A 56,986-nucleotide genomic window follows, 5' to 3' on the forward strand; every position below is an offset into this window, starting at 1 on the left:
AGGACTGGAGGAGGGTCGCGACACGATATGACAAGCTCATGCTGAACTTTACAGCCACATGCTATATCGCTGCCATCGTCACATGGTGGCTCAATTGAGTCTGGACCCTAGAGCGCCGTACGTCCCTTCGGAGCACAAAGGCCGCTCTAACACATTGAATCTACGCATTGTGCTTTCCAAAAATCGCAATCTATTTTGGGTCGATGCGGTAGTCATGATACGCAAATTTAATGAGGAAACCAGACAAATAGGGATTGGTTTCTTGCAATGGCTGGCTGCCTGTTGAGCGGTTAGGCTTCGGAACTGTGTTTACCGGAGGCTCCATGATTTCAGCACCAGATGCACTCACGTATCGCGCTCCAAACGTAGAGGATGCGGAAGAAATATGTGCAATGACCAACATGCCCAAGTTTCGAGCGGGAACATCCCGTTTGCCGTTTACGCGCGTTGCAAACACGCGCCAATGGCTTTCAAACCTCAAAGATAAACACATCGTCATAGTAGCCACACTTGACGGAAAGATTGTTGGAAGCTGCGATATTCGTCGCGCAGATGGCCGGCGAATACACGCAGGGACTATCGGTATTGGCGTGCATGATGACTACCACGGCCAAGGCATCGGCACTGGCCTTATGCGCGAAATTATTGACGTGGCAGACAACTGGCTCAACCTTCATCGACTGGATCTGACAGTGTTTGCTGACAATCTTTACGCCATTCAGCTATATGAAAACTTCGGCTTCGAACGCGAAGGCGTTCTGCGATCCGATGCCTTCAGAGACGGACAGTTTGTCGACTGCATCTTGATGGGCCGACTTCACTTTTAATAATCAAAACGGCCTGTTAATCGAAATCCAATATCACTTGACAAATTGGCGGGCCTACCTCCAATATAAGAACAAATATAGAACATTTGGAGTTGGACATGCGTATCACCGGCAAGCTCGATTATCTTGAAATGCCTGCGGCCAATGGGTCGCTCGACACCGCGAAAAGTTTCTATGCGCGTGCGTTTGGCTGGTCATTCGTTGATTACGGCCCGACCTATTCCGCTTTTGCCGAAGGGCTGGATGGTGGCTTTGATGCCGATCCCCAAGCCACCGCCAAACCTTTGCCCGTACTTTATTCGGCAAAAATTGAAGAAACGCTGGCATCCGTGACCGAGGCTGGTGGAACGATTGTGAAACCTATCTTTGCCTTCCCCGGTGGGCGTCGCTTTCATTTCACCGACCCTGCAGGCAACGAGCTTGCGGTCTGGAGCGACAAGTAGCAACTTTCATTGTCACTGGTTGACAGCAGCGACCATATGGAAATGATGCGGCGTATCTTATTTGGTTCAACATAGAATTCGGTGACATGCGCTTCATCCTTCCAACCGTCCTGCTCTCCCTCGCCGCCACGTCAGCATTAGCGCAAGCAACCGCGCCTGCACCTGCACCTGACAACGCACCGCTTAGCCGGTGCGAAGAATTTCTCAAGGGCATGAGTATTCTCAAGCCCGGCAAAGATTATATGGTCAGAGATATTCCCGATGGCTGCGTTGTTTCGAACGGCATTTATCAAGCCATGAGCATTATGGGGTGGACAGTCGAAAGAGCCGTTTTGGAAGTTGATCGCCTGCAGGACTATCTTTCTGAAGCCCCTGATTTGAGCAAAACTGCACCGCAGTGGGGGCGCTTGGCGGTGGATGGCGTACGCATGACGCTGCAAAGCGGCAACAAAGTATCGGATTACATTACTTCAATTCAGCAATGGCCGATGGATTTCGCAGCTTCTTATCGCTTCAATCCGGAAAGCGGATATCTGCACATTCAGAACGCAGAAATCAGCAGCATAAAGATGGGTAAGGCTTCAGTTGCTGCGGAAATCAACCTGCCCGTCGATTCATCGGTTGCGAGCCTTACGGTTAATCCAACCGCAACGCTTTCGCATCTGCGCTTACGGCTTGATAATCAGGGGCTGTGGGAGAGTGTCGCCCTGCCCGTTCTTGCAAATTACGCCGCACTGCCATCTGAAACCGGTGAAAGCGACCCGGAAATCGATATTGCTCGTCTACGTGATATCGTGAGTAAATCTGTCGAAGCGATGCCTGACAAGCAGATTGATGCGACCTCTCGACAAGCACTTCTGCGTTTTGTTCAGGATATGCCACATCCGACCGGTTTCTTCACAATGGATGTGCATTTCGACAAGCCAATGCCAATCGGCCTCAATGACTTGGAGCCGGGCAAACTTGCACAACACGCGCTGACAGGCGCAAAAATGAGCGTGACCTATAAGGCTCGCTGATCAAGAATGACGCAAAATGAGAGCATTTCCAGTTCAGATTGAATCGTTGGAAATGCTCTATCTATTTATGTTTACGAGAACTTTATCCCGAAAACCGCTTCGCACTTTTCGGGATGCAGCCTCTTACGCCAACGCGCATCTTATCCGAAAACCGCTTCGCACTTTTCGGGATGCGCTATAGCATTTCACCAAACAAAGCAGTATCAACAGCAATGTCCAGTTCATTATCATCACTTGAATCCGCCGCCAAATATCTGTCGCAATCTGACAAGGACCAATTCTTCAAAATCAAGCGTGAGATGGAAGCATCAGGTGCTTCCAGAGCAAGCATTGAAGAACGTCTTCACGCATTTATCTGGCAAGTAATTGAAGCCGATGATGAAGACGAAAGTGAAAATGAAGAGTGATACTATCACTCAGCAATGAAAATCAGACCGCTTCGCGCAACCGCTCTGCAGTTTGCAGATCAACAGAGACAAGCTGGCTCACGCCCTGCTCGCCCATCGTCACGCCAAACAGACGGCTCATACGGGCCATGGTGATCGGATTATGCGTGATGACGACGAAACGCGTTTCGGTTGAAGCCGCCATTTCATCCATCAGATTGCAGTAGCGCTCGACATTATGATCGTCGAGCGGTGCATCCACTTCGTCCAACACACAGATTGGTGCTGGGTTGGTGAGGAATACTGCAAAGATCAGCGCCATTGCTGTCAGTGCCTGCTCGCCACCCGATAGAAGGGTCATCGTCTGCGGCTTCTTGCCCGGAGGACGAGCAAGGATTTCCAGACCGGCATCCAGCGGGTCATCGCTTTCAATCAGCTGAAGCTCTGCCGTACCGCCACCAAAAAGATGCGTGAACAGACGCTGGAACTGCGCATTCACCACATCGAAAGCAGCCAACAGACGTTCGCGGCCTTCGCGATTGAGGCTCTGGATGGCTTGACGCAGTTTCTTGATCGCCTCGATGACGTCTTCGCGCTCGGAGATAATCGCCTCAAGACGAGCAGAAAGCTCCTGACTTTCCTCTTCCGCGCGCAGGTTGACCGCACCAAGACGCTCGCGTTCGATACGCAACCGCTCAAGCTGGCGTTCGAGCTGATCCGGATCAGGCATACGATCTTCGGGCTTGAGGCCCGTATGACGAATGGCCTCATGCGGCGCGCAGTTAAGCGCTTCCGCAATGCGTAATTCCGTATCCTTGCGGCGCTCTTCGGCAGCAGTCAGGCGCTCTTCCGCGCGCGCGCGTTGCTCACGACTGGTTGCAAGCTGCTGTATCGCCAGTGTCGCAGCCTTGTCGAGTTCGGCCTGCACCGCTTCGGCCTCAGCCAAAATGTCGGCAGCCTGTTTGCGACGATCATCTGCTTCCGAAAGTTCATTCAAAAGCGCACGGCGGCGGCTCTCGATTTCTTCCGGGGCTTCCGCCAGAACTTCTGCTTCATCCGCAGTTTCGGCGCGGCGGTCATTCAGAGCTGCAATTTGTTGCTCTGCATTTTGCGCTCTTGACGCCCAGTTGCGCCGTTCCATGCCAATCATCGCCAACCGTCGCGCACGGTTGTCCGCTTCACGTCGCTGACCTTCATAAGCCGCGCGCGCTTCTGCAAGTGTTACACGATCCGATTGCACTTCTGAATTCAAAGCCGAATGGCGCTCGCCGATTGCGTCCATATCCGGCATTTCGTTGAGCCGATCTTCGGCCTCAACCACACGGATTTGCGCTTCTTCGAGATTTTCCTCAAGGCGCGATTTGGCTTCTTCGAGGCCCGCGCGCTTAGTAGCCAGTTGCCCGGCGGCTCGTTCAACGGCAGCCAGAGCCTCACGCGCTTCATCCAGCTTATGCTGATTTGCGCGCCATGAATCCCGCGCCACACGCTCATGCTCGACTGCTTCACGCACGGCGATTTCAAGACGCTGTACGGCTTGCTCAACGTCGTGCACGCGGCGAGCGGCCGCGATTGCTTCCTGCTCTAACTCGGCTAGCCGGTTCTTCTGCGCAAGTCGCTGTGCAGCAGGCGTTGGCGCGTCAGCACTAGCGGTATATCCATCCCAGCGCCACAGAGCGCCAGCCTTGCTTACAAGGCGCTGGCCGGGACGCAAGGATGCCTGCAAACGCTGGCCATCACCCTCCGAAACAACACCCACCTGCGCGAGCCTGCGGCGCAATTGTTGTGGGCCTTCCACCAAACGATCAAGAGGCACGCTACCTTCAGGCAGTGCAGGATCGGTTTCGGGTGCGGGGTTATAGGCCCAGAAGACCGGTGCGCTGGAATCGCTTGCAGCATCAAGGTCTTCGCCAAGCGCCGCACCAAGGGCTATTTCATAGCCCTTCTCGACCCGTAATTCCTCAACAACAGGCGGATACTGCCCTGCCTCACCAGCATTGAGAATGCGCGCCAGCGTGTGTGCTTCGGTCTCAATACGATTGAGTTCCGTGCGAGCCTCGTTCAGCGGCTGACGACTGGCAGTTTCCTGCTCGCGAGCGGAACTCACGAGTTCTTCGACAGCGATCACAGCCTCTTCGGCGGCAGCCAGAGCATCAGTCGCTCCTTCAACGAGAAGACGCTTTTCAGACGGATCAAACAGACCACCGATCTGCTCAGCAACTGATGCGATATCGCGCTCAATCGTTTCCATCTGGTTTGCCAGACGATCACGGCGGCTTTGCGTTTCCTGCAACGCGCGCTCAATCTGCGTACGTTCTGCAGAAGCTTCCGCCCGTTCCGCAGTCACGCGAGCCAGCGCGTTTTCGCTATCCTGCAGGCGGATTTCCGCCTCCTCGAAGATCGCGCGCAATTCTTCATCGCGCTCACCAGATGCTTCGTTCGAAGCAAGCAACTCTTGCTCTTCCTCATCAAGACGCGCCAGAATATCGGCATTCTCACGCACCATTTGCTCTTCACGGGCGATATCAGCCGTCAGCTGTTCGAGCCGCTTCATAAGTTCGGCGCGGCGGGCCCGAATACGACCGTCTTCTTCATCAAGCTGCGTGCGAGCGATGGAAAGGCGTTGCAGAGCAGCAGCAGCCTTTGCTTCTGCCTCACGCATTTCGGGTAATTTATGAGCGCCAATGGCCTGTTCACGCGCAGCATTCATCTGCGCTTGTGCCATGTCCCCAACCACAGAAGTTGCCTGCGCGAGCGCACTTTGCGCTTCGCCTTCCTGCGCTTTGGCCTGTGACCAGCGCAAATGCATAAGAGATGCTTCGGCACGGCGTATATCAGCAGAAAGCGCCTTGAACCGATTGGCCTGACGCGCCTGTCGCTTCAGGCTTTCGATCTGGCTACCCAGCTCACCCACGACATCTTCGAGGCGCTCAAGATTGCCTTCGGCAGCGCGCAGACGCAGTTCGGCCTCATGTCGACGCGTATGGAGGCCGGAAATACCCGCAGCTTCTTCCAAAAGTGCGCGGCGCGCCTGTGGCTTGGCCTGAATGAGTTCACCAATGCGCCCCTGTCCAACCATAGACGGCGAACGAGCGCCGGTCGACTGATCGGCGAAGAGAAGTTGCACATCTTTGGCGCGCGCTTCCTTGCCATTGATCCGATAGACGGAACCGGCCTCACGCTCAATGCGGCGCGAAACCTGCAACTCGTCCTGATCATTATAAGCAGCCGGTGCGGTGCGATCAGAATTGTCGAGGAAGAGCGTCACTTCTGCCGTATTGCGCGCGGGACGCGTAGCTGAACCAGAAAAGATTACATCATCCATGCCGGAAGCGCGCATATTCTTGTATGAGTTTTCACCCATCACCCAGCGCAGCGCTTCGACGAGATTGGACTTGCCGCAACCATTTGGCCCGACGACGCCTGTCAATCCGCCTTCAATGACGAACTCCATAGGTTCGACAAAGGACTTGAAACCGACAAGTCGCAGCTTGGAGAAGCGCATCAGCGTGCCCTCCCCGAAACTGTTTCAACGCGCCGGTTATGCGAAAAACCGGCTTCCACTTTTTCGCCCGGCGCTTGCGTATAAACACAAAAAGCGGACGCAACGAAGCGTCCGCTTTTCTTGCCGAAAGGCGGCTTAGAGCAGCTTGTCAATGATTGCCGACATCTCGTCAACCGAAAGGGCTCCAGCGTATTTCTGACCGTTGATGAAGAATGTTGGCGTAGCGTTCACACCAAATTCAGTCGATCCACGTTCCATGGTTGCTCTCACATCATCGAGAACTTGCTGGTTCGTCAAGCAAGCCTTGAACGACTCCTGTGTAAAACCTGCAAGTTTCGCAATTTGAAGCAGTGCAGCTTCGCCATCAGCAGCGCCAGCCCACTGCTGTTGTTGTTTGAAGAAGACTTCAACCATCGGGAAATAACGGTCTTCAGGCGCGCAACGAGCCAGCATGAAGGCTGCAGTCGCACGTGGATCGAACGGGAATTCGCGGAAAATCAAACGCGCTTTACCCGTATCGATGTACTTTTCTTTGATGGTCGGGAATGTGTTGACCGCAAAATCAGCACAATGCGAACAGGTTAGTGATGCATATTCGACAATCGTAACAGGCGCATCGGCCTTGCCATAAACCATGTCCTTGAGCTTGCCGGCTTCAGCAACCTTCGCGGCGTCAACAGTCGCCTCGGCGCTGCGTGACTGTGCACTCGCATTGCCAGCAAAAGCGAGCCCGGCGGCGGCGGCACCCGCTAGGGAAATAACATGTCTGCGGTTAAGCGGTGCAGGCATACGAATCATCCAGTCCTGTTTCAATGTTGACACTTAAAGCGTTTCGCATTCTATCATATTCAAACAACACGCTTTATTCTTAGTTTTTCGCATATCGTTAACGGAAAACCGATTCCCACTTTTTCGCGACATGCTTTAGGCACAATTTAGGGTGGTGGATCACTAATCACCAGCCCTGTTGTGATCAAATGAAGTTCAGCAACAATCTTGAATCAAATTTAAGGCAGAGTGCTCATTTCTTCGTTGATCGTTTCTCGGCAAGAATATTTTTGCCGAGCCGAGCAAGAGCGGCGCGGAGCGCATCGTCCTCAATACCGTCGGTTGCCTTATCGATGCGCCGTTCTTCCGAGGGTGCCAGAGGGGCTAATCGCTTTGGTTTACGCCTGAAGTCGAGCGCGGGCGGCTTCTGCTCAATCTTAATGCGACCTATAGCGGAGAAACCGAGAAACCCGTTCACACGGCTGATAATTTCGCCCGTCTCGTGTTGTATTTGCAGGGCCGCAAAACCTTCACAGGCGATAATCAAGGTGGCGGGACTGAAAGGATCGTCTTCGCGTAATCGTCGAGGCCAATTTATTCGCAACGGCCGCGATGATGCGCCGATTGCCGGTCCGACGATATCCTCCCAAGATTGCAGAAGCGAAAGATTAATACCCGCGCGCTTCTGCAACATCGGGTCCATCAGACGCGACGTCATATCTGCCAGCGGGCGAAAGCCCCGTTTTGGTTTTGGTTCGCTCATCGCGTCCCATTATAGCCCCGAAACCACTCAACAAACAAAGGGATACCTTCATCGAGCGTGGTTTGAGGACTGAAACCGAGATCGCGCGCTGCAAGTGTTATATCCGCATAGGTGCGCGGAACATCCGCTGCGGGCATGGGCTCCAGCTTGCGGATCGCCTCTTTACCGCATGCTTTTTCAATGGCTGCGATGAAATCGTTGAGCATCACAGGGCGATTATTGCCAAGGTTATAGACTGGCGCGGTTTCTTCCGGGTGTTCAAGAATGCGCTTTATCGCACCCAATACACCGCTCACGATATCGTAGACGAAAGTGAAGTCGCGCTGCATTTCGCCATTATTGAAAACGCGGATCGGCTCGCCCTTCAAAATGGCTGATGTAAACAGCCATGGCGCCATATCCGGGCGACCAAATGGCCCATAGACGGTGAAAAATCGAAGACCTGTAGAATGAAGGCCGTGAACATGTTTATAGGAGGCGGCTAGAAGTTCGCCTGAACGCTTGGTCGCCGCATAAACCGAAACGGGATGATCCACTGGGTCACTTTCGGAAAACGGGATTTTCTCATTTGCACCATAAACCGATGACGAGCTGGCATAAACCACTGGCGGTCGCTTTGCGAGCTTAAGCGCGGTCTCGAAAACCGTTACCTGCCCCATGACATTGGCTGATACATAGGCCGCTGGATTTTCGATCGAATAACGAACGCCTGCCTGTGCCGCAAGATGCACAATCACATCCGCATCGCGGTCCGTTCCAATGGCCACAGCAAAAGCGTTCGCGTCCGAGATATCGGCCTGTGCGAACCGGAAACCATGACACGAATGCAGCTTTGCAAGACGTGCTTCCTTGAGATCCACCTGGTAATAATCGTTGAGATTATCGACCCCGAGAACTTCCCAGCCCTCATCAAGAAGACGCACAGCCGTGTGAAAGCCGATGAAGCCAGCGGCACCTGTGACGATAGCTTTCATAAACCCTAGTTCCCGCGAATATAGTTTGAGAGGCCTGCTCGACGCAAAGCCATGATACGCCGCGATGAAGCTGCGTTGAGTGCTGCAATGAAGAACATGACCGAAGAAATGGTCACTTCATGCAAGAGCGGATTATGCAACATGCCGTAGCTTCCGCACACCACAGCGAAGTAAACCAAGGCGCGCCGCATACCCCAGCTATCAGCATTCCGCCAAAGATGCACAAAGATCGAAAGAAAGGCAGCCATCATGAAAAACAACCCGATGATGCCATCGTTCAATAGTTCATCAAGGATCGTATTGTGGACGTGACGGAAGCCTTCGAGCATCGACGCCTGCTCACCTGCTTGCGCCTTAACCGCATCCATTTTTGAATAAGAGCCAACGCCCGCTATGGGATTGTGTTCGATGACTTTAGCAGCGCTCTTCCACATGACCTCGCGGATATCTGCCGAAATCTTATCTTCCCACTTAGAACTATCGCCGCTGTCATAATATTCGGCCATCCCAGAAAACCGCTTGGAAAGAATATCGCCAACAGGTCCTACAATAATGAGCGCCGCGAGTGCCGCAGCGAGCGCGGCATAGACGGCTCCTTGGTGCTTAACGCTCAGACGACGGAGGAAAAATATAATCTCCACAGCCGCAAATATCGGTAAGACAACAATCACCGCGCGTGTTTCCGACGCCAGCACCGCAGCGAGTCCCAGCACGAGCCAGTGGGGGCCATTTGGAAGATAACGTGGCGCTTTAAGAATAGGGATTCCTGCAGATATTGCCGAAACGCCCGCAACAAATGCGAACACTGCCTCATTTCCACCGACACCAATACGACCACCTTGTGTCAATACAAGATAAAGCACAGCGAGCACTGCCATCACAACACCGGCGCGCGCTCCCAATACATAGGCGCGCAGTGGATTGCGAACCAACAACATACCTGGACCCGCAAAGGCAAACACTGCGATCAGCAGCGTATAACCAATTTGGCGGTTATCGTTGAACGGTTCACCACGGAAAAGAATAAGGCTGAGTGACCAAACTGCGTAAAGCAGAATGAAAATGTAAAATTTCTTAGCAAAAAGACGCGTAGTCGCATGACGTGCCGCGCTGAGATAAATACCAATACATGCGAATATGAAAAGGATGAGCGGACCCAACCCCAGGCGAATAGGCATCGAAGCTGAAGCGATCCCTAATGCCCAATGGTCCACTCGACGGCGAACAAGAAATGATTTTTTTAGAAAACCCACTTACACCTCTTCCACACCATTTCGCCCAAGAGCGTATGCGATTCGCCTGACATAGTCAGTCGCTCGAAAGAAAAGTGTGCTTAGTCTTTTGTATGTCGGCAGACGCGTTTTGGCGTACCCTTTCCTACCTTGTGCAATGGTGGAGATCGCCACATTGGAAAGAGCTACTACAGGTTTGTCGGTGGTGAAAATTTCATAATCACCCGCCCAACCACGCTCTAACGCGACATCGTATGGAAGGCTCATCGGTTTGATCGCGGATAGAAGGCGTCTCGCACCGTCCAATGTAACAATATACGCGGCAGAGCTTCCTGATGGCCCGTGTAGGCAACGCCCGATGGAAAAGCACTTATCTATAGAACGAAAGCCTCGGAAAGCAGCCGTACGGTGGTTGACGAGTTTAATGACATCCCACCCCTTCAATCTGCACGCCTCTGAAAGAAATGGCATGAACTCAGGTGTAAATTCGACATCGTCTTCTACAATTACTGCGAAAGGCTCATCCGCAGCGATGATTGCTGCAAGTGCCCTGATGTGACTGAAATAACAGCCAATCTCGGCAGGCATCGCAATTTTTCCATGTCTGCGACGAAAGCCAGCGTCGTCAAAACCCACCAACTCGTCATCGGTCAGCAACTTACCTTCGACTGCCTCAACGCGACGAACATCAACTGAAAACTTATTGGCACTCGCTCGCAAAGCATCCCATCTGTCCTGGGAGCGTGCGAGATTTATGACATATACCGGGACAGAACTAGCCACGGACTCTCCTTATTTCACATCTGCTTCCCGCCTCACTGCCGTGAGATCTATCGCATGCCATAAAAGCACAAGAAAGCGATGCTACGCATTAATTTCTATCAATTCTAAACAAAGGTCTTTAATCAGAGTAGCGAGAGTTTCCCAACGTTTAAATCATACCGATCAAATGCTCCACACACCCGATAGTACTAGAACTGGACAAATTCTTGACTGGTATGACCGACACCATCGCATCCTACCTTGGCGTGTAACACCAGTTGAGCAATCGCGCGGCATTAAGTCGGACCCATACCGGGTGTGGCTTTCAGAGATAATGCTGCAACAGACGACAGTTGAAGCGGTCAAATCCTATTTCACAAAATTTGTTGAGCGTTGGCCGAATGTTGCGGCTATGTCTGCGGCGAGCGAAGACGATATTCTGCGCGCATGGGCAGGCCTTGGTTATTATTCACGTGCGCGCAATCTCAAGAAATGCGCAGACCTTATTGCGGCAAATTATGGTGGCAAATTTCCCTCTACTGCGGCTGATCTAAAAGAGCTTCCGGGTATCGGTGATTATACTTCCGCGGCCATCGCAGCTATCGCGTTCGGTGAGCCCGCAGCAGTGGTCGATGGCAATGTTGAACGCGTAATCTCACGATTATTCGCCATCGACACACCCCTACCCGCTGCCAAGACTGAGATTCGCGCTCGAATGGGCGCAATGACACCAGTGGACAGGCCGGGTGATTTTGCGCAAGCCATGATGGATCTGGGCGCAACCATCTGCACACCACGGCGCCCTGCCTGTGCAATTTGCCCGGTGAATGACAACTGTGAAGCGCTTGCTAACCGTGACCCGGAAGAGTTTCCCGTCAAAGCGCCGAAAGCCCAGAAGCCAGTACGGACGGGTGCCGCCTTTATCGCAGTCGCAGATGACGGTTCAGTTCTATTACGTAAACGGCAACGCGAAGGTCTACTTGCCGGAATGACGGAAGTGCCGGGAAGCAGCTGGACCGCGCGCATAGATGGCGATTCCAGCATAGATGCCGCACCCTTTGTAGCGGATTGGATGTCATCTGGCAGCATCACACATGTGTTTACACATTTCGAGTTGCGTCTTTCTATCTACGCCGCCAACGATGTTGCCAAACACACAACCAATGATGGTTGGTGGTCTTCTCCTTCAGAATTAGAGGACGAAGCTCTGCCAACTGTCATGAAAAAGGCCATCACGGCCGCCATTCCAGATGCTTTCAAACGGGGGAGGAAAAGCCGTTGACCAGTCCAGTTAAACACGTCGTTTTCGATATTGGCAGAGTGCTGCTGCATTATGATCCGGAGCTCGCTTATCTTGACGCGATCCCTGATGCCACCGAACGTCGTTGGTTTCTGGAAAACATCTGCACGGGTGCCTGGAATATCGAACAAGATCGCGGTCGCAGTTGGGAAGATGCGGAAGCCCTGCTGATCGAAGCCCATCCTGACCGCAGCGATCATATCCGCACGTTTCGCCAAAACTGGAACCTGATGGTACCGCATTCCTATGATGACAGCGTTGCGATACTACGCGGACTTATTGCTGACGGTAACGACGTGACCATGCTGACAAATTTTGCTTCTGACACGCTGCGCGAAGCGCAAGGCCGTTTTCCGTTTCTCACCGAAAGCCGGGGCGTAACCGTTTCCGGCGATATTCACATGTTGAAACCGGACCGCGAAATTTACGATCATCACGTCGCGAGCTTTGATCTCGACCCAGCAGCAACACTTTTCATCGACGACAGTCCAGCCAATGTCGAAGGTGCGAAGGCCGCTGGTTGGCAAGCCGTGCATTTCACCGGCGCACCAAAACTTGCAAGCGATCTCAAAGGTCTCGGCCTCTCGTTCTGATTAGAGCGCCGTGCGCCCACTTGGGCGCACAAAGGTCGCGCTAACACTTTAAAATGAGAGCATAATTTTACCTTAAACTGATCCAAGTTTAAGGAATTACGCTCTAGAACATCTCAATTACGAAAAAGACCCCCGAAGCAATCCACTTCGGGGGTCTTTTCATCAGACTTTGTTGGAGGTCGTCCGATAGTAGTAAGCTATTTATATTTGAATTTAAGCGCCAGCCGCTGCCATCTGATCACGAATAATCGTGCGCAATTCATCAATCGGCTTCAAAGCACCGTTTTCTTCAAAGTGCCAGAACGTCCAGCCATTGCAGGCATCAAAGCCCTGCACCTTGGCACCCATGCGATGAATGGAACCAGCTTCGCCGTTGGCAGCCAGAGTACCGTCAGCACGGACGATAGCAGCATGGCGGCGGCGCGCATCAGAAAGAACTGTGCCCGGACGCAAAAGGCCTGCTTCCATGATCGAGGTGAAAGCCACGCGTGGTTCGGCGCGCTTGCCTGTCATGACAGTAAGTTCAGCCTTACCAAGTGGTTCAACTGCATCAATGCGGGCAGTTGCCGCATCGATATAGGCCTGCTCACGTTCAATGCCGACGAAATGACGGCCAAGACGCTTTGCAACAGCACCGGTCGTACCTGATCCAAAGAACGGATCAAGAATGACATCGCCTGGCTTGCTTGAAGCCATCATGATGCGCGCAAGCAACGCTTCCGGCTTTTGGGTTGGATGAACCTTGTCGCCGTTTTCATCTTTCAAACGTTCCGAGCCGGTGCAGATAGGGAACAGCCAATCGGAGCGCATCTGCACATCGTCATTGGCCGCTTTCATGGCATCGTAATTGAAGGTGTAGCCTTTGCCCTTTGCATCACGTGAAGCCCAGATCAGTGTTTCATGCGCGTTCTGGAAACGGCGACCACGGAAATTTGGCATCGGATTGGTCTTGCGCCATACGATGTCGTTCAGAAGCCAGAAGCCAATGTCCTGAAGCTGTGTGCCAACGCGGAAAATATTGTGGTAAGAACCAATAACCCAGATAGTGCCATTTGGCTTTAGCACGCGACGGCAGGCCAGAAGCCATGCGCGGGTGAAGGCATCATAGGCCTGAAAGCTTTCAAACTGATCCCAATGATCGTCAACAGCGCTAACCATCGTCTGATCAGGGCGGTGAAGATCGCCACCCAGCTGGAGATTGTAAGGAGGATCGGCAAAAATGACGTCCACCGAGTGATCCGGAAGGCGTTCCAATGCGGAAACGCAATCACCCTTGATGATAGAGTCGAGCCAAGCGGTACGCGGGGCCTCAATAGGCAACTCATGTGCAAGACGTACTAGGGACATGGGATACTCGATTACCTGTGAACGCTAAAAACTTGTCCTTATGGTTACTGAGTAGGGTAAATATGCGGTTAACGCCAAGTGATTGAAATTGTAAACCTTTTCTTAATTTGCTCGTAAAAGCCCGTATTTCCGGCACTTTGCATAACCAAGTGGCTTTGACAGTTTTCTTCCAGCCATATTAAAGCCGTCAACAAATTGCAGTTCGAAGCTCTCAAATGGCGCAATCAATAAGGCTTGGTTATTCGTTTACCCCTATGATCGCGCTAACGACCTCAACTGATTTGCGTGCCCCTTTATGTGTCAGACATGAATATCAATGAACTGCGTCACAACCGGTATTTGCGGGTTCTTTTCGTACCCTTCCGCATGCGCGCCTTGGTGCGCGGCAGTGAAATCGGCCTCGCCATTGCTGGCGCAGTCATGGGGATCATTTCGGCTCTTGCAGTCGCGGCCATTGGTGGCATTTCGCAATGGATGCATCAGGCTCTCTTCGGGCTTGCAGAAGGTGAGAGGCTTAGTTCTGCGTCGCAACTCAATCCAAGCGCCTATATTGCACCACTGGCGGGCGGTATTCTTATGGGTATTGTCATTTGGGTGCTGGCGCGCTGGCGCAAAAAACCCATCGTCGACCCCATCGAGGCCAATGCGCTTCACGGCGGACATCTGTCGCTGACAGACAGCTTCATTCTTGTGGGGCAGAACCTTATCTCCAACGGTTTTGGCGCTTCAGTTGGACTTGAGGCAGCTTATACACAGCTTGCCAGTGGCTTTGCATCACGCATTGGTCGCGCACTGAAACTGCGTCGTGCCGACTTACGCACTTTGGTTGGATGTGGTGCAGCCGCAGCCATTGCCAGCGCGTTCAATGCACCACTTACGGGTGCATTTTATGCTTTCGAGCTGATCATCGGCGTTTATTCCATCGCAACACTGGCACCGGTCGTGGTCGCAGCCATTGTCGGCATGCTGGTTACACAGGCGATCGGTGGGGCTCCGTTCGTTATCCAAATCGGACCACTGGATGGCATCGCGGCGCGCGATTATGTGCCAGCGCTGGTGCTTGGTTTTCTGGCAGCAGGCATTGCCATTCTCATCATGCGTGGTGTTACCACGGTCGAACGTATTGCACGAAAAAGTATCATACCAACCGTAATGGCTCCGGCTATCGGCGGTGCAATTGTCGGCATGATTGCTTTCGTTTCACCGCAGGTTCTGGCTTCCGGCCACGGGGCCTTGCACCTTGATCTGAATGCCAACCTAACCATTCCAGTGCTGTTGCTCCTGATTTTCTGCAAATCTCTTGCCTCAGCCATCTCCATCGGTTCAGGCTTTCGCGGTGGACTGTTCTTTGCGTCGCTGTTTCTGGGCGCTCTGACGGGCAAGCTTTTTGCAGCTGTGACCGGCATGGTATTGCCACTTTCGCTAGAGCCTGAAGTCTATGCCGTCATCGGCATGAGTTCGATGGCTGTGGCCATTGTTGGCGGCCCACTCACTATGGCCTTTCTCGCGCTCGAACTGACTGGCGATTTCCCGATTGCAATGCTGGTTCTCGGAGCGGTCGTCTCATCATCGCTTATGGTCAGAAAGACTTTCGGCTATTCGTTTGCTACCTGGCGCTTCCATCTGCGTGGCGAAGCCATTCGCTCTGCGCACGATATTGGCTGGGTTCGCAATCTCACCGTCAACCGCATGATGCGCCACGACGTGCGCACTGTGCCCATCGACACGGACATCGAGACGTTCCGTCACGACTTCCCTCTCGGCTCAACCCAGCGCGTTATCGCAGTGGATAGTGAGGGGCACTATGTTGGTATGATCCCTGTCCCGGAAGCCTATTCGGAAAGTTTCGATACGTCTGACGGTACGCGCAGCATAAGCGACTTGCTGCGTTATCAGGACCAGTTCCTGCTGCCGCAGATGAATGCCAAGGAAGCTGTTGCGCGTTTCGACCGTGCAGAGGCCGAAGCGCTTGCAGTCATCAATAATGCGCAGGAGCGTATGGTGCTTGGGCTTTTAAGTGAAGCGCACACGCTGCGCCGCTATAGCGAAGAACTGGATCGCCGCAGACGTGAGGTTTCAGGGGAAGTGTAAGCCTTATATTTGGGCGGCTTTTTAGACCCGTTTCCAACATGTCGGAAGATGCAAATTCTTTAGTAAGATTTGTCAGCCACCGGCGCAGTTCCGCGGTTCTCCGGCGTCACACTGTAATAATACGGGGTCGCAAGAATGAACGCCAGAACAACGACGATTGCGAGAATGAACAGCACAACGGACTTTCGCATAAACTTCTCCTTCACTGGAGGAAGGAAACGGTCAGCCCAGCATATCGTTCCGACAAATACGGCAAGTTGAACGGCCTTAATTTGACGCGCAAGTCATAAAAGTGTAGCTCATCGGCGGTGTTTCGGCGGATAATATCCCCCTCGTACCTCATTAGTGCGTGGTTTGATCCGAGCGGACAAAATCAGCGTTCTAACATTCTAATGTAATGCGCACCCTACCCGAAAATCGTTTCACACGTTCGGTATGCGCTCTAAAAGGCTTGTAACATGGCGGCTCCTTCCCTGATTATTTTTGACTGCGATGGTGTATTGGTGGATTCGGAAGTCATCGCGGCGCAAGTCGATGCCGTTCTTCTGACAGAAGCTGGATATCCGATTGAAGCAGAAGAAGTAGGCGAGCGCTTTGCTGGCCTTACCTGGCAGGACATTCTTCTGACCGTCGAACGTGAAGCAGGCATTCCGATATCCGCGTCGCTACTCGACAAGTCGGAAAAGCTGCTCGATGAACGCCTTAAAAATGAAGTGCAGGCGATTGAAGATATCGTCGAGGTCGTTTCTGCACTTGGGCTACCAAAGTGCGTCTGTTCCAACTCGACCAATGCGCGCCTTGAACTCATGTTGAAGCGCGTTGGTCTCTATGATCTTTTTGCGCCAAATATCTTCTCATCGCGCGAAGTCGGCACAAAAAAGCCGAAGCCTGCGCCAGACGTTTTTCTCTACGCCGCCAAGCAATTTGGTGTCGATCCAGCGGATGTCATCGTGATTGAAGATTCAGCCCATGGCATTCATGGCGCACGCGCAGCCGGAATGCGTGTCATCGGCTTTACTGGTGGCGCACATACCTATCCAGGCCATGCCGACAAGCTGACGGATGCAGGTGCTGAAACAGTGATCCATCGCCATAAGGATCTGCCGGGCGTGATCGAGGCCTTATCAATCTGGACTGACGCCTGAGGCTTGCGACGTCTCCCGAAACACATGCTTTCGGGAGAACTATTAGAGCGCGTTTCGATCTGATTGGATCAGATCGAAACGCGCTCTAATTATCTGTTTTAACGCGCATCTTTGTCCGAAAACCGTTTCACACTTTTCGGGATGCGCTCTAAATCAAAAGCGCTGGTTCAGCATTCGTCCTGCTGGACTGGCAATGCAGTGTTAAGCAGCACTGCGTTTATTCTTGCTCTTCACGGATGCATTCAGCGTGGCGAGCAGTTCTTCGGATTCGCTTTCACTCAGACCAATCATCAGTCTGTCGCCGATTGATGCGGGCTCGTCCGTCGTGACGTCGAAGATCGCCCAGGTGTCTGTCGGCTCAAGAACGCGTTCATATTTTGGTTTCATGGGCATAGACCAGAGCGGTTTCTATAATCCGCCCTATCCTCTTGGTTCGTTGCAGTTTCAATCGGAGACGACCAGCCCTTCATCAGACACAATCATCCCTGCTGAAATTGTTGTAATGCAAACCTCTTGCTTTTCACTTCACAGAAGCAGTCTAATTTAATTAGAATCTTATAGATTTGTTCTATAGTTAAATATCTATTTCGCCGCCGGAGCCTTGCTACGCCCGCGTCTTTTGGATGGGGTAGCATTCCCCACAAGCGCTTGTGCCGCTGTTGCGTCAACAGGCCTTCCGAAGAACCAGCCCTGCCCGAACAGAGTATCGCAAATACCGCGAAAATAGTTAGCCTGAGCTTCTGTCTCGATGCCTTCGACGACAATATCCAGACCGTGCTCATGCGCCATCGAAATAATCTGTGGCACGATTGAAACTGTACCGCGTTCATCACCGACTGTACGCGTGAAAGCCTTGTCTATCTTGATGGCATCGACCTGCAGCTCGCCCAAATAGGCAAGATTGGAATAGCCTGTGCCGAAGTCATCGATATAAATCCGATGCCCCCGCTCACGCAGTTGTTTGATACCTTCGGTGGCCTTGGAAAAATCGACAGCTGTACGCTCCGTCAACTCCAGTCCGATTTGTTGGGGCTTGATATCAAATGCGCCGAGGCGCTGGTCAAGTGCAGCCATAAATGCCGGGTTCTGCAGGTCACCTGCCGTCATGTTCACATTGATGCGCAAAGAACGTTGCTGACGCAAAAGCTCGCCCATCTCCAAAATCACCTGATCGACAACATACAAGGTGATACGATCTGCTATACCCGCTGCTTCCGCACGCGCAATAAACAGATCAGGCGGCACGAAATCACCCTTTGTTATCTCCCAGCGGATCAGCGCCTCAAAACCCGTAACCTTGCCGTCCCCTATGTTGACGACAGGCTGATAAACCAGTGTGAGGCTCTTCGCCGCCAGCGCCTTTTTCAAGAGTGAAATCAAGGATCGGTCGCGATTTCGATAATAGATCCAGGCTGCGCCAAGACCGCCGCCAACAAACATTCCAAGAGCAGTAAAAACAAAAGGCAGGAGTCGGTCCGCCTCAGCATACCAACTCTGCGATGTCACGACCGAAATACAGATTCCCGTAACAGGGTCACAAGCTTTTTCACGCAGAATATCGTCCGAAATGCCAAACAACCGACCGCTGCCTGTCGGAACAAAACTGTTTTGGATATTGCCGGGAAACGCCTCGGGAAAACTGTATAGACGCGCAAACTGCGTTCTGTCCGCGCTTGTCAGAAAAACAACGAAATTATACTGGGAAACGTGCAAAGCATCAAAAGCAACCGAGCTTAAAACGACATTGGCTTCGTCACGTCCAATGACGGGGCCGTGGCTGCCAGGCGTAATCAAATCATGATCGCCATAGACATAAGTGCCGTCCTGTAACTTCACCTCTTCAGTGGAACGCACCTCGTTAGTGTCAACGTCATTCAGAAGAGTGGAACATTGAAGTCGTTCATTAACGAGACGGCCGATATCTTTGATGTGATAGCCAGCAAACAGCAGCTCACGTAAATAACGTTTATCCTCGTCAGAGCAAATTGCATAAGGAGAACGGTTGGCCTGCTCCAACGTTTTCTGTGCGGACGTTATGATGCGATTGGCCTGTGACATGAGCACAGACATATAGGCATCCATGTTCCGTTCTTCGTCATGAAGCTGAAACCAATTGCCAGCCCATTTTCCAGCAATCGCACCGAGCAGCAGCATAACGGCGATCAGGACATAAACAGGCGATAAAAAAGACCTGCGCTGAAGCACCATCAGAAAACCTGCCGTTCCAATATCGACAATAGGGAATCCAGTCTAAAACATCTTTCTCATGCCACTATGGCGCATAAAATCAAATAAAGGAAATAACTATTATTTCCAGTATTCTTTATAAAAAGATCGAACTTATCTTTTAGTAGCCTTATATAAATAATATACAATATAAAGCTGTAAAATTCATCAGATCTATAAATGACAAACGTAAACAAATCGCAAGTTAAAAAAGAGGTGCGCGCAATATCAGCGTGCACCTCACATGATCTCGGCTAGAGCATTTCCTGTTAAAGATGAATCGTAGAAAATGCTCTTAAGGCTCACTAGTTACTTCGTGTTGTACGGACCTTCATCAAAGCCCACATAAATCTGGACACTACGAGCGCTATCCGACGGAATTGAAATTCCCTTGTCGTTGAACACAAATTGCGTCGCACCGCCGCCACTGGTCACATTCACAGTCTGCTTGTGCAGCTTGGAATAAATCACCTTGTCGCCCTGAAGTACTGCAACGCGCACTGGCATGGTGATGTTGCCGCTCTTGTATTTCGGGCCGGGCACAACCTTACCTGCCGCAGCAACATCAAGATTGATTGTTCCATCAGTGTATTGGCAAGCACGAGTAGTATCGGTCAAAGCCGCCTGATAAATGACGCGGTTCGCATCCTTGTCGCCACCCTTTTCATAGGTGTTGAAATAGGCAGTGCCATCACGCAGTGAAACAGTTGGGCAGAAAGCGCGCAACTCTGATTCCTTGATACGTGTCTGGCCGGCATCGGTGAGTGAGCCATCCGCAGACTTCTGCGTGCCACTTGTCGTGCAGCCTGCGAGCGCTGCAAGCAAAACCGTTGCAAAGACTGGAAACAACGATGAACGATTCTGTATTGGTTTCTGCATAAACCGGGCTTCCCTGCACTGATCGACCTGTTCTATACCACTACAGCATCGGCCTAAAAATCGATATCGATTTTTGGAAAGCGCGGTGCGTAGTTTTTAACACGTTAGAGCATTCTTTTGCGTCCATTCGGACACAAGGCGCTCTAAACGATGCGTAGCGTGAGGGTGTTTTCCTGTTTTTTGTCGCCAAGAGCAACCCCCATCCCTACAAGGATGCTTTAATTCTTGCGGCTTTTTTAGGGACGCTCTATTGCATTGTGCGGCTAAAATCCGCATCGACCCGAAATGAAGGCCTTTGAGATGAAATATATCAGCACGCGCGGCGAAGCACCTGTTCTGGGGTTCAGCGACGCTTTGCTCGCCGGACTTGCCCGCGATGGCGGCCTCTATCTTCCACAAGAATACCCACAGTTCACTCCAGAACAAATTCGCGATTTGCGCGGAAAATCCTATGTGGATATCGCGCTGGCTGTGCTGACACCTTTCATCAACGGTGAGATTCCCCAGGCAGATTTCGAGCGCATGGTGCGTGAAGCCTACGGTTCATTCCGTCACGACGCGGTCTGCCCACTGGTTCAGACGGGCTCAAACGAGTTCATTCTTGAACTGTTCCATGGGCCGACACTTGCGTTCAAAGATGTCGCCATGCAGCTTCTCGCTCGCATGATGGATTATGTGCTAGCCCAACGCGGTGAGCGCGCCACAATTGTCGGCGCCACCTCCGGCGACACAGGCGGCGCAGCTATCGAGGCTTTTGGCGGCCGTGACAATACCGATATTTTCATCCTGTTTCCGAATGGTCGTGTATCGCCGGTGCAGCAGCGCCAGATGACTAGCTCCGGTTTTTCCAATGTTCATGCTCTTTCTATCGAAGGCAATTTCGATGACTGCCAGAATCTGGTCAAAGGCATGTTCAACGATCTCGAATTCCGTGACGCGATTTCGCTGTCTGGTGTAAACTCGATCAACTGGGCACGCATTATGCCGCAGGTGGTCTACTATTTCACAGCAGCACTGAGCCTTGGCGCGCCCGACCGTGCCGTGTCCTTCACAGTGCCAACCGGCAATTTCGGCGATATTTTTGCAGGCTTCGTTGCCAAGAAAATGGGTCTTCCAATCGATCAGCTCATTATCGCTACAAACGACAACGATATTCTCTCGCGTACGCTGGATAGCGGTGCCTACGAAATGCGCGGTGTCGAACAAACCACATCACCTTCGATGGACATCCAGATTTCGTCCAATTTCGAGCGTTTGCTGTTTGAAGCTCATGGCCGTGATGCGGCTGCGATACGCGGCCTGATGCAGAGCCTGAGGCAATCGGGTGGTTTTACTATCTCCGAAAAGCCGCTTTCTGCCATTCGAGGTCAGTTTTCAGCAGGCCGTTCTACGGTTGCGGAAACTGCGCAAACTATAAAGTCCGTGCTGGAAACAGATGGTTATCTGCTTGATCCGCACTCGGCCATTGCTGTTAAGGTCGCTCGCGAAAAAGTGTCCGGGAGTGCACCAATGGTGGTTCTGGCGACAGCCCACCCGGCAAAATTCCCCGATGCCGTAAAGGCTGCGTGCGGTATTAACCCGGAACTTCCGGCATGGCTTTCGGACTTGATGCAACGAAAAGAAAGTTTCACAGTTCTTCACAACGAGCTGAAAATCGTGGAAGAATACGTTCGCCGTCATTCTCGGGCATAAAATACGAGTGCTCTAACAGAGAATAAGAACGGGAACCCGAATGGGACTATGGGAGCATTTTGCTTATGGGTGTTGAAGTAACGCGTCTTTCCAATGGCTTGACCATTGCTACAGATAACATGCCGCATGTGGAAAGCGTCGCGTTGGGTATCTGGGTCAAGGCAGGCGCACGAAACGAAGCTCCGGATCGGCATGGTATTGCCCATCTGCTTGAGCACATGGCTTTCAAGGGCACTGAGAAGCGGACGGCCTGGCAGATCGCCTCGGACATCGAAAATGTTGGCGGCGAGATCAATGCTGCGACGAGTGTTGAAACCACGTCTTATTATGCGCGTGTCCTACGCAACGACATGCCTCTGGCGATCGATATCCTCTCAGATATTCTGACCGCTTCGAAGTTCGATGAAGCGGAGCTTGAGCGCGAAAAGCAGGTCATCATGCAGGAGATCGGTGCTGCGCACGATACGCCTGATGATATCGTCTTTGACCGCTTTACCGAAACCGCCTATCGCCATCAGCCAATCGGACGCGCCATCCTTGGTGAACCTGACACGGTTATGTCTTTCACTTCGGACGACCTGCGCCAGTATATCGATGAACAATACAGCGCCGACCGCATGGTGGTAACGGCCGCGGGCGGCATCGATCACGATCAATTCGTGAAAGAAGTTGAAAAGCGTCTTGGCGGTTTCCGCGCCCACAACACTGCGCCAACGCTTGATCTCGCCACCTATGTTGGCGGTGATTTCCGCGAAAATCGCGAATTGATGGACGCGCAGGTACTGATCGGCTTTGAAGGCCGTGCCTATCACGTTCGCGACTTTTATGCCTCGCAGCTTCTCTCGATGATCCTCGGCGGCGGCATGTCCTCGCGGTTGTTTCAGGAAGTGCGTGAAAAGCGCGGCCTTTGTTATTCGGTCTATGCTTTCCATTGGGGCTTTTCCGATACTGGTCTGTTCGGTATTCATGCCGCGACGGGCCGCGATGAGCTCGTTGAGCTACTTCCGGTCATTATCGATGAATTGCACAAGGCGGCGGATTCCATCAGCCTTGAGGAAGTCAATCGTGCCCGTGCGCAGTACAGCGCAAGCCTGCTCATGTCGCAGGAAAGCGCTGCAAGTCGTGCAGGGCAGATTGCACGTCAGTTCCTGCTCTATGGTCGTCCGGTCGCAAACAGTGAACTGATGGATCGGCTCTCACTGATCACTCCAGAACGACTGAGCGACCTTGCCGGACGTCTGTTCCTTGACAGCAAGCCGACGATTGCTGGTGTTGGTCCTGTTGGTCGTCTGATGAGCTTTGAAGGGCTCACCGATGCTCTCTCGACCAGCGCGCATACAAGGAAGATTGCCGTTTAGAATATCAAGGAAGCAAGGATTTTGGGTTGCCCCGGATAAATTGGGCGAGACTGTTGGGTTTTTAAATTTTAAACAACATACTCGCTCATCCCATGTTTCCTGACTTCCGTTTATCAACACGAGAACCCGCATGATCGGCCTGCCATTCCGGCGCAGCAATCCGACAATCCTCCGTGGGAAGCGCATTTACTTGCGCGAGCCATTGATGACCGACTTTGCAAGTTGGGCCAATGTGCGCGAGCAAAGCCGCGCCTTTCTCACCCCATGGGAACCGACCTGGGCCGATGACGACCTGACCAAAAGCGCTTTCCGTCATCGATTGCGGCGCGTGCAGGAAGAAATGTCCGATGGTACGGGTTATCCGTTCTTCATTTTCCGCAATGGTGACAACAGGCTTTTGGGAGGCATTACGCTTGGCAACATCAAGCGTGGTGTGGGCCAGAGCGGCATGATTGGCTATTGGAGCGGCGTATCGGTTGCCGGCCAGGGCTATATGACCGAAGCCTTATCAATGGTTATCCCCTTTGCATTCGGGGAACTGAGGTTGCACCGGATTGAAGCTGCCTGTATTCCCCATAATGTACGTTCGATACGGCTTCTCGAAAAAGCCGGATTTCAGAGAGAAGGACTGTTGCGCTCCTATCTCAAAATAAACGGCTTCTGGCAGGATCACCTGTTATTCGCCCTTTTAGAAAGCGACATACGCATGACCAATGGCAAGGTTGAACGCTCGTGAACGGTCTTACAGACAGGTTTTTTTCAGCCTTCACGCGTCTTCTCGCGCTGATCGTGCCCGCGTTTGTTGCCATTGCGATCTTTTCTACAATTCACGCCTTTGCCGTTGAACCGATAAAAATCTCGAAAGAGGACACCGCCCTCGATCTTTCGCGCGCTGTTGAACTGCTGCGCAATCAGGGTGAGAGTGTACAGGTTTCCACGGCCCCCGGTGCGGATGGTATTGTGCGTCGTATTGAGGTGCAGGCCGATCCTAATTCTAACGCATCTGGTGACTGGGCCGCTTTTTCCATCGCCAATCCAACAGCCGAGCAGATTGACCGCCTGATCGTGGCTCCACATTTCCGCCTCGTCGGTTCAGGCGTGATCTGGCCTGATCTCGGGTCGCAGCGTATTTCATCCATCACACCAAGCGAGGGCTTTGCGCTCGACCGGCAGCCCAGTGCCGATGCTGATGTTTTTCGCATTACGATCAATCCGGGGACAGTCATAACGTTTGTTGCCGAGCTCTCATCGCATAATCTTCCCCAACTCTATCTGTGGGAACCTGAAGCGTACAAGGATGCGGTCAACTCCTACACGCTTTATCGCGGTATTCTGCTTGGCATTTCCGGCCTTCTAGCGCTGTTTTTAACGATTCTCTTCGTTGTTAAGGGAACCTCGCTGTTCCCGGCGACTGCTGCGCTCGCATGGGCTGTTCTTGCCTATATCTGTGTCGACTTCGGCTTCTGGAACAAGCTGATGGAGATAACGCCCGGCAATGAGCAGGTCTGGCGAGCGGGTACCGAAGTGGCACTTGCCGCCTCTCTGGTGATTTTTCTGTTCACCTACCTCAATCTCAACCGATGGCATGATCATTTCAGTTACGGTGCCGTGACATGGGTGCTGGGGCTGATCGCGCTTGCAGGCGTCGCCGTATTTGATCCGCCAGTTGCATCTGGTATTGCGCGCATGTCGCTGGCGCTGACTGTTGCCTCCGGCATCTTCATAATCGGTTATCTGGCGGTCAAAGGCTACGACCGAGCGGTAATGCTCATTCCCGCCTGGTTGCTAACGCTTATATGGTTGCTCGGCGCATGGATGGCTGTCTCTGGCCAGCTCGACAACGATATTGTTCAGCCTGCTCTCGGCGGTGGTCTGGTCCTCATTGTGCTTCTCATCGGCTTTACTGTCATGCAGCACGCTTTTTCTGGCGGTGCACTTCAACAGGGCCTGCTTTCAGATATGGAACGGCAGGCACTGGCTGTCATTGGTGCCGGAGACATTGTCTGGGACTGGGACGTGCCGCGTGATCGTGTTGTGACAACGCCTGATATTGCGAATTACCTTGGCAGTACCGCAAGTTCGCTGCAAGGACCGGTGCGCAACTGGCTGCCCGCCATGCATGCCGATGATCGTGATCGCTTCCGTTCCACGCTTGATGCCATTCTCGAAAACCGGCGCGGACGCATCGGACAAATTTTCCGTCTGCGCGCCAATGATGGCCATTATCACTGGTACGCACTGCGCGCCCGTCCCGTTATCGGTTCGGATGGCGAAATCGTTCGCTGTGTCGGCACATTGGTGAATGTAACTGAGCAGAAAAAAGCTGAAGAACGCCTCCTGCACGATGCTGTGCACGACAATCTAACCGGCCTGCCAAATCGTGAGCTGTTTCTGGATCGTCTCAGTAACGTGATGAACATGGCGCGCGGCGAAAGCAGACTGCACCCGACCGTTTTCATCATCGACATCGACCGTTTCAAGCAGGTCAACGACAGTCTCGGCATGTCAGCCGGGGATACGATCCTGCTGACCATCTCACGCCGCCTGTCGCGCCTAATGAAGCCACAGGATACGCTTTCGCGTTTGTCATCCGATCAATTCGGCCTGTTGCTCGCATCTGAAAGCGATCCGGGGCGCATCGCATCTTTTGCAGAAGCGCTACGTCAGGCGGTCCGTTCGCCGATTGCCTATGCCAAGCGAGAAATCGTGTTAACGGCATCGGTCGGCCTGATTACCTGGACGAAAACCGCAGCCTCTGCGGAAGATTTTGTCAAAGACGCGGAACTGGCCATGCATCAGGCCAAACGCTTTGGCGGCGACCGCATTGAGCCGTTCCGCCCTGCGTTCCGTGCAATCGGCAGTGACAAATTGCAGCTGGAATCCGATTTGCGCCGTGCCCTTGAGCGCGATGAAATCAGTCTGGTCTATCAACCGATTGTCCGGCTTGATGATGGCACCATTGCGGGCTTTGAAGCACTGATGCGCTGGGAACATCCGCGCCGGGGTGGAATTTCTCCGTCCGAGTTTATTCCGATTGCCGAAAGCTCTGGCCTCATCGTGCAACTTGGACTGTTCGCCATTCAGCGTGCGGCAGAAGACCTGTTTGCATGGCAGGAACAGTTCCCAAAACTCGATCTCTTTGTATCGGTTAATCTGTCGAGCACCCAGCTGATCCGGCAGGATTTGATCAATGATGTGCGCTCAGTTCTCTCGCGCATTCATCTCACGCCCGGCAGTCTCAAGCTTGAACTGACGGAATCCGTGCTGATGGAAAATCCGGAACAGTCGGCACATGTTCTTGCACGTCTGAAAACTATGGGTGTGGGTCTGTCGCTTGATGATTTTGGAACCGGCTATTCTTCGCTGGCCTATCTGACGCGCTTTCCGTTCGATATCATCAAGATTGACCGCTCGTTCGTCAAAGGCGATCAACCGCAAAAGACCACCCTCCTGCGCTCCATCGTCAGCATGGCGCATGATCTCGGTCTTGCCGTTGTGACTGAAGGCGTCGACAGTGAAAGTGACGCTCTTCAATTGCGTCAGATGGGCTGCGAATATGTGCAGAGCTTCATGTTTGGTGAGCCATCGAGCCGAGAAGATGCGACGCGCATGATCCGGGAACAGCTGGACGCAGCTGCGGCTTAAAGCATTTCCAGCATAAAGTGCGAAGCGCTTTTGCGTAGGATAATGCGTACAAACAAATAGTTAGAGCGGCTCCAACTATTCAGTCTTAACTGAAGCCGCTTTAAGTCCTACTTTTACACGATAATTATTCAGGCATGACCAGCTTCGGAAACGAGCCGTGCCATGTCGATACCCATTCGGTTCATCAGTCGGTCGTATTTTCCGGCAATGTCACTGTCAAACAGCATATCCATCGGCGCCGGGCAGGTAAGCCAGCCATTTTCTGCAAATTCCAGATCAAGCTGGCCGGGGGCCCAGCCGGAATAACCCAGCGTCATCAGGGCTTGTATTGGCCCGCTGCCGCTATAGATTGCGCGCAGAATATCGACCGTTGCCGTGAGACAAACGTCTTCTGTAACCGGCATCGTGGAATCGACCATGTAATCGTCGCTATGCAACACGAAACCGCGAGTCCGGTCGACAGGCCCGCCATCGCGGACAACCATATGCTGCGCCCGCGGCGGTAGCATGATCAGATCTTCATCGTCGATGACACCAATCTGACGAAGAAGGTCGGGGAAACCAACCGGCTGGACCTGATTAATGATGAAACCCATCGCGCCTTCTTCTGAATGGGCACAGATATAGACCACAGCGCGGGCGAAGCGCTCGTCATTCATTCCGGGCATTGCGAGCAGGAATTGCCCGTTCAAGAAACCCTGCTCCTGGTTTGGCTTCCTGAGAATGGTCATGTCTATGAAGGTAGCAAGACTGCGGCAAATGACAATGAAATTCGTGCGATCTTTCTCTAAACGTCAAATACACTTGATTTCGGATTGCCTAGTGAAACAAACTGACCTCTAAAAACACAATTAAAGATTGAAAGAACTGCCATCGTGCTCACGTATTTAGTTGTATTTTGGGTGATTATTTTTTGTCTCTATTCGATTTATGCGCAGATCAAACTCTCTCCACTGATTGATTTTATCAGACAAAGCCCGTCAATGACAAAGGCGATTGGTGATGTGTCAGATCTCTATTACATTTTTACGATGACCCGCGGCAATTACAGCTTCGCCCGCTATCTTTTGCGAACCCGCGTACCACCGCCTGAAATCGCAACACAATTTGCCGACTACAGCCAGTCACGCACCACATCCAACATTGCACTCTTTTTACATGTTGCAATGGGCGTAATCATTGGCCTGAGTGTGATAATCAACCTGATCCTGAAACTCTGAACAACAATCAGCAGGCACAAACTCAGCCTTGATAGAAACATGATTTTCCATCAATCTCGACGCATGAAATTACGCGTTTTTCTGACCATGACTATTGTTTTGACCGCAGCCTTCCCCGTGCTGGCAGCAACGTCCGACTGGGCGGAGACGCCGGGCGGCAAAGTCCGTGTCGTTCTCGAAGGGACCAAACAAAACGATGAACTGCGCGGAGCATTGCAGATTGATCTGAACCCTGGATGGAAAACCTATTGGCGCAACCCGGGTGACGCAGGTGTGCCGCCGCAACTCAATCTTGAGGGCAACAGCTCCGCACGGATCGATTTCCCCGCGCCCGTTAATTTTGGTGCCGGTGACGAAGGCGGTATCGGTTATACGCACCCTGTCACGCTGCCACTGACATTTACCGTCAAACCGGATGAAGAGCGGCTCAAAGGACATGTATTTCTCGGTGTCTGCCAAAAAATATGTATTCCGGTGCAAGCCCAGTTCGATTTTCCGCTGACTGCGAAAGATACAGCACAGTCACCACAAACCATTGCTGCGCGCACAATCGTCGAAACAGCCTTTGACCGCCTTCCCGCACCTGCCACGGCTGCTTTCGGGGTGAGCGGTGCAAAGCGGCATGCGGATAAGGCCCTGTTCGACATTGCCCTGCCGGATGACCGAGCATCCGCAACGCTTTTTGTGGGAAGTGATCAGGTCAGCCTTTCGGAGGCAGTAGCCGATAAAAATTCAAACAAGTCGCGTTTCACAGCGACGATCTATAGCAAAGCCAGCGAAGGCGCTTTGATCGATTATACGCTGGTGCAAAACGGCAAGGCTGTTTCAGGACAGATACGGCTCGATTAGAGCGATTTAACCTTGGTAATCAGCAATTTGAAATTGTCGAGCGAACCATTATCGGCTTAAGTGTCGTCGCCATGTTTCATGCACTGGCAATCGAGTTCAGACATTCATACAGGTGGGCAATGACGGCACGAGCTCACCTTCAGGAGAAAAACGATGACGATCAAAGTTGGTGAAAAGCTGCCCGCAGCAACCTTCAAGGTAAAGACCGCAGACGGCGTCAAGGAAGTGACTACTGACGAAGTGTTTGCTGGCAAAAAGGTCGTTCTGTTCGCGGTTCCCGGTGCTTTCACGCCGACCTGCAGCCTCAATCACCTGCCGGGTTATCTTGACAATCGCGACACCATTCTTGCGAAAGGCGTCGATCAGATCGCAGTCGTTGCAGTGAATGACGCTTTCGTTATGGGAGCATGGGCACAGAGCACCGGCGGCGAAGGCAAGATCCTATATCTCGCAGATGGTTCAGCCCTTTTCACCAAAGCTCTTGGTCTGGAACTGGACGCAACTGCAGGCGGCCTTGGCATTCGCTCGAAGCGTTATTCGGCAATCGTTGAAGACGGCGTCGTCAAGACCCTCAACATCGAAGAACAGGCTGGTCAGGCCGCTACTTCAAGCGCTGCAACCTTGATTGAACAACTCTAACGCGCTTTGAAGAACGTCTTTACGCGCCTTGCTTTTCCGGCAGGGCGCGCATTTCGCGCGTCAGCCACTTTTCGAGTGCCAGCGTGTCCGGTTGCCCTGCCCTGTGAGGTGCAATCCAAAGCAGCATTCGACGCGGTCCCGGACGAAACCCAAATGGCGCTACAAGGCGTCCCGATGCGATGTGCTCGGCAACCAGCATATGCGGCACGACGGCTACACCCAGCCCACACAGTACCGCCTGTATCAACAGATAGAAATGATGGAACGTGGATTTTGGCTCAGGTGCCGGGAAATCAGTATTCGCAGCCTTCTGCCAGTCTGCAAATGCTTCCAGACGCGTTTGCGTGGCAAGTACCGTTGCTTGAGCCAAATCGGCAGGTGTTATGAGCGGACATTGCGCCAAGTAGGATGGTGCGCAGACCAAACCGATCTCCTCACGCCCCATGTCGCGGATTACCGCATCCGCCGGCGGCTCAATAACGCTTGATCTAATGGCGATGCCGATTTTATCCCGCATAAAATCGATGCGATCATAGTTCATGTTGAATTGCAGTTCGATGTTGGGATAGCGCTCATGGAAGCGTCCGATGCGCGGAATGATCCACTCCATCATGATTGAAGACGAGCAAGACAGCGTCAGCGGTCCCGGCTTCACGCGCTCGATACTTGCCTCAATTATAGAAAAGGCACTGGCCAGACCTTCTGCCAGCCGCGCGCCCTCCGGCGTGGGATCGCTCTGTCGCGCGTTGCGTGTAAGCAGCAGTACACCGAGTGAGTCCTCCAGTGATCTTATCTGACGACTAACCGCACCGTGCGTCACACATAGCTCCTCTGCGGCCTTTGTCATTGAATGATGGCGCGCGACAGCCTCAAACGCTTTCAGCGCATTCAAAGACGGCAATGGGCGCATAGTAACTCCTGTTCGCATCTGAGCATACCTGTGAGGTTATATCACAAATGACAGACAATAAATCGATTGCGGCGGCATGTCGCATTCTTTAGCTATCCACCCTATTTAGGGGCTAAAGCAACGCTGGAATCCATTATATCGTTCGATATGTATTCACGCAGTCTCTTTAGCTTCTCTTAATACGCAAGCAGGGAGGAACTGCAATGCAGCAAAAATCTCACGAAATGACGGCAGTTGAAAAGTCGGCGATATCGAAAATTTCGATCCGGCTGGTTCCGTTCATCGCGCTGATGTTCTTCATCAACTTCCTGGATCGTACCGCAATTTCCTTTGCTGGTCCGAACGGGATGACCACCGATCTTGCGCTCACAGCAGCCCAGTTCGGTTTTGCCGCCGGCATCTTCTTTGTCGGCTATATCATTCTCGAAGTCCCGAGCAATCTTGCGTTGCACAAGTTTGGCGCACGCAAATGGCTTGCCCGTATCATGGTCACATGGGGCATTGTCGCGATCCTGTTCACATGGGTTTCAAGCGCAACCGAGCTTTACGTCCTACGCTTCCTGCTTGGTATTGCTGAAGCAGGCTTCTTTCCCGGCGCAATCCTGTTCCTGTCGACCTGGGTGCCTTCGCGTCATCGTAACAAGATCCTCGCGCTGTTCTATCTCGCACAGCCGTTGACGACTGTGATCGGCGCACCGCTTGCCGCACAGCTGATCGGCATGCACGGTGCTTTCGGCCTTGAAGGCTGGCGCATTATGTTCTTCGGTGTTGCGGCTCCGGCTATCATCGTGGGTATCATCACCTGGTTCTACCTGCCTGATACGCCAAACGACGCCAAGTGGCTGAACAAGGATGAACGCGACTGGCTTAATGGTGCGCTTGCTCAGGAAGAGAAGATTAAGGAAAAGGTGCATGGCAGCCATAAGACTGGTCTTGCTCTCGCAGACAAGCGCGTATGGCTCCTGTCCATCGTCTATTTCGGCCTGATTTACGGCCTTTATGCGCTGGCGTTCTTCCTGCCGACCATCATTGGTGGCTTTGAGCAACAATTCAATGCGAAGTTTGACGTATTCGATAAGGGCCTGATCACCGCAATTCCATATCTGCCCGCAGCATTCGCTCTTTATTTCTGGAGCCGCGATGCAGCCAAACGCGGCGTACGCCCATGGCATATTGGCATCCCAGCACTTGTGGGTGCGATTGCAATCCCGGCCGCTCTCTTCATGCCAACGCCTGCAACCACGATCCTGATGATCACCGTGACTGCCTGTGCGATCTTCTCGGCTCTGCCGAACTTCTGGGCTATTCCATCTCGCTTCCTAAGCGGCACAGCAGCTGCCGCAGGTATCGCGCTCATTAACACAATCGGTAACATTGCGGGCTTTGCGGCGCCCTATATTACGGGTCTCGTCAAGGATTGGACCGGCCTTTATGAGATGCCGATGTTCATCGTTGGAGCTGTAATGCTGGTATCATCATTGCTGGCCTTCTCTCTGACCGGTCGCCTCAAAGATCCAACAGAGCTGCAGCAGAACAAATAATCAGCATCAAAGTAAAAAGCCGCGCTGTGTTCCAGCGCGGCTTTTCAATGGCCCTAAACCCTGTAGTCACTACTTCACCTGAAGCGACTTGTATCCGTTATATTTGAACGGCTCCATGCCTTCACGAGCTAGCTCGTCAGCGCGTTCATTCTCAGGATGACCCGCATGACCTTTGACCCAGTGCCACGTCACCTTATGCGGCTTGCGCACCTCATCCAGCGCCTGCCACAGCTCCGCGTTCTTGACCGGCTTCTTGGCTGCGGTTTTCCAGCCATTGCGCTTCCAACCCTCAATCCAGCCGGAAATACCGTCACGCACATAGACACTGTCTGTGTAAAGATCGACTTCACATGGCTCTTTCAACGCCGATAGCGCTGAAATTGCTGCCATTAGTTCCATGCGATTGTTGGTAGTGTCTGCCTCGCCACCCTTCAGCTCTTTCACATGGCCATTCCAGCGCACGATAGCGCCCCATCCACCAGGGCCGGGATTGCCCGAGCAGGCACCATCTGTGAAAGCCTCGATATGCTTCACGCGGCAGCTCCTGCCAATTCAAGCCCGTATTCGGTTGCCGATGCAACCTGACGGTGGAAGCGCATACGACGCACATATTCCATCGGGTCTTTTTTCATCACGAAGCTACCATCTGGGACGGTCAACCAATCATAGAGACGGGTCAGCATGAAGCGGACCGCCGCGCCGCGAGCCAGAACTGGTAGAGCATCAATCTCAGCAGCAGACAGCGGGCGCACTGAATTATAACCGCGCAGGAATGCAGCGCCCTTGGTGAGATTGAAGGAGAAATCCTTCTCAAAGCACCAAGCGTTGAGGCAGACTGCCACGTCATAGGCGAGAATATCCGTGCAGGCGAAATAGAAGTCGATGAAACCCGACAGCCTGTCCCCGAGGAAAAACACATTGTCCGGGAAGAGATCGGCATGAATGACGCCTTCCGGCAATCCCACCGGCCAGTTCTTTTCCAGATAATCGAGATCGCCCTCTGCCTCAGCAACCAGTCCCTGCTCGACACTGTCGGCACGTTCTTTCGAAAGATCCCACAACGGACGCCAGTCAGGCAATGTCAGCCCATTCCGGCGGCGCATAGTGAAATCTTCACCAGCCAGATGCATTTCAGCCAGTCCACGACCAACTTCTTCACAATGTGCGACAGTGGGTTTGCGCATCCACATGCCTTCAAGAAACGTCACGATTGCTGCTGGACGGCCTGCAAGTTCACCGATCGTCACACCATCGCGGCGCACTACAGGCTGCGGGCATTCCAGACCGCGCTTTGACAGATGCTGCATCAAATTCAGGAAAAATGGCAGCTCATCGCGATTAACGCGCTTCTCATAAAGGGTAAGAATGAAAGAGCCTATCGTCGTGTGCAGAAGGTAATTGGTATTCTCTACCCCTTCTGCAATGCCCTTATACGAAGTCAGGGCACCGATGTCATATTGTTCAAGAAAAGAACCGAGCTCGATTTCATTGATATCTGTATAGACGGCCATGCCGTTTATTTCCCCATATTCATTACGCTCATAATACCCAAAAACCGCCGCGCACCTTTCGGGATGCGCTTGTTTCTATCGCGCATCTTATTCGAAAACCGTTACACACTTTTCGGGATACGCTCCAACTTAGGAATACCGACAACCCGGTTTTCACCGTTGACGAATGCCATATCCTGCACCGTCAGCTCAACATCGCGGATTTCACGATTGACGAGGAAATTCTCGGTTTCAATTGTCGTTTCTGCCAGTTCTATTTTGACAGTGAAACGGGCCTTGAAGGCATCCATAATCTCATCAACGATGATTTCGGGCGCAGACGCGCCAGCGGAAAGACCAACCACCGAAATATCGCCGACTTTGTCCCATTCGATGTCGCTTGCGCGCTGCACGAGCATCGACATGCCCGCGCCAGCCTTTTCGGCCACTTCGACAAGGCGCTTGGAGTTAGAGGAGTTCGGAGCACCCACGATGAGGAAGAGATCGCAACCGGGAGCGGCTGCACGCACGGCATCCTGGCGGTTTGTCGTGGCGTAGCAAATGGATTCCGCAGCTGGTGCGGTCAGATTTGGAAAGCGCTGCTGCAATTCTTGGATAATACCTGCAGTGTCATCAACCGAAAGCGTGGTCTGCGTGACGAAACCGAGGTTGTCTGGATCGGCAAACTCTATCTTGCGCGCGTCTTCAACTGTCTCGATGAGAGTAACCGTTCCATCCGGTAATTGCCCCATCGTGCCAATCACTTCGGGATGACCGGAGTGGCCAATCAGGATAACGTGGCGACCAAGGCGCTGATGGCGCATTGCCTGCTTGTGAACCTTGGAAACCAATGGACAAGTCGCATCGAGATAAAAAAGGTTCTTGGCTTCAGCATCAGCCGGCACCGATTTTGGCACGCCATGGGCAGAAAAGACGACCGGCTGATCGCGATGTTCCGCAGGAATTTCATCGAGCTCTTCAACAAAAATTGCGCCCCGTGACTGCAAGCCTTCAACCACATAGCGGTTGTGCACGATCTCGTGGCGCACATAGACCGGGGCGCCATATTTCTTCAGTGCCAGCACGACGATCTGGATCGCCCTGTCAACGCCTGCGCAAAAGCCGCGCGGGCCGCAAAGGCGGATTTCCAGAGGGGGGCGTGTATCAGTCATGAATCGTGCTCGCTGGGTTCGGCGTGAGGCGCGAATAGATATATAGGGCGGGAGTTGGGCTGCAACGAGGCCTTTGTCAACCCTTATCCACCTTCCGATACCGCCAGAACCACGTTCCGGCAACCCCTAACAGAGCCAAAGCAAGCCCATACCACGTAACTGCATATTGCAGATGGTTGTTGGGAAAATCGATGATCGTGACCCCGCCAATCGGCAAGCCGCCAAAGTTTGGCTTGTTATCCGCATCGATAAAGAACGGCACCGCATCGTCAAGCGAAGGGATATCAGCGCTTTCTGCCATCGCCGACCAATCCTTCCAATAGAAGATATTCTTGGCGACATCGTTGTCTGGAACGAAATAGCCGGGCTTGGCGTTTAACGGATCGCGGGCCAGTCCTGCCACCGTCACTGGGCCATCCAATTGTCCGTCGAGGCGAGTTTCGGCATCCTTTTTCTCGTAAGGCACAAACCCACGATTAACGAGCACAAACCGACCATCTTCGAGCATTAGCGGCGTGTAGACATTGAAGCCCGGCTTGCCATCATAGGTCGAAAGAAAATGCCGCTCGCCCTGATGCATGAAGGTGCCCGAAACTGTCACAGGCCGGTATTCAACCGTTCCCTCTTGGCCATAGATTTTTTCCATCTCGGCCAAAGGAAGCGGGGCTTCATGGACCCGCTCTTGCGTGGTAGCAAGCAGCGCTTCTTTCCATTGCAGCCGCTCAACCTGCCATGTTCCCAACGCCAGCAGGATCACAAACGCGATAAGGGATGCAATAAGTATCCCCCATGGAAACCGTTGCGGCTTTTGTGTTTGGGTCATTTACCATCGTCCAGACGCCCCTGAGACGCCTTGTTGCGATATTGCATATTAATCAGAATACCCTTGATGCAGCGCATGGCAACCAAGCTTAGGATAATGGCCAGCGGCACCCACAAGATGAAATGGACCCAGAGCGGCGGTCCGTAATTGACTTCCATCCACAAGGCCGCGCCAACCACGATAAAACCGATGAGGAGAATAACGAAAGCGGCCGGACCATCGCCTGAATCCGCAAAGGAGTAATCAAGCCCACAGGCCCGACATTTGGGGGCGACTGTGAGAAAGCCGTCAAACAGCTTCCCCTCACCGCAGCGAGGACAATGTCCCCTGATCCCGCTTTTGACCGGATCGACCGGCGGATAAAGATTATGATCCGACATCACACCCTCCAAAACGCACCAGAAAAGAAAAAGCGGCCGTGTTTCCAGGGCCGCTCTGCAATCTTACCAGCTGATAAATCAGCCGCCGTGCATCGGTGCGCCCCAACCGCCCCACACATAGATCGTGAAGAACAGGAACAGCCAGACAACGTCCACGAAGTGCCAATACCATGCAGCCGCTTCAAAACCGAAATGGCGTTCAGGTGTGAAATCACCACCCATCGCACGGAAGAGGATAACCAAAAGGAAGATCGTTCCGATGATGACGTGAAAGCCGTGAAAGCCTGTTGCCATGAAGAAGGTCGCACCATAGATCGAGTCTTTGAACTCGAACGGTGCGTGAATATATTCATACGCTTGCACGAATGAAAACAGCACGCCCAACACAACCGTCAGCGCGAGGCCTGTGATCATGCCTTTGCGATCTTTGTGCAGCAATGCATGATGCGCCCAGGTCAGTGTCGTGCCCGAGAGCAGCAGGATCACTGTGTTGTAGAGCGGCAGATGCAGCGGATCGAGCACCTCGATGCCCTTCGGAGGCCACTGACCACCCGTGAATTCAGCGCGCGCAACCTGATGCACTTCGTTCGGGAAAAGGCTCGCATCGAAGAATGCCCAGAACCATGCCGCGAAGAACATGACTTCCGACGCAATGAACATGATCATGCCATAGCGCAGATGCAGCGAGACGACGCGCGTGTGATGTCCTTCGTGACCTTCCTTGATAGTGTCGGCCCACCAAGCGTACATGCAGTAAAGAACGATTGCGAGGCCGATGAAGAAAATCCATGGCGTAACAATGTTCAAACCGAAGAACTTGAGTTCGCCGGAGTTGATATAACGCATCCACGCGATACCGCCGATGGCAAGCACAAATGCACCTACCGAACTCAGGAACGGCCAGGGGCTCGGCGCTATGATGTGATAATCGTGATTCTTCTCGTGAACGTCGGCCATGTCTCTCCCCAAGGCTCCTCTCTGTGCCTTCATACCTGAGTTCATTGAGAACATCAGGTAATTCCCTTTTCATTACAACAATAGAGCGGCTTAGCTCTTTTGTCTTTGCGGCATTGTGTGCCGCGTTATTCTCTATGTTCAGCTTCCGTTATTGCCCGTTGGCGCAACCTTTGCGTTTGCAACAGGCTTTGGCTTATCGATCGGGAAGAACGTGTAGGACAGCGTGATCGTCTTCACGTCCTTTAGATCGGGATCGTTGACGATCTCTGGATCAACGAAAAAAACAACCGGCATTTCCATGTCTTCGCCCGGTTGCAAAGTCGTATCGGTGAAGCAGAAACATTCGACCTTGTTAAAATAAGCGCCTGCACGACCTGGAGCAACATTGAAACTCGCACGGCCATAAGTTGGCTCATCAAAGAGGTTGCGTGCTTCGTACTTGATCATGGTGGTTTCGCCGATGCGCACGGTTACTTCGCGCTCAATAGGCTTGAAATCCCAAGGCAGGCCATTGGCCGTATTGGCGTCGAAACGCACCTTCATCGTCTTATCAAGAATGGTATCGGAATATTGCTCGACGCGTTGTGTCGTGCCGCCATAACCAGTCACCTGACAAAAAATCCGATAGAGCGGCACAGAGGCGTAAGCTGCGCCAATCATGCAGACAAAGAAAGACAGGCACGCGATCGCAACCGTACGATTGGAGCGATTGAGGCGTTTCTGCTTTTCGTCAACCTTCTGCTGATCTGCCATTCTATCCTCCCAGATCGAACCCTTTATCAGTTCACTTAAAAATTAGAACGGACGTACCAGAGCGTTTGCTCCCAGCTTGGCCATTGTGCCCACGTAAACGAGAACAACGAACAGAGCCAAAGCGATAGCAAGCCCCCAGGAACGGTTACGCTGGGCTTTTCGCTGCTGCGCCGTTGGTGTAACCAGCTCCAGCTCCTCGCTATGCGGCTTCTGTACGGAATTATCCATCAAATCACTCCAAAGGCTGTCAGCAGCCTGATTGCCAGTGCTTCCACGAGCAAAACCGCAAATACCGCCGACAAATAAATCAGCGAGAAGCGGAACAGTTTGCGCGCTGCAAGCAGCATTTGCGTATGGCTTTCCGCAACCCACATGCGCCATGCATAGTAGACGAATGCCACACCGAGCAGCGTGGAAATCACACCATAAGTGATGCCAGCAAAGCCCAATAAGTAAGGCAGTACGCCAACCGGCGCCATGATCACGGCGTAGAACATCGCCTGTCGGCGGGTCGAAAGTTCGCCCTTCACATTCGGCATCATAGGAATGCGTGCGGCTTCGTAATCATTGCTCGAAAACAACGATAGTGCCCAGAAGTGCGGCGGCGTCCACAGGAAGATAATCATAAACAGAACGACACTGTCCCATGTGATCTCGCCCGTTGCAGCAGCCCAGCCGATCATCGGAGGAAAAGCACCAGCCGCACCACCAATAACAATGTTCTGCGGTGTCGAGCGCTTGAGCCACATAGTATAGATGACAGCATAGAAGAAAATGGTGAAGGCAAGCAGAGCAGCGGAGAGCCAGTTGACCATTAGTCCGAGCGTGATAACCGAAAAGACCGACAGCGTTAGGCCAAAAGCCAGAACCTGATTGGGCGCGATCACGCCAGCAGGGATCGGACGATTGCGCGTGCGCTTCATCACCGCATCGATATCGGCATCGTACCACATATTGAGTGCGCCAGATGCGCCAGCACCAACCGCGATGCAGAGGATGCTGATCGCAGCCAGAACCGGATTCATATGGCCGGGCGCAAGCACCAGACCGACAAGTCCGGTGAACACCACCAGCGACATGACACGCGGCTTCAGCAGGACGAGATAATCCCGTGCAGTCGCCTCTGAAAGAGCGAATGCATCGTCGGAAACCGTGTTTTTTTCCACCAGAGACATTAACTTCAACAACCTCGAATTCACCGGGCCGATGCTGCACTCTGCCCTGAGTGCACACCAGCAATCCAAAACGACTTTACCTCCCGGAGATGCATTCACTCCGATCGGAAGCGCTGTTCTTGAACGTCAACCGGCTACGGACGGATCTAAATGCCGACCGCACATATCACAGTTTTGTTCAAGGGCGAACCCCTTTCCGGTGCTCGCCCTTTGCACAATTACTTTATACGCGGCAGTTGTTCCCACTGGTGGAACGGCGGAGGCGAAGAAAGCTGCCATTCCAGCGTCGTTGCACCTTCACCCCATGGGTTTGCACCCGCTTCACGCTTCTTCGCGAATGCCTCGAAGACATTGTAGAGGAAGATCAGCACGGCAAAGCCCGAAATGTAGGAACCGTAAGACGACACCATATTCCAGCCCGCATAAGCATCCGGATAGTCGATGTAACGACGTGGCATACCGGCAAGACCGAGGAAGTGCTGCGGGAAGAAGACGAGATTAACGCCAACGAAAGTGACCCAGAAGTGCAGCTTCGCGGTGAATTCGTCGTACATATAACCGCTCATCTTCGGGAACCAGTAATACCAGCCTGCGAAGATCGCGAACACTGCGCCCAGCGACAGCACGTAATGGAAGTGTGCCACAACGTAATAGGTGTCATGCAGTGCGCGGTCGAGACCGGCATTGGCGAGCTGAACGCCGGTAACACCACCAACAGTGAACAGGAAGATGAAGCCAATCGCCCACAGCATCGGTGCACGGAAGGTCAGAGACCCACCCCACATCGTCGCGATCCAGGAGAAGATCTTGATACCCGTCGGAACCGCAATAACCATCGTCGCGAAGACGAAGTAGCGCTGCGTATCGAGCGACAGACCGACCGTGTACATGTGGTGCGCCCAGACGACGAAGCCGACAACGCCGATCGCAACCATGGCATATGCCATGCCGAGATAACCAAATACTGGCTTGCGCGAGAAGGTTGAAATGATGTGGCTGACAATACCGAAGCCCGGCAGGATCAGAATATACACTTCAGGGTGACCAAAGAACCAGAACAGGTGCTGATAAAGGATCGGATCACCGCCACCATCTGGCGAGAAGAACGTCGTTCCGAAGTTACGATCGGTAAGCAGCATGGTGATGCCACCAGCCAGAACCGGAAGAGACAGCAGAAGCAGAAACGCCGTTACAAGCACAGCCCATGCGAAGAGCGGCATCTTATGCAGCGTCATGCCCGGAGCACGCATGTTGAGGATCGTTGTGATGAAGTTGATCGCACCGAGAATCGACGACGCACCTGAAATATGCAGCGCTAGAATAGCGAAATCCACTGCAGGTCCGGGCTGGCCGGATGTCGAAAGTGGCGGATAAAGCGTCCAGCCACCACCCGGCCCCCAACCGCCTGCCGGACCTGGCATGAACAGCGAGATCAGGAGAAGCGTGAGTGCAGGCGGAAGAAGCCAGAACGAAATATTGTTCATACGCGGAAACGCCATATCAGGCGCACCGATCATCAGCGGGATCATCCAGTTGGCGAAACCACCGATCAGCGCTGGCATGACCATGAAGAAGATCATGACCAGAGCGTGCGCCGAGGTGAACACGTTGAACATATGCTTGCCAGCATCGAGAGCAGCATCGCCCTCAACGCCATAAACCATTTGCGCCAGACCATGGAAAATCTGGATGCCCGGCTCCTGAAGCTCAGCGCGCATCGCGATAGACAGCGCGCCGCCAATAATGCCGGCAATGATTGCGAAGATCAGGTACAGAGTACCGATATCTTTATGATTAGTCGAGTAAACCCAGCGCACCCAGCCTTTTGGCTTGTGGTCGTCATGGGCTCCATGCTCGTGAGCTGCTGTGCCAGCCATGGAATTCGCTCCCGTTTTTCAACAGTCTTGCGTATCGAAGTCTTTAAAGACCCGCCGCAGCCACTTTATCGTTTGCATCGCCTTCAAGATCGGCTTGAAGCGCCTTGTTCGCACCCGGGACATCCGAGGCCGCAGCCGTCAACCAAGTGTCATAACGCTCTTTCGAGACGACACGAACGGCGATCGGCATAAAGGCATGGTCCTTGCCACAAAGCTCGGAGCACTGGCCGTAATACAGGCCTTCCTTGTCAGCTTTGAACCAAGCCTCATTGATACGGCCCGGTACAGCGTCCATCTTCACGCCGAAAGCCGGAATAGTCCAGGAATGGATCACGTCGGCAGCTGTTACCAGAAGACGCACCGTCTCGCCAATTGGCACGACGACTTCATTATCGACAGCCAAAAGGCGCGGATAACGAGCGTGATCTTCCTTGCCGGCAGCAGCACGGTCGGCATCCTTGAGAATGAGCGAATCAAAGCTGACCGGCGTTTCGGTCTGATATTCATAACCCCAGTACCACTGATAGCCGGTCGCCTTAACCGTCAGTGTCGGATCCTCTGGTGAATATTGCGCTGTCAAAAGCTGAAATGACGGCACTGCCAAGAAAAGCAGAATGATCACCGGACCCACGGTCCAGACCACTTCGACCGCCGTATTGTGGCTGGTCTTGGATGGGTTTGGATTTGCGCTCGCGCGGAACTTAATCACGCACCAAATAAGCAAAGCCAGAACCAGCAATGTGATCGGAATGATAAACCAGAGCGTATATCGCTCAAACCAATGAATCTGCTCGGCAATACCCGTCGCAGCTTCCTGAAATCTTATCTCCCATGGACGCGGCTGATCCGCAAAAGCGGCACCGCTCGTCCACAGCAATGCGAAAGCACCAACGACGGCACCCCTCGTTGTGGCAACAATTTTATCCACCAGAACTCTCTCCCTTTTCGCCCTTTCAGGCTGGACGCCGGACGTTTAGACGGCCGTATCCCCCGTCAGCGTTCAAATCACACCTTAACGCACACCGCAAGGAAGGCGAATATGTTCCTGTGCGGCATTTTTGCGCGCAACCCTGCGTCAGAGCCACGCATCCCGCTCATTCAACAAAGCATCACAAGCCCTAGCTAAACTTGGGAAAACTTGGGAAAAACCACAGAAACACATAATGAAGCCATGATTTAGCAAGAGGTTTCCTCTAACGTGCCGCGTGATAATGGATGCAACTGCCGGGGATGCATCTGGGATGCAATGCCGGTATCACCTTTGCGATTATGGCTCGGAAGCGACAATAGCTTTTCACCGCCTGTTTCGGAGGGTAACGTCCCGGTGATTCGATCTGGAGATTTCATGATTTTCCGTACATCCGCCCGCCGCTCGATTTTCCAGCGTCTTGCCATCCTCGCAACGGGTACCGCTGTGGTACTCGCAGCTGCAGCAATGCCGTCTGTCGCGCAGGAAACTCCGACGCAGCTTCCAGCACCAACACAGGCCCCGTCGCAATCGCAATCTGCGACACCGCAGCAAAGCGGCACACTCAAGTCGCAGCATGGCGCGTGGGCGATCCTTTGCGACACGCCTGCAGGTGCCAAGACCGAGCAATGTGCGCTCATTCAGAATGTGGTTGCTGCCAAGCGTCCTGAACTTGGGCTTTCGGTCGTTGTCCTCAAGACCGCTGACAACAAGGCCCGGATTTTGCGTGTTCTTGCACCACTCGGCGTCTTGCTGCCAAATGGTCTCGGCCTCAATGTCGACGGCAAGGATATCGGCCGCGCCTATTTCGTGCGTTGCTTTGAAGACGGCTGCTATGCAGAAGTTATCCTTGAAGACGAGTTGCTCAATACCTTCCGCAACGGCAAGTCTGCGACCTTCATCGTCTTCCAGACACCGGAAGAAGGCGTTGGCATTCCTGTAGATCTCAAAGGTTTTGGTGAGGGCTTCGACGCCTTGCCTTGATAAGATTCCGGCGCCGACAGGCTGCAAACCGCATTCCGTTGTGCTTCCTGTGCTCGTGTACCTTTACTGCGGTTCCAGTTAATATTGAATCGTTGGAACCGCTGTAACTATTTGTTTTTGCGCATTTCCGAGCGCAAAACCGGTTCCCACTTTTGCTGGAAATGCTTTAAGTACATTGCGTTCCGGTTCTCGCGGCCAACGATTTTCGCCTCGCCATCCCCAGAATCGCGACACTTCTTAATCTCAAGGTTGTTCTCAACCGATTTAGCGCTTACATCCTGTGGCAAACACATGCCGCAGGATTATTTTTATGAAGAGCCTGATCGATAGCTTCGACGCCAACCGTGACGATATTGAACGCCTTGTTTCGCAGAGCCTGAAAGGCAGCGATGATGGCGAACTCTTCATGGAGTATCGCGAAGCGGAGGCGCTTGTCTTCGATAATGGACGGCTGAAGACCGGCACTTTCAATCAGGATCAGGGTTTCGGCCTGCGCGCCGTTGCAGGCGAAGCCATCGGCTATGCGCATGCAGGTGATTTGTCGCTTGCAGCCCTCAAGCGTGCGTCTGATGCGGTTTCCGCAACACTGACCGGTCATAGCGGTACCTATGCGGCAGCTCCGTCCGGCACCAACCGCCATCTTTATACCGACGAGAACCCTATCGGCTCGCCGACCTTCGACGCTAAGGTCCAGCTTCTGCAGAAGATCGATGCTTATCTGCGCGCGAAAGACCCGAAGGTGCGGCAGGTATCTGTCTCAATTGCAGGCTCATGGCAGCATGTTGAGATTCTTCGCGCTGACGGGCATTTCGTTCGCGATATACGTCCAATGGTTCGGCTCAGCGTTTCCGTCGTTGCAGGCAATGGCGATCGTCAGGAATCGGGCTCGCATACGCTAGGCGGACGCAAGGGCTTTGGCGACTTCATCACCACCGAAAGCTGGCAGCATGTGGCCGATGAAGCGCTGCGTCAGGCGCTCGTCAATCTTGAAGCCGTCCCTGCCCCTGCTGGCACTTACGACATCGTTCTCGGCAACGGCTGGCCGGGTGTGATGTTGCATGAAGCTGTCGGCCACGGCCTTGAGGGTGATTTCAACCGCAAGAAGACTTCGGCCTTTGCGGGGCTGCTCGGACAACAGGTAGCGTCGAAGGGGGTCACCGTTGTTGATGATGGTACGATTTCAGAGCGCCGCGGTTCGCTGACCATCGATGATGAAGGCACTCCCACCAATCGCACTGTGCTCATCGAAGACGGCAAGCTCGTCAATTACATGCAGGACCGGCAGAATGCACGTCTGATGGGCATGGAAGCAACCGGCAATGGTCGCCGCGAATCTTATGCACATGCGCCAATGCCACGCATGACCAACACCTATATGCTTTCAGGAGACAAGACGCCGGACGAGATCATCGCCTCCATGAAGAAGGGCATTTATGCCGTTTCCTTTGGCGGTGGGCAGGTGGATATAACGTCTGGGAAGTTCGTATTTGGCTGCACGGAAGCCTATATGATCGAGGACGGCAAGGTCGGGGCACCGATCAAGGGGGCCATGCTAATCGGCAACGGCCCGGACGCCATGCAACGCATTTCGATGATCGGCAACGACATGAAGCTCGATACCGGCAGCGGTAATTGCGGCAAGGGTGGACAATGGGTGCCAGTAGGCGTGGGTCAGCCGCATCTGCGTATGGATCAGGTTACGGTCGGCGGCACTGCGGTTTAAAATTCCGCCATGCAGCTGATCGATAAGTATCTACCGAATTATCGCTTCAACGAAATCCATGACTGCGATGTGAACGCCTCGCCCGAGGTAGTCTTGCAGGCAGCCATAGCTTATCGACCTGAGACGGACTTGTTTTTCCGCAGCATGATTGGCCTGCGCGAATTACCCATGCGAGCAATCGCACGCTTGCGCGGACGTGAAAGCTCAGTCGCACAACCTTTCGGCCTGCATGAGTTTACCTTGCTTGAACATGAACCGGGCCAGGCACTGGTCTATGGGCTTATAGGACAATTCTGGAAGGCTAATTTCGGCCTCTTCAAAATCGAAAGCGCAGAGGCCTATCTGGCTTTCCGCACACCGGGCGTTGCAAAGCCGGCGCTTACCTTCACCGTAACCGAACGAGGTGAGAAAGCGCGTCTTGTCACCGAAACGCGGGTATTTTGCCCCGACCGTGCCAGCCATCTTCGTTTTCTGCCATATTGGTATCTGATACGCCCCATCAGCGGCCTGATCCGGAACCGAATTCTCGGTTCCATCAAAAAGGCTAGTGGATTGAATTTGACGTTTGAATCCCAACTGACACATACGCTGCTTCAAACGTCAAATTCGAAAAATCCACTAGATTCATAAACTTGCTAGTGGTCTTCTTGATTCCGACATTTGTCCGATGCCTATATCCGAGGGATGCAAATGTCGGAATCAGACCACTAGTGAGAAGGGACTGCTGCAACCGGGAGAACGTGCATGAATATAATCGCCCATGTCGAAATTCCGGTCACAGATATAGACCGTGCTATCGCGTTTTATTCCGATGTATTTCGTGTTGGTTTTGGCAAGATTGCCGAAATCCACGGTAACCGCATGGCCTATTTCCCTTTTGAGGAAGGCAAGGAAGGCGCAAGCTGCGCGCTGGCCGAAGGCGAAGTCTATGTGCCGACCGTCAACGGGGCGATCATCTATTTCAGCGTGACCGACATTGATGCGGTCATTGCCCGTGCAACCGCGATTGGCAGTGATTTGCTGTTCCCAAAGACTGCTCTTCCAGATGGTGGTTTTGTTGCCGAAATTCTCGATAGCGAAGGCAACCGCATCGCCATTCAGCAGCTATAGACTTAAAGGAACTGGCCATATCACTGAAAATCCGAACAGGCGGTGTCTATAAAGATGCGCGCGGATATGAAGTGCTCATCGTCATGAAATACCCCGACGGCAAATTTTATGGTGCTCAGGGCACAGTTTATCTTGCAGACGGGCGCAGTGATGTGCACGTTTACAAAGATCAGGATCCATGGAGACTGGTCGAAGCGATAAATTAGAGCACATTACGATGATTCAACTTGATCCAGAAATGCTCTGAGCCGGAGGAGATAATGCCTGAAACGCCATATGACTGGAGCGGAAAGCAGCCTGAAAAGCGCTCCCGGCAAAAGCGCATGATGGTAATTGCAGCAGCAAGCATGATCGCCCTGCTCTTCACACTCGCCGTCGTAGACGCGATCCTCATTCTGATCGATTGATGCTGCCGGTCTATGAAATAGACTGCGTTGGCGTAAGTTCTCCTAAAGAACTCTGGCAACGCTATCTCGATACGGTGCTTGTTCTCGACCCGGAATCCTTCGGTTACACACTCGATTCATTCTGGGATGGTGTGCAATGGGGTGGCCCCGGCTGGCCCGGCGAGTGCGAACTGGTGTTCAAGAATGTCGAAGCTTTGAGCAAGCTAAAGACACTCGGTGGCAAACCATTTCTGGAAGCTTTTCGGCAGTTAGTGGCCGATACGGACCGGTTGAAAATCAGACTGGAATGAAGAGGAAACTCTATTCTCCAGTTGCATCATATTGGGCTGAAGCCGCAACAAGCGCATCAATGTCATCGGCACAGAGAAACGCTCTCAATGTTTCAAATTTTTGTTGATCCCAAGCATATATTCCGAGGCTCAGAAGGGTATCAACAATCGATGCCGCAAAACGAGACCGAATAGGAACTGCTGGATTGCCCGCCACTATGGCATAAGGTGCAACATCTTTGGTGACGATTGCGCCGGACGCGATGATGGCACCTTCTCCAATAGTGATCCCCGGCATGATCATCGCGCGCATTCCGATCCATGCGCCATCGCCAATATTGGTGTCACCCTTGCCTTGATATGCATCCAGAATGACTTCAGGGAATGGATATAGACTGAACCAATCCGTGCGATGTGTGTGATTTCCACCCATCAGAATGACTGCTTCTGCACCAATACAAACGTAGTCGCCAATATAAAGCTGATCGACCGGCCATTGGGATTCCCAAGCCTTCAGGCTGTATTCGTCACCGTACAAGTAACGAACGACGCTCTCCTCAAATGAGTCAGTCCAAGCATTGCTGTAATAGCTGTGTGTTCCTCGCACATGGATATTCGGGTTTTTGACCGTTTCATGCAGAAGTTCGACAACAGACCAGTGCTTGGTGGGAGGACTTATGAAAGACACGGCTTCTACAACTTTCCAGAAACTTATGGGGCAGTTCTATTCGAGATGCTCCAAAACTATTCCAGTCGCGACCGGAAACCCCAGCGACAACATCAACGATATTATCAGCCAAATTAAACGCTTAAGCCACCCGCAACCGTAATGACAGTTCCGGTAACGAATCCTGATTTATCAGAAGCCAGCCACAGAGCCGTTTGCGCGATATCTTCCGGCTCGGCAATTCGACCCATGGGTGTCATTGCGGCAATCTTTGCTGGTCGATCCGGGTTTCCGCTCAACATATGAATAGAGGTATTGGTTGTACCTACCCGAATGGCATTGACACGGATACCTTCAGGTGCCAGCTCTTTTCCCGCCCCTATCGAGATGGTTTCTACCGCACCTTTGGATGCAGCATAATGCACGTACTCGCCCGGGCTTCCCAAAACCGCTGCCACAGACGAGATATTGATAATCGTGCCACCTGCACCACCATTGGCCGAGGACATGCGGCGTGTCGCTTCCTGTGTGCAATACAACAACCCAAAGACATTGGTTCTGAAGGTTTGCTCGAGCGCATCGTCCTGAAGCCCCTGGATTCGGGTGTTCTGTCCGATGACGCCCGCATTGTTAACTAGGCAAGAAACGACGCCGAGCGCCTTGTCGCAGGCAAGAAACAAGGCTTCGACGTCTTGGCGGTTCGCCACATCACTCTGAACAGCAATTGCTTTTGCACCAAAACCCTCGCAGGCTTCGACTGTGCCAAGTGCTGCGTCTGCGTCGCTTAGATAGCTGATGCAGACATCATAACCTTCGCGGGCAAAGAGACGTGCGGTAGCGGCGCCAATACCTTTGCTGCCGCCTGTCACGATAACGACTGGCCTCAAATGCTCGTCCCCCCGCTTTGATAGCGGCTATGTAGAGCGGCTCCAGTTAAAACTGAACGGCTGGAATTGCTCTATCTGTTTTTTACGCATTTACCTCACGCAAAACCGCTTCGCACTTTAGTTCAAATGCTTTAAGCCGCCGGATCTTCTTCCAGAAGTCCTGTGACGAAATCAAACAGTCCTGGACGACGGTCGCGGCGCAGGCGCTCGGCAACAATGATCCCCTTTATGCCCGAATAGGACCGCTCAAGGTCTTCATTGATGACGATGTAATCGTATTTTACCCATTTTTGGATTTCAAAACGAGCATTCTGCAACCGTGTTTCAATCACGTCCGCCGTATCTTCCGCACGGCGGTTCAGGCGGTTCTGCAATTCGCGCATGGTGGGCGGCAGAATGAAAATCGATACCACGTCAGCAGGCATTTTGGCCTGCAACTGTTCAGCGCCCTGCCAGTCGATGTCGAACAGCATATCCTGACCATCGGCCAGTGCTTCCTCAGCCGTCTGGCGCAGCGTACCATAGAAGTTGCCGTGTACTTCCGCCCATTCAATCAGCTGGTCATTGTCGCGCAGTCGCTCGAATTCCCGCTTGGTGATGAAGTGATAATGCACACCATTGATTTCGCTTTGACGGCGTTCGCGCGTCGTAACGGAAATTGACAGCGAAAGCTTCATGTCCGGATCGTTGAGCAGCTGCCGCGCAATCGTGGATTTCCCCGCACCTGAGGGCGAAGAAATCACCACCATGAGGCCTCTGCGTGCAATGCCATGTTCAACCGAAGAGATGGCCATTTTCCGTTACTCCAGATTCTGTACCTGTTCGCGAAACTGATCAACGACCGCTTTCAGCTCAAGACCGATTGCCGTAATCGATGCTGCGTTCGATTTTGAACACAATGTATTCGCTTCGCGATTAAATTCCTGTGAAAGAAAATCAAGCTTGCGCCCGATGGGACCGCCATCTGCAAGCAACTTGCGCGCAGATGCGACATGCGTTTCAAGCCGATCCAGCTCTTCCTGAATGTCCGCTTTGGTCGCGAGAAATGCAGCTTCCTGATAAAGGCGCGTTTCATCGAGATCGCGCCCAGTATCCATTAATAACGATACCTGCCCTGCCAATCGGGTTCGGATAGCTTCTACGCTACGCGACGGGTCGTTACGTGCCGCCGATGTGAGGTGCTCGATTGTATCAACATGACCTGAAAGAATGGTCAAAAGTGACTGCCCCTCATGGGTACGCGCCTCGGCAATTGACTTGAGTGCAGCTTCAAAAGCCGCAATGACTGCAGCCTCAAGGCCAGCGCGCGCATTGTCGTCTTCCGACACCTGTGCCTGATCGATAATGCCGCGCAGCGAGAGAACGCCGTCAACACTTGCCGGAGCAAGTCCATGTCTCGCTTGCAATTCTGCACCGAGCTTCAGTACTTCATCAAGCATTGCCTGATTAATGACAAAGCCACCCTGAGCTTCCGCGCGCTCCACATTAAGGCTCGCTTGAAAATTGCCGCGCGAAAAGTAGCGTGCCAGAAGCGAACGGACAGCGTGTTCAGCACCTTCCAGCCCTTGCGGCAGGCGCAGGCGCAAATCCAGCCCTTTGCCGTTCACAGAGCGCACTTCCCACACAATGCGCGCTTCATTATCGGCTGCGCCATACTGCATCGCGTGGCGCGCAAACCCTGTCATGCTCTGGAGCGCCATGCTTACATTCCTTTTTTCGGCATTCACAAAGTGATAAACCGCCCAATTACTGGGCGGTGTTTTGCTGCTGTAATTGATTTTTTTCCTGCTCAACCGCGCGCCACTTGCGCACATTGGCATTGTGTTCAGCCAAGGTCTTAGCGAAAACGTGACCGCCTGTACCATCCGCTACGAAGTAGAGGTCTTCGGTGTCGAGCGGGTTGGCCACGGCCTCAAGCGCTGCACGACCCGGATTGGCAATCGGTGTCGGCGGCAAACCGTTGATGACATAGGTGTTGTAAGGCGTCGGCTTTTCGATGTCCGACTTGAAGATCGGACGGTCGGAGGGCTTGCCCGCGCCACCGAACAGACCATAAATGATAGTCGGGTCGGATTGAATACGCATGCCCTTGTTGAGGCGATTCACGAAGACGGACGCCACATGCGGACGTTCCGACGCGATACCCGTTTCCTTCTCGACGATGGAAGCCAGCGTCACAAACTCGTTCTTGTCCTTGACCGGCAGATCAGCGCGGCGTTTTGCCCACGTGTCATCAATCAGCTTCTGCTGCGAGGCAATCATACGGTTGATGATTTCCTCACGCGTTGTGCCGCGCGTGAAGTTGAGCGTATCTGTAAACAGCCCACCTTCAGGCGGCATATCTTTTGGCATGTCGCCAGCCAGAATCGGATCTGTAGAAATACGATCGAATACCTGCTTGACGGTAAGACCTTCAGGAATTGTCAGCGGATACATGATCGACTTGCCGCTGATGAGAAGCTCCATCACATCGCGCATTGTCGCACCAGCCGGGATCGCATATTCGCCAGCTTTCAGATCGTTCTCATGCCCGTAAGCGCGCATACCGTAACGGAAAATACGTGCATCGCTGACGATTTCGCGGCCTTCAAGGCTGTTGGAGACTTCAGAAACACCAGCACCGCGTTTAACGAGGAACGTCGTTTCAGCGGTCAAAGGGCCTTTGGAATCAAACTGGAGCTTGCCGAAGTAAAACAGAGCCGAAGCTCCCAGTAGCACCAGCACGATCAGCGATAACATGAAGTTCATGAAGACGACGATCTGGCTGCGCGCATGGCGCGAACGCTTGCGCGGCGGCGGCGTACCCGGTTCTGGGCGCAGAGCTTCAGAGGCAGATTTTGGCACGAAGGGCTTGCTTGCCGCGGCTTGCTCGGGCGTCACTGCAGCTTGCGGCTGCTGCTCAGCAGGATTGGTTCCGGGCTTTTCTTCTGAACTCACACCATCACCTCGTCCTGAAACCCGTGCGAAAGGGCATACAAATCAAACAAATTCTGTCTGATCACACTAAACGCAATTAGCAAGTTTAAACATTGCATCAGGTTATATTTTGGCAAAAACGCGGAGAAATCCCCGCGTTTTTGAATAGTTTAGTTTTTTAAAGCTCGATCGCTTAAGAATAACGACGCAGAACCAGCGAAGCATTGGTGCCGCCGAATCCGAAAGAATTCGACAGCGCAATGTCAATCTTACGTTCGCGCGCTTTGTGCGGCACGAGATCGATCTTTGTTTCAATCGCTGGATTGTCGAGATTAAGCGTTGCAGGCGCGATGTTGTCACGGATCGCGAGCGTCGAGAAGATCGCTTCCGCAGCACCGGCGGCACCAAGCAGGTGACCAATCGACGACTTGGTCGAAGACATGGATACCTTCGAGGCTGCATCGCCAACAACACGCTCAACGGCACCGAGCTCGATCGTATCGGCCATGGTCGATGTGCCATGCGCGTTAATGTAATCGATCTGGTCAGGCGTAATTTCTGCGCGCTTGATTGCAGCAATCATGCAGCGTTCCGCGCCCTCACCGCTCTCAGTCGGTGCTGTGATGTGGTAAGCATCACCCGAAAGACCGTAGCCGATGACTTCAGCGTAGATCTTGGCGCCACGCGCCAAAGCATGTTCCAGCTCTTCGAGAACCACAACGCCAGCGCCTTCGCCCATGACAAAACCATCGCGGTCGCTGTCATATGGACGGGAGGCTGCAGTCGGATCGTCGTTACGCTTGGTGGAGAGCGCCTTGCAGGCAGCAAAGCCCGCCAGCGAAATGCGGCTAACCGGCGATTCCGTACCACCAGCAACCATAACATCAGCATCGCCGAATGCGATCAGACGCGCAGCGTCGCCAATGGCGTGCGTGCCAGTCGCGCAAGCGGTTACGACCGAATGGTTGGGGCCGCGCAGCTTGTGCTTGATTGAAACATGGCCGGACGCCAGATTGATCAGACGGCCTGGAATGAAGAATGGCGAAATGCGGCGTGGGCCTTTGTCACGCAACGTAAGGCCCGCATCAACGATACCTTCGATGCCGCCGATGCCCGAACCGATCAGAACGCCAGTGCGGATCTGGTCTTCATCGCTTTCAGGATGCCAATTGGCATCGTCCAATGCCTGATCGGCAGCGCCGACAGCATAAACAATGAACGGATCTACCTTACGCTGTTCCTTTGGCTCCATATGGAGGTCGGGATTGAAGGTGCCATTGGTGCCATCACCAAGGGGGATGCGGCAAGCGATCTGGCAAGGCAGATCATCGACTTCAAATTCCGTGACGCGGCGAGCACCGCTGTCACCGGCAATAAGACGCTTCCAGGTCTCTTCGACACCGCTAGCAAGCGGCGACACCAGACCAAGACCGGTGATGACGACACGCCTCATATCCACCCCTTAAATTTGATAAACTTCGTTGGAGACATCCCGCAGGCGAAAAATGCCTCATACGGACGATGCTCAATCTTGATTACCGGCACGTTACCGGGCTGCAATTTGCAGCAGCCACAACCGGCTATTGGTAGTTGATGTTTTCCGGACAGGCTGCTTGCAGACGCTGACCAGAAGACAAGCAGGGCCGGGATTCGAAAGAATCCCAGCCCCGAAAGCTCAGATTAGGCAGAAGCCTTATCGATGAACTTCACAGCGTCGCCGACCGTGAGGATCGTTTCTGCAGCGTCGTCAGGAATTTCAACGCCAAATTCTTCTTCGAAAGCCATGACGAGCTCGACGGTGTCGAGGCTGTCTGCACCAAGATCATCAATGAAGCTTGCGCCTTCGGTGACCTTGTCTGCATCTACACCCAGATGCTCAACAACGATTTTCTTGACGCGCTCTGCGGTATCGCTCATGTCGGAACCTCGACCTGTTGTTAACTTGCTCTGCCTTGGTTAGCGGCATGCATGATTGTAATCAAGTTATAAGATGTCTGCCAAGTTTTGAGTTTACTCACCCTGACAGTCACCCTGTGGATATTCCTTGCGGAACAGGAAAACGGCATCTCGCAACCGAAATGCCGAAACTCTCGTCGGGCGCATTACCATGCTTCTTGAGCAAGGCAAAGCGCATTTTGCTTTTCAGAGCCCGACTTTAAGACTTTATATACCGTAAAATGCCGATTCAAGAGCCTTTAAAAGGCTTTTAAATCATAGCCATACCGCCATTGATGTGCAAAGTCTGACCTGTGACGTATGCGGCTTCGTCGCTTGCCAGATAAAGCACGGCAGCAGCAATATCACCACCAACGCCCATGCGCTTCATGGGGATGCTACCCATGATCGCTTCCTTCTGCTTTTCGTTCAGCTTGTCCGTCATTGCCGATTCGATGAAGCCAGGAGCTACGCAGTTAACCGTGACATTACGGCTTGCGATTTCCTGTGCAAGAGACTTCGAGAAGCCGATGAGACCCGCCTTGGAAGCGCAATAATTGGCCTGACCTGGATTGCCGGTCACGCCAACAATCGACGTGATATTGATGATACGGCCCTTGCGGCGGCGCATCATTGGATGGGTCAGTTCACGCGTCAGATTGAACACAGATGTCAGATTGACATTGAGAACCGCATCCCAGTCCTCATCGCTCATGCGCACAAAAAGACCGTCGCGGGTGATACCCGCATTGTTGACGAGAATGTCGACGCCACCCATTTCCTCCTCTGCCTTCTGGCCGAGAGCCTTTACGGCTTCGCGATCAGACAGGTTGGCAGGGAAGATGAAAGTACGGTCGCCGAGTTCAGCAGCCAGTTCTTTTAGTTTTTCTTCGCGTGTGCCGTGCAGACCGACGATAGCGCCCTGCGCATGAAGCGCGCGGGCAATCGCCTCGCCAAGACCGCCGGTTGCACCTGTGACGAGAGCCTTGCGGCCAGTCAGATCAAACATCTCAGATCCTCTTAAGCATTAAGTGCAGCAACCGCCGCATCGATTTCTTCGGCCGAGCCAACGGTTGCGCCAGTCACATCCTTGGAGATGCGGCGTGCAAGACCAGTCAGAACTTTTCCGGAGCCTACTTCATAAAGCGTCGTCACGCCATTAGCAGCAAACCATTCGATGGTTTCGCGCCAGCGAACCTGACCCGTGACCTGTTCAACGAGCAGATCAGAAATTTCATTGGCATCCGTCACAGGTGCCGCACGCACGTTAGCAATCAGCGGCACAATAGGATTGTGCTTTTCAACGGAGGCCAGCGCCTCCCGCATTGCGTCAGCAGCGGGGCCCATAAGCGTCGAATGGAAAGGTGCCGATACCGGTAGCATGATTGCGCGCTTGGCACCCTTTTCGGCAGCAAGCGATGCCGCCAATTCCACTGCAGCCTTGGAACCTGAGATAACCAGCTGACCGCCGCCATTGTCGTTGGCGATTTGTACCGAGCCAGAAGCCCTCGCTTCCGAGCAAATAGCTTCAACATCGCTATGCTCAAGACCGATTATCGCAGCCATTGCGCCTTCGCCGACTGGAACTGCCTTCTGCATTGCATTGCCGCGAATGCGCAGGAGACGGGCCGTATCCGCCAGTGAGAATGTTCCTGCTGCACAAAGTGCGGAATATTCGCCGAGCGAATGACCCGCTACATAGGCAACCTTTTCTTTCAGCGAAAACCCGCGCGCTTCCATGACGCGCAATGTGGCGATGGAGACCGCCATAAGTGCGGGCTGCGCATTAGCGGTTAGTGTGAGTACATCTTCAGGACCTTCGAACATCGTGGCAGAGAGTTTCTCGCCCAGTGCCGCGTCCACTTCCTCGAAAACAGCGCGCGCCTCAGCTAACTGTTCGGCCAGAGCCTTGCCCATGCCTACTGCCTGGCTACCCTGTCCTGGAAAGGTGAATGCTACTGCCATGAATGCCTCACTTGATCTGACAATTTTGCGCGATGTGCCCCAGCATAGGTTGAAAAGTCAAGTAATTGTCGGTTTTTCGAGGTTATGCGGCTTGCAAACCCGGGGAAAAACACGTATTAGCCGCCCGTTCGTTGCTGGCATTAGCTGGGGGCTGAACGGAGGAGCGGTCGGTTCTTCAACTATTTGTTGGACTGTCCGTGGAAGTCTAAAGCGCTTCTGCCTCCCGTGTCTCCGCTCTCGATTGTCTTTACCCAGCGTCCTTTCTTCTCCGGTTTTCCGGTATAAGAGAAGTCGCAGAGGCTTAGCCGTTAGTGTCAGCATGATGTAACAGAAGAAAGGCAAAGCCAATGGCTCTTTATGAACATGTGCTTCTTGCCCGCCAGGACATTTCCCAGCAGCAGGTCGACGCTCTCGTCGAACAGTACAAGGGTGTCCTCGAAGCTAATGGCGGCAAGGTCGGTAAGGTAGAAAACTGGGGTCTTCGTCCCCTCACCTACCGTATCAAGAAGAATCGCAAGGCGTATTACACGCTCGTAAACATTGACGCTCCGGCAGCTGCCGTTGCTGAAATGGAACGCCAGATGCGCATCAACGAAGACGTTCTGCGCTTCCTCACTGTTCGCGTTGAAGAACACGAAGAAGGCCAGTCGGCTATGCTTTCGCGCCGCGACGACCGTCGTGAACGCGATGGTGACGACCGCGGCCCACGCCGTCCACGCGAAGGCGGTTTCGACCGTGGTGATCGCGGCGACCGCGGTGATCGTGGCCCACGCCGTCCACGTGACAACGAAGCTGGTGAAGGAGCATAATCATGGTTGATATCAATCAGATCCCGACCCGTCGTCCTTTCCATCGCCGTCGCAAGACGTGCCCGTTCTCCGGCGCAAACGCACCGAAGATCGACTACAAGGACATTAAGCTCCTGCAGCGTTACATTTCGGAACGCGGCAAGATCGTTCCTTCCCGTATTACAGCTGTCAGCCAGAAGAAGCAGCGCGAACTCGCCAAGGCGATCAAGCGCGCTCGTTTCCTCGGCCTGCTTCCATACGTTGTGAAGTAAGATCTGAGTGAACTAAGACTTTTTGTGAGGCGGCAGTTTATGCCGTCTCACAATATTCCCCGGATGCGATGGGCGTGACCGGTGTACTAAAATCCCAAGTTGGGGTGAACGCGACTTTGTCCGCACCTCTAACTGCAAAACCGGCAATCCGGAGCAGGACAGCGAGTTTATGAAATTCAACGGAACCATCATTGGTGTCGGCATATTGGCGGGGCTTGCCTCGGCATTGATGTCGTCCGGCGTTATTGCCCAATCGGGAATGGCGGTGGTTCTCTATTTCCTGACACCGCTGCCTATTTTTGTTGCCGCTCTTGGCTGGGGTTCGAGCGCAGGGCTTGTTGCTGCTGCTGCTGCCACCATTGCTGTCGGCATTTTTGCGGCTCCAATGGCCGCATTGCTTATGGCGCTCACCAGTTACGCACCTGCTGCAATTGGTGCATATCTTTCAGGCCTAGCCCGTCCTGCCTCCGAACTCGGCGGTCCAAAAGACGTCATGGTCTGGTATCCGCTTTCGGATATCGTCTTCCGTCTGGCTTTGATGGTTGCTGCAAGTTTTATCGTCATCGGTATCATTCTGGGTTTCGGGCCGGATATGGCACGAGAACTCGCAAACACGCTGATCGACCGCCTTGCCGAAGCCGACCCACAATTCACTGCGACCGATGAAATGCGCCAAAGCGTCAGCGCGCTTCTGATGGTGGCACTGCCAGCAATCCAGCCAGCGACATGCCTCGCTATTCTGGTCGGCAATCTCTATTTGGCCCTGCGTCTGACTGCCCTTTCGGGTCGTCTGCGCCGTCCACGTGATGATTGGCCTGCAACAATGCGTATGCCACGTCAGGCACTGCTTGTTTTTGCCGTGGCTCTCGCAGTTGCGTTTTTGCCCGGCGCCGCCGGCCTCATTGCCACGGTAGTTGTTGGGGCACTGAGCTTCGGCTTTATGATCGCAGGCCTTGCGACTTTCCATCACCGCTCACGCGGAAAAGCATGGCGACCAGTCGTGCTGTGGTTCGTCTATGTGGCGATCATCCTGTTCGCATTTCTGCTTTTCATCTTCATGGTTTTCGGTCTTTTCGATACATCGCGCGGCGCGCCAATCTCGAAAATCCCGAATACTGATAACCAATAAACTCATTGAGACACTCGAAAGGAAACTCAAATGGACGTTATTCTTCTGGAACGTATCAGCCGCCTCGGTCAGATGGGCGACACTGTTAAGGTCAAGGACGGCTTTGCCCGTAACTTCCTTCTGCCACAGGGCAAGGCTCTTCGTGCCAACGAAGCCAACCGCAAGAAGTTCGAAGGCCAGCGCGCGCAGCTCGAAGCTCAGAACCTTGAGCGCAAGAGCGAAGCTGAAG

Annotated in this window: 59 protein-coding genes (1 of these 59 cut by a window edge); 26 read left to right on the forward strand and 33 right to left on the reverse strand. The window is 53.1% G+C overall.

Annotated elements, in window-relative coordinates; all coding sequences use genetic code 11:
• Positions 1-323: 323 nt before the first annotated feature.
• From OIV19_RS14680 to OIV19_RS14695, 4 genes are all read left to right on the forward strand, one after another.
• Positions 324-827 carry a GNAT family N-acetyltransferase gene (locus OIV19_RS14680; RefSeq protein ID WP_264232102.1) on the forward strand — a complete coding sequence of 168 codons (504 nt, stop codon included), beginning with the start codon at positions 324-326 and terminating at the stop codon, positions 825-827.
• A gap of 98 nt (positions 828-925) precedes the next feature.
• Positions 926-1,270, forward strand: a complete 345-nt coding sequence (locus OIV19_RS14685) for a VOC family protein (RefSeq protein ID WP_094579059.1) — start codon at positions 926-928, stop codon at positions 1,268-1,270.
• Between the two features lie 86 nt (positions 1,271-1,356).
• Positions 1,357-2,289: a hypothetical protein gene (locus tag OIV19_RS14690; RefSeq protein ID WP_264232103.1), complete on the forward strand. Its 933-nt coding sequence runs from the start codon at positions 1,357-1,359 to the stop codon at positions 2,287-2,289.
• Between the two features lie 113 nt (positions 2,290-2,402).
• Positions 2,403-2,696, forward strand: a complete 294-nt coding sequence (locus tag OIV19_RS14695; protein ID WP_264232104.1) for a hypothetical protein — start codon at positions 2,403-2,405, stop codon at positions 2,694-2,696.
• 22 nt (positions 2,697-2,718) lie between these two features.
• On the opposite strand, the gene OIV19_RS14700 is transcribed toward OIV19_RS14695, so the two are convergent.
• From OIV19_RS14700 to OIV19_RS14725, 6 genes are all read right to left on the reverse strand, one after another.
• Positions 2,719-6,177 (reverse strand): chromosome segregation SMC family protein, encoded by a 3,459-nt coding sequence (locus OIV19_RS14700; protein WP_264232105.1) that lies wholly within the window; start codon positions 6,175-6,177, stop codon positions 2,719-2,721.
• 135 nt (positions 6,178-6,312) lie between these two features.
• Entirely contained in the window at positions 6,313-6,966 is a 654-nt protein-coding gene (locus OIV19_RS14705) for a DsbA family protein (RefSeq protein WP_095447854.1), read from the reverse strand.
• Positions 6,967-7,198: 232 nt separating this feature from the next.
• On the reverse strand, positions 7,199-7,708 hold the full coding sequence (locus OIV19_RS14710) for a DUF721 domain-containing protein (RefSeq protein WP_264232106.1): 510 nt from the start codon (positions 7,706-7,708) through the stop codon (positions 7,199-7,201).
• Positions 7,705-8,682, reverse strand: a complete 978-nt coding sequence (locus OIV19_RS14715; protein ID WP_264232107.1) for an NAD-dependent epimerase/dehydratase family protein — start codon at positions 8,680-8,682, stop codon at positions 7,705-7,707. The genes OIV19_RS14710 and OIV19_RS14715 overlap by 4 nt, the downstream gene beginning before the upstream one ends.
• Before the next feature lie 5 nt (positions 8,683-8,687).
• On the reverse strand, positions 8,688-9,860 hold the full coding sequence (locus tag OIV19_RS14720) for an O-antigen ligase family protein (protein ID WP_264232108.1): 1,173 nt from the start codon (positions 9,858-9,860) through the stop codon (positions 8,688-8,690).
• A gap of 75 nt (positions 9,861-9,935) precedes the next feature.
• Positions 9,936-10,697 (reverse strand): glycosyltransferase family 25 protein, encoded by a 762-nt coding sequence (locus tag OIV19_RS14725; RefSeq protein ID WP_264232109.1) that lies wholly within the window; start codon positions 10,695-10,697, stop codon positions 9,936-9,938.
• A gap of 166 nt (positions 10,698-10,863) precedes the next feature.
• Here OIV19_RS14725 and mutY point away from each other — a divergent pair, with 166 nt between their 5' ends.
• On the forward strand, positions 10,864-11,958 hold the full coding sequence (gene mutY / locus OIV19_RS14730) for an A/G-specific adenine glycosylase (protein WP_264232110.1): 1,095 nt from the start codon (positions 10,864-10,866) through the stop codon (positions 11,956-11,958).
• On the forward strand, positions 11,955-12,569 hold the full coding sequence (locus OIV19_RS14735) for an HAD family hydrolase (RefSeq protein ID WP_264232111.1): 615 nt from the start codon (positions 11,955-11,957) through the stop codon (positions 12,567-12,569). The genes mutY and OIV19_RS14735 overlap by 4 nt, the downstream gene beginning before the upstream one ends.
• Before the next feature lie 213 nt (positions 12,570-12,782).
• Here OIV19_RS14735 and OIV19_RS14740 read toward each other — a convergent pair whose 3' ends face one another.
• A complete protein-coding gene (locus OIV19_RS14740) occupies positions 12,783-13,916 on the reverse strand; it encodes a site-specific DNA-methyltransferase (RefSeq protein WP_095446209.1) in 1,134 nt (377 codons plus the stop codon).
• 306 nt (positions 13,917-14,222) lie between these two features.
• Here OIV19_RS14740 and OIV19_RS14745 point away from each other — a divergent pair, with 306 nt between their 5' ends.
• Positions 14,223-16,007, forward strand: a complete 1,785-nt coding sequence (locus OIV19_RS14745) for a chloride channel protein (RefSeq protein WP_264232112.1) — start codon at positions 14,223-14,225, stop codon at positions 16,005-16,007.
• A gap of 59 nt (positions 16,008-16,066) precedes the next feature.
• Here the strand turns inward: OIV19_RS14745 and OIV19_RS14750 are convergent, their stop codons facing one another.
• Positions 16,067-16,198 carry a hypothetical protein gene (locus OIV19_RS14750; RefSeq protein WP_264232113.1) on the reverse strand — a complete coding sequence of 44 codons (132 nt, stop codon included), beginning with the start codon at positions 16,196-16,198 and terminating at the stop codon, positions 16,067-16,069.
• Positions 16,199-16,465: 267 nt separating this feature from the next.
• Here OIV19_RS14750 and OIV19_RS14755 point away from each other — a divergent pair, with 267 nt between their 5' ends.
• Entirely contained in the window at positions 16,466-17,152 is a 687-nt protein-coding gene (locus OIV19_RS14755; protein ID WP_264232114.1) for an HAD family hydrolase, read from the forward strand.
• A 201-nt stretch (positions 17,153-17,353) separates the two neighbouring features.
• Here OIV19_RS14755 and OIV19_RS14760 read toward each other — a convergent pair whose 3' ends face one another.
• From OIV19_RS14760 to OIV19_RS14770, 3 genes are all read right to left on the reverse strand, one after another.
• Positions 17,354-17,539: a hypothetical protein gene (locus OIV19_RS14760; protein WP_151091371.1), complete on the reverse strand. Its 186-nt coding sequence runs from the start codon at positions 17,537-17,539 to the stop codon at positions 17,354-17,356.
• 195 nt (positions 17,540-17,734) lie between these two features.
• Positions 17,735-19,360, reverse strand: coding sequence for an EAL domain-containing protein (locus OIV19_RS14765; RefSeq protein ID WP_264232115.1), 1,626 nt, complete (start codon positions 19,358-19,360; stop codon positions 17,735-17,737).
• A 327-nt stretch (positions 19,361-19,687) separates the two neighbouring features.
• Complete coding sequence (locus tag OIV19_RS14770) at positions 19,688-20,257, reverse strand: hypothetical protein (RefSeq protein ID WP_264232116.1); 570 nt, start codon at positions 20,255-20,257, stop codon at positions 19,688-19,690.
• Between the two features lie 300 nt (positions 20,258-20,557).
• Here OIV19_RS14770 and thrC point away from each other — a divergent pair, with 300 nt between their 5' ends.
• From thrC to OIV19_RS14790, 4 genes are all read left to right on the forward strand, one after another.
• Entirely contained in the window at positions 20,558-21,949 is a 1,392-nt protein-coding gene (gene thrC, locus OIV19_RS14775) for a threonine synthase (protein ID WP_095447853.1), read from the forward strand.
• Positions 21,950-22,014: 65 nt separating this feature from the next.
• Positions 22,015-23,307: a M16 family metallopeptidase gene (locus OIV19_RS14780; RefSeq protein ID WP_095446203.1), complete on the forward strand. Its 1,293-nt coding sequence runs from the start codon at positions 22,015-22,017 to the stop codon at positions 23,305-23,307.
• Positions 23,308-23,437: 130 nt separating this feature from the next.
• Entirely contained in the window at positions 23,438-24,043 is a 606-nt protein-coding gene (locus OIV19_RS14785; RefSeq protein WP_264232117.1) for a GNAT family N-acetyltransferase, read from the forward strand.
• The gene (locus OIV19_RS14790; protein WP_404900768.1) at positions 24,040-26,952 is read left to right on the forward strand and encodes an EAL domain-containing protein; all 2,913 of its coding nucleotides are present in this window, start codon (positions 24,040-24,042) and stop codon (positions 26,950-26,952) included. Before OIV19_RS14785 ends, OIV19_RS14790 begins: the two co-directional genes overlap by 4 nt.
• 128 nt (positions 26,953-27,080) lie before the next feature.
• Here the strand turns inward: OIV19_RS14790 and OIV19_RS14795 are convergent, their stop codons facing one another.
• A complete protein-coding gene (locus tag OIV19_RS14795) occupies positions 27,081-27,683 on the reverse strand; it encodes a YqgE/AlgH family protein (RefSeq protein ID WP_264232118.1) in 603 nt (200 codons plus the stop codon).
• A gap of 252 nt (positions 27,684-27,935) precedes the next feature.
• On the opposite strand from OIV19_RS14795, the gene OIV19_RS14800 reads away from it, so the two are divergent.
• The 3 genes from OIV19_RS14800 (at position 27,936) to OIV19_RS14810 (ending at position 29,660) form a co-directional block, all read left to right on the forward strand.
• Entirely contained in the window at positions 27,936-28,172 is a 237-nt protein-coding gene (locus OIV19_RS14800; RefSeq protein ID WP_264232119.1) for a hypothetical protein, read from the forward strand.
• Between the two features lie 63 nt (positions 28,173-28,235).
• Positions 28,236-29,021: a protein-disulfide reductase DsbD domain-containing protein gene (locus OIV19_RS14805; protein WP_264232120.1), complete on the forward strand. Its 786-nt coding sequence runs from the start codon at positions 28,236-28,238 to the stop codon at positions 29,019-29,021.
• Positions 29,022-29,174: 153 nt separating this feature from the next.
• Complete coding sequence (locus OIV19_RS14810) at positions 29,175-29,660, forward strand: peroxiredoxin (protein ID WP_095446198.1); 486 nt, start codon at positions 29,175-29,177, stop codon at positions 29,658-29,660.
• 19 nt (positions 29,661-29,679) lie between these two features.
• Here the strand turns inward: OIV19_RS14810 and OIV19_RS14815 are convergent, their stop codons facing one another.
• Positions 29,680-30,570, reverse strand: coding sequence for a LysR substrate-binding domain-containing protein (locus OIV19_RS14815; protein WP_264232121.1), 891 nt, complete (start codon positions 30,568-30,570; stop codon positions 29,680-29,682).
• A 203-nt stretch (positions 30,571-30,773) separates the two neighbouring features.
• Between OIV19_RS14815 and OIV19_RS14820 the strand changes: the two genes are divergently transcribed.
• Positions 30,774-32,111, forward strand: coding sequence for an MFS transporter (locus tag OIV19_RS14820; RefSeq protein ID WP_095446196.1), 1,338 nt, complete (start codon positions 30,774-30,776; stop codon positions 32,109-32,111).
• 69 nt (positions 32,112-32,180) lie between these two features.
• On the opposite strand, the gene rnhA is transcribed toward OIV19_RS14820, so the two are convergent.
• The 11 genes from rnhA to coxB form a co-directional block, all read right to left on the reverse strand.
• Entirely contained in the window at positions 32,181-32,645 is a 465-nt protein-coding gene (rnhA, locus tag OIV19_RS14825; RefSeq protein ID WP_264232122.1) for a ribonuclease HI, read from the reverse strand.
• Positions 32,642-33,622, reverse strand: coding sequence for a homoserine kinase (locus tag OIV19_RS14830; RefSeq protein WP_264232123.1), 981 nt, complete (start codon positions 33,620-33,622; stop codon positions 32,642-32,644). The genes rnhA and OIV19_RS14830 overlap by 4 nt, the downstream gene beginning before the upstream one ends.
• A gap of 101 nt (positions 33,623-33,723) precedes the next feature.
• Positions 33,724-34,773 (reverse strand): 4-hydroxy-3-methylbut-2-enyl diphosphate reductase, encoded by a 1,050-nt coding sequence (gene ispH, locus OIV19_RS14835; RefSeq protein ID WP_095446193.1) that lies wholly within the window; start codon positions 34,771-34,773, stop codon positions 33,724-33,726.
• 76 nt (positions 34,774-34,849) lie between these two features.
• On the reverse strand, positions 34,850-35,596 hold the full coding sequence (locus OIV19_RS14840) for an SURF1 family protein (RefSeq protein ID WP_264232124.1): 747 nt from the start codon (positions 35,594-35,596) through the stop codon (positions 34,850-34,852).
• On the reverse strand, positions 35,593-35,976 hold the full coding sequence (locus OIV19_RS14845; RefSeq protein ID WP_151091362.1) for a DUF983 domain-containing protein: 384 nt from the start codon (positions 35,974-35,976) through the stop codon (positions 35,593-35,595). Before OIV19_RS14845 ends, OIV19_RS14840 begins: the two co-directional genes overlap by 4 nt.
• Before the next feature lie 78 nt (positions 35,977-36,054).
• A complete protein-coding gene (locus OIV19_RS14850) occupies positions 36,055-36,933 on the reverse strand; it encodes a cytochrome c oxidase subunit 3 (protein ID WP_024896200.1) in 879 nt (292 codons plus the stop codon).
• Positions 36,934-37,071: 138 nt separating this feature from the next.
• Positions 37,072-37,686: a cytochrome c oxidase assembly protein gene (locus tag OIV19_RS14855; protein WP_264232125.1), complete on the reverse strand. Its 615-nt coding sequence runs from the start codon at positions 37,684-37,686 to the stop codon at positions 37,072-37,074.
• A gap of 42 nt (positions 37,687-37,728) precedes the next feature.
• Positions 37,729-37,914, reverse strand: coding sequence for a cytochrome c oxidase system small membrane protein (locus OIV19_RS14860; protein ID WP_095446189.1), 186 nt, complete (start codon positions 37,912-37,914; stop codon positions 37,729-37,731).
• Entirely contained in the window at positions 37,914-38,861 is a 948-nt protein-coding gene (gene cyoE, locus OIV19_RS14865) for a heme o synthase (RefSeq protein WP_151091361.1), read from the reverse strand. The genes OIV19_RS14860 and cyoE overlap by 1 nt, the downstream gene beginning before the upstream one ends.
• Before the next feature lie 218 nt (positions 38,862-39,079).
• Entirely contained in the window at positions 39,080-40,738 is a 1,659-nt protein-coding gene (gene ctaD, locus OIV19_RS14870; protein ID WP_095446187.1) for a cytochrome c oxidase subunit I, read from the reverse strand.
• Between the two features lie 43 nt (positions 40,739-40,781).
• Positions 40,782-41,666, reverse strand: a complete 885-nt coding sequence (gene coxB / locus OIV19_RS14875) for a cytochrome c oxidase subunit II (protein ID WP_095446186.1) — start codon at positions 41,664-41,666, stop codon at positions 40,782-40,784.
• Between the two features lie 417 nt (positions 41,667-42,083).
• Between coxB and OIV19_RS14880 the strand changes: the two genes are divergently transcribed.
• From OIV19_RS14880 to OIV19_RS14905, 6 genes are all read left to right on the forward strand, one after another.
• On the forward strand, positions 42,084-42,689 hold the full coding sequence (locus OIV19_RS14880) for an invasion associated locus B family protein (RefSeq protein ID WP_095446185.1): 606 nt from the start codon (positions 42,084-42,086) through the stop codon (positions 42,687-42,689).
• A 310-nt stretch (positions 42,690-42,999) separates the two neighbouring features.
• Positions 43,000-44,412, forward strand: a complete 1,413-nt coding sequence (gene tldD, locus OIV19_RS14885; protein WP_264232126.1) for a metalloprotease TldD — start codon at positions 43,000-43,002, stop codon at positions 44,410-44,412.
• A 9-nt stretch (positions 44,413-44,421) separates the two neighbouring features.
• Positions 44,422-45,042, forward strand: coding sequence for a hypothetical protein (locus tag OIV19_RS14890; RefSeq protein WP_264232127.1), 621 nt, complete (start codon positions 44,422-44,424; stop codon positions 45,040-45,042).
• A gap of 114 nt (positions 45,043-45,156) precedes the next feature.
• The gene (locus OIV19_RS14895; RefSeq protein ID WP_095446182.1) at positions 45,157-45,522 is read left to right on the forward strand and encodes a VOC family protein; all 366 of its coding nucleotides are present in this window, start codon (positions 45,157-45,159) and stop codon (positions 45,520-45,522) included.
• 260 nt (positions 45,523-45,782) lie between these two features.
• On the forward strand, positions 45,783-45,929 hold the full coding sequence (locus OIV19_RS14900; protein WP_157743454.1) for a hypothetical protein: 147 nt from the start codon (positions 45,783-45,785) through the stop codon (positions 45,927-45,929).
• Positions 45,929-46,219 (forward strand): hypothetical protein, encoded by a 291-nt coding sequence (locus OIV19_RS14905; protein ID WP_095446181.1) that lies wholly within the window; start codon positions 45,929-45,931, stop codon positions 46,217-46,219. The genes OIV19_RS14900 and OIV19_RS14905 overlap by 1 nt, the downstream gene beginning before the upstream one ends.
• 10 nt (positions 46,220-46,229) lie before the next feature.
• Here the strand turns inward: OIV19_RS14905 and OIV19_RS14910 are convergent, their stop codons facing one another.
• From OIV19_RS14910 to fabD, 9 genes are all read right to left on the reverse strand, one after another.
• Positions 46,230-46,886 carry a CatB-related O-acetyltransferase gene (locus OIV19_RS14910; protein ID WP_264232128.1) on the reverse strand — a complete coding sequence of 219 codons (657 nt, stop codon included), beginning with the start codon at positions 46,884-46,886 and terminating at the stop codon, positions 46,230-46,232.
• A gap of 113 nt (positions 46,887-46,999) precedes the next feature.
• Positions 47,000-47,752 carry an SDR family oxidoreductase gene (locus tag OIV19_RS14915; protein WP_264232129.1) on the reverse strand — a complete coding sequence of 251 codons (753 nt, stop codon included), beginning with the start codon at positions 47,750-47,752 and terminating at the stop codon, positions 47,000-47,002.
• Between the two features lie 131 nt (positions 47,753-47,883).
• Entirely contained in the window at positions 47,884-48,546 is a 663-nt protein-coding gene (gene gmk, locus OIV19_RS14920) for a guanylate kinase (protein WP_095446179.1), read from the reverse strand.
• Between the two features lie 6 nt (positions 48,547-48,552).
• Positions 48,553-49,452: a YicC/YloC family endoribonuclease gene (locus tag OIV19_RS14925; RefSeq protein ID WP_095446178.1), complete on the reverse strand. Its 900-nt coding sequence runs from the start codon at positions 49,450-49,452 to the stop codon at positions 48,553-48,555.
• 46 nt (positions 49,453-49,498) lie between these two features.
• The gene (gene mltG / locus OIV19_RS14930; RefSeq protein ID WP_095446177.1) at positions 49,499-50,689 is read right to left on the reverse strand and encodes an endolytic transglycosylase MltG; all 1,191 of its coding nucleotides are present in this window, start codon (positions 50,687-50,689) and stop codon (positions 49,499-49,501) included.
• A 172-nt stretch (positions 50,690-50,861) separates the two neighbouring features.
• Positions 50,862-52,121: a beta-ketoacyl-ACP synthase II gene (gene fabF / locus OIV19_RS14935; RefSeq protein WP_095446176.1), complete on the reverse strand. Its 1,260-nt coding sequence runs from the start codon at positions 52,119-52,121 to the stop codon at positions 50,862-50,864.
• A gap of 227 nt (positions 52,122-52,348) precedes the next feature.
• Entirely contained in the window at positions 52,349-52,585 is a 237-nt protein-coding gene (locus tag OIV19_RS14940) for an acyl carrier protein (RefSeq protein WP_002963616.1), read from the reverse strand.
• Between the two features lie 289 nt (positions 52,586-52,874).
• Entirely contained in the window at positions 52,875-53,612 is a 738-nt protein-coding gene (gene fabG, locus OIV19_RS14945; RefSeq protein ID WP_095446174.1) for a 3-oxoacyl-[acyl-carrier-protein] reductase, read from the reverse strand.
• Between the two features lie 11 nt (positions 53,613-53,623).
• Complete coding sequence (fabD, locus tag OIV19_RS14950) at positions 53,624-54,568, reverse strand: ACP S-malonyltransferase (protein ID WP_264232130.1); 945 nt, start codon at positions 54,566-54,568, stop codon at positions 53,624-53,626.
• 347 nt (positions 54,569-54,915) lie between these two features.
• Between fabD and rpsF the strand changes: the two genes are divergently transcribed.
• The 4 genes from rpsF to rplI form a co-directional block, all read left to right on the forward strand.
• A complete protein-coding gene (rpsF, locus tag OIV19_RS14955; RefSeq protein ID WP_024896181.1) occupies positions 54,916-55,377 on the forward strand; it encodes a 30S ribosomal protein S6 in 462 nt (153 codons plus the stop codon).
• Between the two features lie 2 nt (positions 55,378-55,379).
• Positions 55,380-55,628: a 30S ribosomal protein S18 gene (gene rpsR, locus OIV19_RS14960; protein WP_006466219.1), complete on the forward strand. Its 249-nt coding sequence runs from the start codon at positions 55,380-55,382 to the stop codon at positions 55,626-55,628.
• A gap of 169 nt (positions 55,629-55,797) precedes the next feature.
• Positions 55,798-56,757, forward strand: a complete 960-nt coding sequence (locus tag OIV19_RS14965; RefSeq protein ID WP_264232131.1) for a DUF2232 domain-containing protein — start codon at positions 55,798-55,800, stop codon at positions 56,755-56,757.
• Positions 56,758-56,787: 30 nt separating this feature from the next.
• A protein-coding gene (rplI, locus tag OIV19_RS14970; protein WP_264232132.1) for a 50S ribosomal protein L9 crosses the window boundary here: on the forward strand, positions 56,788-56,986 show its beginning. Its footprint extends 371 nt past the window's final position; the window shows 199 of its 570 coding nt (coding positions 1-199); the start codon lies at positions 56,788-56,790; its stop codon lies off the right edge, out of view.

It is taken from the genome of Brucella sp. HL-2 (assembly GCF_025846885.2).
Lineage (GTDB): Bacteria > Pseudomonadota > Alphaproteobacteria > Rhizobiales > Rhizobiaceae > Brucella > Brucella quorumnocens.

What these genes read in the sequence shown, in the direction of transcription:
- OIV19_RS14755 (WP_264232114.1), top strand. Translation starts at nt 16,466, where the DNA reads ATGGCGGCTCCTTCCCTGATTATTTTTGACTGCGATGGTGTATTGGTG.
- OIV19_RS14880 (WP_095446185.1), top strand. Translation starts at nt 42,084, where the DNA reads ATGATTTTCCGTACATCCGCCCGCCGCTCGATTTTCCAGCGTCTTGCC.
- OIV19_RS14810 (WP_095446198.1), top strand. Translation starts at nt 29,175, where the DNA reads ATGACGATCAAAGTTGGTGAAAAGCTGCCCGCAGCAACCTTCAAGGTA.
- OIV19_RS14925 (WP_095446178.1), bottom strand. Translation starts at nt 49,452, where the DNA reads ATGGCGCTCCAGAGCATGACAGGGTTTGCGCGCCACGCGATGCAGTAT.
- OIV19_RS14905 (WP_095446181.1), top strand. Translation starts at nt 45,929, where the DNA reads ATGCTGCCGGTCTATGAAATAGACTGCGTTGGCGTAAGTTCTCCTAAA.
- OIV19_RS14800 (WP_264232119.1), top strand. Translation starts at nt 27,936, where the DNA reads ATGACAAAGGCGATTGGTGATGTGTCAGATCTCTATTACATTTTTACG.
- OIV19_RS14795 (WP_264232118.1), bottom strand. Translation starts at nt 27,683, where the DNA reads ATGACCATTCTCAGGAAGCCAAACCAGGAGCAGGGTTTCTTGAACGGG.
- OIV19_RS14845 (WP_151091362.1), bottom strand. Translation starts at nt 35,976, where the DNA reads ATGTCGGATCATAATCTTTATCCGCCGGTCGATCCGGTCAAAAGCGGG.
- rpsF (WP_024896181.1), top strand. Translation starts at nt 54,916, where the DNA reads ATGGCTCTTTATGAACATGTGCTTCTTGCCCGCCAGGACATTTCCCAG.
- OIV19_RS14805 (WP_264232120.1), top strand. Translation starts at nt 28,236, where the DNA reads ATGAAATTACGCGTTTTTCTGACCATGACTATTGTTTTGACCGCAGCC.
- OIV19_RS14830 (WP_264232123.1), bottom strand. Translation starts at nt 33,622, where the DNA reads ATGGCCGTCTATACAGATATCAATGAAATCGAGCTCGGTTCTTTTCTT.
- OIV19_RS14750 (WP_264232113.1), bottom strand. Translation starts at nt 16,198, where the DNA reads ATGCGAAAGTCCGTTGTGCTGTTCATTCTCGCAATCGTCGTTGTTCTG.
- OIV19_RS14895 (WP_095446182.1), top strand. Translation starts at nt 45,157, where the DNA reads ATGAATATAATCGCCCATGTCGAAATTCCGGTCACAGATATAGACCGT.
- OIV19_RS14695 (WP_264232104.1), top strand. Translation starts at nt 2,403, where the DNA reads ATGCAGCCTCTTACGCCAACGCGCATCTTATCCGAAAACCGCTTCGCA.
- OIV19_RS14700 (WP_264232105.1), bottom strand. Translation starts at nt 6,177, where the DNA reads ATGCGCTTCTCCAAGCTGCGACTTGTCGGTTTCAAGTCCTTTGTCGAA.
- cyoE (WP_151091361.1), bottom strand. Translation starts at nt 38,861, where the DNA reads ATGTCTCTGGTGGAAAAAAACACGGTTTCCGACGATGCATTCGCTCTT.
- OIV19_RS14850 (WP_024896200.1), bottom strand. Translation starts at nt 36,933, where the DNA reads ATGGCCGACGTTCACGAGAAGAATCACGATTATCACATCATAGCGCCG.
- OIV19_RS14785 (WP_264232117.1), top strand. Translation starts at nt 23,438, where the DNA reads ATGATCGGCCTGCCATTCCGGCGCAGCAATCCGACAATCCTCCGTGGG.
- OIV19_RS14715 (WP_264232107.1), bottom strand. Translation starts at nt 8,682, where the DNA reads ATGAAAGCTATCGTCACAGGTGCCGCTGGCTTCATCGGCTTTCACACG.
- OIV19_RS14900 (WP_157743454.1), top strand. Translation starts at nt 45,783, where the DNA reads ATGCCTGAAACGCCATATGACTGGAGCGGAAAGCAGCCTGAAAAGCGC.
- OIV19_RS14820 (WP_095446196.1), top strand. Translation starts at nt 30,774, where the DNA reads ATGCAGCAAAAATCTCACGAAATGACGGCAGTTGAAAAGTCGGCGATA.
- OIV19_RS14690 (WP_264232103.1), top strand. Translation starts at nt 1,357, where the DNA reads ATGCGCTTCATCCTTCCAACCGTCCTGCTCTCCCTCGCCGCCACGTCA.
- OIV19_RS14720 (WP_264232108.1), bottom strand. Translation starts at nt 9,860, where the DNA reads ATGCCTATTCGCCTGGGGTTGGGTCCGCTCATCCTTTTCATATTCGCA.
- OIV19_RS14760 (WP_151091371.1), bottom strand. Translation starts at nt 17,539, where the DNA reads ATGAAACCAAAATATGAACGCGTTCTTGAGCCGACAGACACCTGGGCG.
- gmk (WP_095446179.1), bottom strand. Translation starts at nt 48,546, where the DNA reads ATGGCCATCTCTTCGGTTGAACATGGCATTGCACGCAGAGGCCTCATG.
- thrC (WP_095447853.1), top strand. Translation starts at nt 20,558, where the DNA reads ATGAAATATATCAGCACGCGCGGCGAAGCACCTGTTCTGGGGTTCAGC.
- OIV19_RS14890 (WP_264232127.1), top strand. Translation starts at nt 44,422, where the DNA reads ATGCAGCTGATCGATAAGTATCTACCGAATTATCGCTTCAACGAAATC.
- OIV19_RS14965 (WP_264232131.1), top strand. Translation starts at nt 55,798, where the DNA reads ATGAAATTCAACGGAACCATCATTGGTGTCGGCATATTGGCGGGGCTT.
- OIV19_RS14840 (WP_264232124.1), bottom strand. Translation starts at nt 35,596, where the DNA reads ATGACCCAAACACAAAAGCCGCAACGGTTTCCATGGGGGATACTTATT.
- OIV19_RS14685 (WP_094579059.1), top strand. Translation starts at nt 926, where the DNA reads ATGCGTATCACCGGCAAGCTCGATTATCTTGAAATGCCTGCGGCCAAT.
- OIV19_RS14770 (WP_264232116.1), bottom strand. Translation starts at nt 20,257, where the DNA reads ATGCAGAAACCAATACAGAATCGTTCATCGTTGTTTCCAGTCTTTGCA.
- fabF (WP_095446176.1), bottom strand. Translation starts at nt 52,121, where the DNA reads ATGAGGCGTGTCGTCATCACCGGTCTTGGTCTGGTGTCGCCGCTTGCT.
- OIV19_RS14710 (WP_264232106.1), bottom strand. Translation starts at nt 7,708, where the DNA reads ATGAGCGAACCAAAACCAAAACGGGGCTTTCGCCCGCTGGCAGATATG.
- OIV19_RS14765 (WP_264232115.1), bottom strand. Translation starts at nt 19,360, where the DNA reads ATGGTGCTTCAGCGCAGGTCTTTTTTATCGCCTGTTTATGTCCTGATC.
- OIV19_RS14860 (WP_095446189.1), bottom strand. Translation starts at nt 37,914, where the DNA reads ATGGATAATTCCGTACAGAAGCCGCATAGCGAGGAGCTGGAGCTGGTT.
- OIV19_RS14740 (WP_095446209.1), bottom strand. Translation starts at nt 13,916, where the DNA reads ATGTCCCTAGTACGTCTTGCACATGAGTTGCCTATTGAGGCCCCGCGT.
- OIV19_RS14780 (WP_095446203.1), top strand. Translation starts at nt 22,015, where the DNA reads ATGGGTGTTGAAGTAACGCGTCTTTCCAATGGCTTGACCATTGCTACA.
- OIV19_RS14855 (WP_264232125.1), bottom strand. Translation starts at nt 37,686, where the DNA reads ATGGCAGATCAGCAGAAGGTTGACGAAAAGCAGAAACGCCTCAATCGC.
- fabG (WP_095446174.1), bottom strand. Translation starts at nt 53,612, where the DNA reads ATGTTTGATCTGACTGGCCGCAAGGCTCTCGTCACAGGTGCAACCGGC.
- mutY (WP_264232110.1), top strand. Translation starts at nt 10,864, where the DNA reads ATGCTCCACACACCCGATAGTACTAGAACTGGACAAATTCTTGACTGG.
- OIV19_RS14815 (WP_264232121.1), bottom strand. Translation starts at nt 30,570, where the DNA reads ATGCGCCCATTGCCGTCTTTGAATGCGCTGAAAGCGTTTGAGGCTGTC.
- ctaD (WP_095446187.1), bottom strand. Translation starts at nt 40,738, where the DNA reads ATGGCTGGCACAGCAGCTCACGAGCATGGAGCCCATGACGACCACAAG.
- OIV19_RS14705 (WP_095447854.1), bottom strand. Translation starts at nt 6,966, where the DNA reads ATGCCTGCACCGCTTAACCGCAGACATGTTATTTCCCTAGCGGGTGCC.
- OIV19_RS14745 (WP_264232112.1), top strand. Translation starts at nt 14,223, where the DNA reads ATGAATATCAATGAACTGCGTCACAACCGGTATTTGCGGGTTCTTTTC.
- OIV19_RS14940 (WP_002963616.1), bottom strand. Translation starts at nt 52,585, where the DNA reads ATGAGCGATACCGCAGAGCGCGTCAAGAAAATCGTTGTTGAGCATCTG.
- OIV19_RS14680 (WP_264232102.1), top strand. Translation starts at nt 324, where the DNA reads ATGATTTCAGCACCAGATGCACTCACGTATCGCGCTCCAAACGTAGAG.
- fabD (WP_264232130.1), bottom strand. Translation starts at nt 54,568, where the DNA reads ATGGCAGTAGCATTCACCTTTCCAGGACAGGGTAGCCAGGCAGTAGGC.
- rpsR (WP_006466219.1), top strand. Translation starts at nt 55,380, where the DNA reads ATGGTTGATATCAATCAGATCCCGACCCGTCGTCCTTTCCATCGCCGT.
- ispH (WP_095446193.1), bottom strand. Translation starts at nt 34,773, where the DNA reads ATGACTGATACACGCCCCCCTCTGGAAATCCGCCTTTGCGGCCCGCGC.
- tldD (WP_264232126.1), top strand. Translation starts at nt 43,000, where the DNA reads ATGAAGAGCCTGATCGATAGCTTCGACGCCAACCGTGACGATATTGAA.